General features: G+C 54.6%; 61 protein-coding genes (2 of these 61 cut by a window edge). 33 read left to right on the forward strand and 28 right to left on the reverse strand.

From position 1 onward, the window contains the following. Positions 1-920, reverse strand: partial view of an asparagine synthase (glutamine-hydrolyzing) gene (gene asnB / locus IT971_RS17480; RefSeq protein ID WP_175484465.1) — the 5' portion only. The gene continues 862 nt to the left of window position 1, outside the view; the window shows 920 of its 1,782 coding nt (coding positions 1-920); it begins with the start codon at positions 918-920; its stop codon lies off the left edge, out of view. Positions 921-973: 53 nt separating this feature from the next. Between asnB and IT971_RS17485 the strand changes: the two genes are divergently transcribed. Next, the gene (locus IT971_RS17485; RefSeq protein ID WP_065701697.1) at positions 974-1,933 is read left to right on the forward strand and encodes a glycosyltransferase family 2 protein; all 960 of its coding nucleotides are present in this window, start codon (positions 974-976) and stop codon (positions 1,931-1,933) included. 85 nt (positions 1,934-2,018) lie between these two features. On the opposite strand, the gene IT971_RS17490 is transcribed toward IT971_RS17485, so the two are convergent. Further along, on the reverse strand, positions 2,019-2,555 hold the full coding sequence (locus tag IT971_RS17490; protein WP_065701698.1) for a carboxymuconolactone decarboxylase family protein: 537 nt from the start codon (positions 2,553-2,555) through the stop codon (positions 2,019-2,021). Positions 2,556-2,713: 158 nt separating this feature from the next. Further along, positions 2,714-3,241, reverse strand: a complete 528-nt coding sequence (locus IT971_RS17495; protein WP_065701699.1) for a peroxiredoxin — start codon at positions 3,239-3,241, stop codon at positions 2,714-2,716. Positions 3,242-3,407: 166 nt separating this feature from the next. Between IT971_RS17495 and IT971_RS17500 the strand changes: the two genes are divergently transcribed. The 10 genes from IT971_RS17500 to IT971_RS17545 all read left to right on the forward strand — a co-directional run bounded on the left by IT971_RS17500 (position 3,408) and on the right by IT971_RS17545 (position 11,876). After that, positions 3,408-4,331 carry a LysR substrate-binding domain-containing protein gene (locus IT971_RS17500; RefSeq protein ID WP_007090071.1) on the forward strand — a complete coding sequence of 308 codons (924 nt, stop codon included), beginning with the start codon at positions 3,408-3,410 and terminating at the stop codon, positions 4,329-4,331. A gap of 54 nt (positions 4,332-4,385) precedes the next feature. Next, positions 4,386-5,348, forward strand: a complete 963-nt coding sequence (locus tag IT971_RS17505; protein ID WP_007090072.1) for a rhomboid family intramembrane serine protease — start codon at positions 4,386-4,388, stop codon at positions 5,346-5,348. Between the two features lie 33 nt (positions 5,349-5,381). Further along, positions 5,382-6,422 (forward strand): zinc-dependent alcohol dehydrogenase family protein, encoded by a 1,041-nt coding sequence (locus IT971_RS17510; RefSeq protein WP_065701700.1) that lies wholly within the window; start codon positions 5,382-5,384, stop codon positions 6,420-6,422. A 222-nt stretch (positions 6,423-6,644) separates the two neighbouring features. Next, the gene (napE, locus tag IT971_RS17515; protein ID WP_007090074.1) at positions 6,645-6,818 is read left to right on the forward strand and encodes a periplasmic nitrate reductase, NapE protein; all 174 of its coding nucleotides are present in this window, start codon (positions 6,645-6,647) and stop codon (positions 6,816-6,818) included. Between the two features lie 17 nt (positions 6,819-6,835). Next, the gene (napF, locus tag IT971_RS17520) at positions 6,836-7,363 is read left to right on the forward strand and encodes a ferredoxin-type protein NapF (protein ID WP_065701701.1); all 528 of its coding nucleotides are present in this window, start codon (positions 6,836-6,838) and stop codon (positions 7,361-7,363) included. Further along, positions 7,356-7,607: a chaperone NapD gene (locus IT971_RS17525; protein WP_007090076.1), complete on the forward strand. Its 252-nt coding sequence runs from the start codon at positions 7,356-7,358 to the stop codon at positions 7,605-7,607. The genes napF and IT971_RS17525 overlap by 8 nt, the downstream gene beginning before the upstream one ends. Positions 7,608-7,649: 42 nt before the next feature. Next, positions 7,650-10,154 carry a periplasmic nitrate reductase subunit alpha gene (gene napA / locus IT971_RS17530; RefSeq protein ID WP_065701702.1) on the forward strand — a complete coding sequence of 835 codons (2,505 nt, stop codon included), beginning with the start codon at positions 7,650-7,652 and terminating at the stop codon, positions 10,152-10,154. Positions 10,155-10,165: 11 nt separating this feature from the next. Further along, positions 10,166-10,630, forward strand: coding sequence for a nitrate reductase cytochrome c-type subunit (locus IT971_RS17535; protein WP_007090078.1), 465 nt, complete (start codon positions 10,166-10,168; stop codon positions 10,628-10,630). Positions 10,631-10,641: 11 nt separating this feature from the next. Then, positions 10,642-11,232, forward strand: a complete 591-nt coding sequence (locus IT971_RS17540) for a cytochrome c3 family protein (RefSeq protein ID WP_065701703.1) — start codon at positions 10,642-10,644, stop codon at positions 11,230-11,232. 125 nt (positions 11,233-11,357) lie between these two features. Continuing rightward, complete coding sequence (locus IT971_RS17545) at positions 11,358-11,876, forward strand: DUF2478 domain-containing protein (RefSeq protein ID WP_065701704.1); 519 nt, start codon at positions 11,358-11,360, stop codon at positions 11,874-11,876. 22 nt (positions 11,877-11,898) lie between these two features. Here the strand turns inward: IT971_RS17545 and IT971_RS17550 are convergent, their stop codons facing one another. The 10 genes from IT971_RS17550 to rfaD all read right to left on the reverse strand — a co-directional run bounded on the left by IT971_RS17550 (position 11,899) and on the right by rfaD (position 21,759). After that, a complete protein-coding gene (locus IT971_RS17550) occupies positions 11,899-12,645 on the reverse strand; it encodes a GMP synthase (protein ID WP_065701705.1) in 747 nt (248 codons plus the stop codon). Positions 12,646-12,803: 158 nt separating this feature from the next. Beyond that, positions 12,804-13,907: a redox-regulated ATPase YchF gene (gene ychF, locus IT971_RS17555; protein WP_007090082.1), complete on the reverse strand. Its 1,104-nt coding sequence runs from the start codon at positions 13,905-13,907 to the stop codon at positions 12,804-12,806. A 64-nt stretch (positions 13,908-13,971) separates the two neighbouring features. Beyond that, entirely contained in the window at positions 13,972-14,742 is a 771-nt protein-coding gene (gene pth / locus IT971_RS17560) for an aminoacyl-tRNA hydrolase (protein ID WP_065701706.1), read from the reverse strand. A gap of 14 nt (positions 14,743-14,756) precedes the next feature. Next, positions 14,757-15,377 carry a 50S ribosomal protein L25/general stress protein Ctc gene (locus tag IT971_RS17565; RefSeq protein ID WP_007090084.1) on the reverse strand — a complete coding sequence of 207 codons (621 nt, stop codon included), beginning with the start codon at positions 15,375-15,377 and terminating at the stop codon, positions 14,757-14,759. A 122-nt stretch (positions 15,378-15,499) separates the two neighbouring features. Next, on the reverse strand, positions 15,500-16,432 hold the full coding sequence (locus IT971_RS17570; protein WP_007090085.1) for a ribose-phosphate pyrophosphokinase: 933 nt from the start codon (positions 16,430-16,432) through the stop codon (positions 15,500-15,502). A 317-nt stretch (positions 16,433-16,749) separates the two neighbouring features. Continuing rightward, complete coding sequence (locus IT971_RS17575; protein WP_065701707.1) at positions 16,750-17,763, reverse strand: hypothetical protein; 1,014 nt, start codon at positions 17,761-17,763, stop codon at positions 16,750-16,752. Positions 17,764-17,875: 112 nt separating this feature from the next. Further along, entirely contained in the window at positions 17,876-18,697 is an 822-nt protein-coding gene (pgeF, locus tag IT971_RS17580) for a peptidoglycan editing factor PgeF (protein ID WP_223304860.1), read from the reverse strand. A gap of 11 nt (positions 18,698-18,708) precedes the next feature. Beyond that, the gene (locus tag IT971_RS17585; RefSeq protein ID WP_065701708.1) at positions 18,709-19,836 is read right to left on the reverse strand and encodes a class I SAM-dependent methyltransferase; all 1,128 of its coding nucleotides are present in this window, start codon (positions 19,834-19,836) and stop codon (positions 18,709-18,711) included. Beyond that, complete coding sequence (gene lgt / locus IT971_RS17590; protein ID WP_196871242.1) at positions 19,833-20,684, reverse strand: prolipoprotein diacylglyceryl transferase; 852 nt, start codon at positions 20,682-20,684, stop codon at positions 19,833-19,835. The genes IT971_RS17585 and lgt overlap by 4 nt, the downstream gene beginning before the upstream one ends. 91 nt (positions 20,685-20,775) lie before the next feature. Further along, a complete protein-coding gene (gene rfaD, locus IT971_RS17595) occupies positions 20,776-21,759 on the reverse strand; it encodes an ADP-glyceromanno-heptose 6-epimerase (RefSeq protein WP_065701710.1) in 984 nt (327 codons plus the stop codon). A 256-nt stretch (positions 21,760-22,015) separates the two neighbouring features. Here rfaD and IT971_RS17600 point away from each other — a divergent pair, with 256 nt between their 5' ends. From IT971_RS17600 to IT971_RS17625, 6 genes are all read left to right on the forward strand, one after another. Continuing rightward, complete coding sequence (locus IT971_RS17600; RefSeq protein WP_007090091.1) at positions 22,016-22,321, forward strand: accessory factor UbiK family protein; 306 nt, start codon at positions 22,016-22,018, stop codon at positions 22,319-22,321. 190 nt (positions 22,322-22,511) lie between these two features. Then, positions 22,512-23,018 carry a YbjN domain-containing protein gene (locus IT971_RS17605; protein WP_007090092.1) on the forward strand — a complete coding sequence of 169 codons (507 nt, stop codon included), beginning with the start codon at positions 22,512-22,514 and terminating at the stop codon, positions 23,016-23,018. A gap of 352 nt (positions 23,019-23,370) precedes the next feature. Then, positions 23,371-24,186, forward strand: coding sequence for a pyrroline-5-carboxylate reductase (gene proC / locus IT971_RS17610; RefSeq protein WP_065701711.1), 816 nt, complete (start codon positions 23,371-23,373; stop codon positions 24,184-24,186). A 25-nt stretch (positions 24,187-24,211) separates the two neighbouring features. Then, on the forward strand, positions 24,212-24,916 hold the full coding sequence (locus tag IT971_RS17615) for a TetR/AcrR family transcriptional regulator (protein ID WP_065701712.1): 705 nt from the start codon (positions 24,212-24,214) through the stop codon (positions 24,914-24,916). Positions 24,917-25,115: 199 nt separating this feature from the next. Further along, on the forward strand, positions 25,116-25,568 hold the full coding sequence (locus IT971_RS17620; RefSeq protein WP_007090095.1) for a phasin family protein: 453 nt from the start codon (positions 25,116-25,118) through the stop codon (positions 25,566-25,568). A gap of 165 nt (positions 25,569-25,733) precedes the next feature. Then, positions 25,734-26,078, forward strand: coding sequence for a tRNA-binding protein (locus IT971_RS17625; RefSeq protein ID WP_007090096.1), 345 nt, complete (start codon positions 25,734-25,736; stop codon positions 26,076-26,078). Positions 26,079-26,165: 87 nt separating this feature from the next. Here IT971_RS17625 and IT971_RS17630 read toward each other — a convergent pair whose 3' ends face one another. Continuing rightward, positions 26,166-27,656, reverse strand: a complete 1,491-nt coding sequence (locus IT971_RS17630; RefSeq protein WP_007090097.1) for a PAS domain-containing methyl-accepting chemotaxis protein — start codon at positions 27,654-27,656, stop codon at positions 26,166-26,168. Between the two features lie 235 nt (positions 27,657-27,891). After that, entirely contained in the window at positions 27,892-28,668 is a 777-nt protein-coding gene (locus IT971_RS17635) for a ferredoxin--NADP reductase (RefSeq protein ID WP_007090098.1), read from the reverse strand. A 310-nt stretch (positions 28,669-28,978) separates the two neighbouring features. On the opposite strand from IT971_RS17635, the gene IT971_RS17640 reads away from it, so the two are divergent. Both IT971_RS17640 and IT971_RS17645 read left to right on the forward strand, forming a co-directional pair. Then, positions 28,979-29,662 carry a GntR family transcriptional regulator gene (locus IT971_RS17640; RefSeq protein WP_065701713.1) on the forward strand — a complete coding sequence of 228 codons (684 nt, stop codon included), beginning with the start codon at positions 28,979-28,981 and terminating at the stop codon, positions 29,660-29,662. A 206-nt stretch (positions 29,663-29,868) separates the two neighbouring features. Then, entirely contained in the window at positions 29,869-30,564 is a 696-nt protein-coding gene (locus tag IT971_RS17645; protein ID WP_065701714.1) for a nitroreductase family protein, read from the forward strand. Between the two features lie 76 nt (positions 30,565-30,640). Here the strand turns inward: IT971_RS17645 and IT971_RS17650 are convergent, their stop codons facing one another. From IT971_RS17650 to IT971_RS17660, 3 genes are all read right to left on the reverse strand, one after another. Next, complete coding sequence (locus tag IT971_RS17650; RefSeq protein WP_065702132.1) at positions 30,641-31,939, reverse strand: ATP-binding protein; 1,299 nt, start codon at positions 31,937-31,939, stop codon at positions 30,641-30,643. Positions 31,940-32,027: 88 nt separating this feature from the next. Continuing rightward, positions 32,028-32,756, reverse strand: a complete 729-nt coding sequence (locus tag IT971_RS17655) for a response regulator (RefSeq protein ID WP_196871087.1) — start codon at positions 32,754-32,756, stop codon at positions 32,028-32,030. A gap of 155 nt (positions 32,757-32,911) precedes the next feature. Then, complete coding sequence (locus tag IT971_RS17660; protein WP_065701716.1) at positions 32,912-33,427, reverse strand: MarR family winged helix-turn-helix transcriptional regulator; 516 nt, start codon at positions 33,425-33,427, stop codon at positions 32,912-32,914. Between the two features lie 113 nt (positions 33,428-33,540). Here IT971_RS17660 and IT971_RS17665 point away from each other — a divergent pair, with 113 nt between their 5' ends. Together IT971_RS17665 and IT971_RS17670 are read left to right on the forward strand one after the other, a co-directional pair. Then, entirely contained in the window at positions 33,541-34,437 is an 897-nt protein-coding gene (locus tag IT971_RS17665; protein ID WP_065701717.1) for a branched-chain amino acid aminotransferase, read from the forward strand. Positions 34,438-34,533: 96 nt separating this feature from the next. Then, the gene (locus tag IT971_RS17670) at positions 34,534-35,217 is read left to right on the forward strand and encodes a glutathione S-transferase family protein (RefSeq protein WP_065701718.1); all 684 of its coding nucleotides are present in this window, start codon (positions 34,534-34,536) and stop codon (positions 35,215-35,217) included. A gap of 41 nt (positions 35,218-35,258) precedes the next feature. On the opposite strand, the gene betC is transcribed toward IT971_RS17670, so the two are convergent. Further along, positions 35,259-36,773, reverse strand: coding sequence for a choline-sulfatase (gene betC, locus IT971_RS17675; RefSeq protein WP_065701719.1), 1,515 nt, complete (start codon positions 36,771-36,773; stop codon positions 35,259-35,261). A gap of 223 nt (positions 36,774-36,996) precedes the next feature. On the opposite strand from betC, the gene IT971_RS17680 reads away from it, so the two are divergent. Both IT971_RS17680 and IT971_RS17685 read left to right on the forward strand, forming a co-directional pair. After that, complete coding sequence (locus tag IT971_RS17680) at positions 36,997-37,884, forward strand: LysR family transcriptional regulator (protein WP_065701720.1); 888 nt, start codon at positions 36,997-36,999, stop codon at positions 37,882-37,884. 125 nt (positions 37,885-38,009) lie between these two features. After that, positions 38,010-38,918, forward strand: coding sequence for a hypothetical protein (locus IT971_RS17685; RefSeq protein WP_139192083.1), 909 nt, complete (start codon positions 38,010-38,012; stop codon positions 38,916-38,918). A gap of 18 nt (positions 38,919-38,936) precedes the next feature. Here IT971_RS17685 and hemF read toward each other — a convergent pair whose 3' ends face one another. Then, positions 38,937-39,827: an oxygen-dependent coproporphyrinogen oxidase gene (hemF, locus tag IT971_RS17690; protein ID WP_007090109.1), complete on the reverse strand. Its 891-nt coding sequence runs from the start codon at positions 39,825-39,827 to the stop codon at positions 38,937-38,939. Beyond that, positions 39,827-40,297 (reverse strand): tRNA (cytidine(34)-2'-O)-methyltransferase, encoded by a 471-nt coding sequence (locus tag IT971_RS17695; RefSeq protein WP_065701722.1) that lies wholly within the window; start codon positions 40,295-40,297, stop codon positions 39,827-39,829. Before IT971_RS17695 ends, hemF begins: the two co-directional genes overlap by 1 nt. A 394-nt stretch (positions 40,298-40,691) precedes the next feature. Between IT971_RS17695 and petA the strand changes: the two genes are divergently transcribed. Genes petA through IT971_RS17710 form a run of 3 tightly spaced genes read left to right on the forward strand, consistent with a single transcriptional unit; the run spans position 40,692 to position 43,292 of the window. Further along, positions 40,692-41,243, forward strand: a complete 552-nt coding sequence (petA, locus tag IT971_RS17700) for a ubiquinol-cytochrome c reductase iron-sulfur subunit (RefSeq protein WP_007090111.1) — start codon at positions 40,692-40,694, stop codon at positions 41,241-41,243. Positions 41,244-41,254: 11 nt separating this feature from the next. Further along, positions 41,255-42,523 carry a cytochrome b N-terminal domain-containing protein gene (locus IT971_RS17705; protein WP_007090112.1) on the forward strand — a complete coding sequence of 423 codons (1,269 nt, stop codon included), beginning with the start codon at positions 41,255-41,257 and terminating at the stop codon, positions 42,521-42,523. Beyond that, positions 42,516-43,292 (forward strand): cytochrome c1, encoded by a 777-nt coding sequence (locus tag IT971_RS17710; RefSeq protein WP_007090113.1) that lies wholly within the window; start codon positions 42,516-42,518, stop codon positions 43,290-43,292. The genes IT971_RS17705 and IT971_RS17710 overlap by 8 nt, the downstream gene beginning before the upstream one ends. Before the next feature lie 100 nt (positions 43,293-43,392). Here IT971_RS17710 and IT971_RS17715 read toward each other — a convergent pair whose 3' ends face one another. Continuing rightward, on the reverse strand, positions 43,393-44,226 hold the full coding sequence (locus IT971_RS17715) for a class I SAM-dependent methyltransferase (protein ID WP_065701723.1): 834 nt from the start codon (positions 44,224-44,226) through the stop codon (positions 43,393-43,395). Between the two features lie 126 nt (positions 44,227-44,352). Here IT971_RS17715 and gloB point away from each other — a divergent pair, with 126 nt between their 5' ends. Then, entirely contained in the window at positions 44,353-45,123 is a 771-nt protein-coding gene (gene gloB / locus IT971_RS17720) for a hydroxyacylglutathione hydrolase (RefSeq protein ID WP_007090115.1), read from the forward strand. A 13-nt stretch (positions 45,124-45,136) separates the two neighbouring features. On the opposite strand, the gene IT971_RS17725 is transcribed toward gloB, so the two are convergent. After that, a complete protein-coding gene (locus IT971_RS17725) occupies positions 45,137-46,384 on the reverse strand; it encodes an ROK family transcriptional regulator (protein ID WP_139189971.1) in 1,248 nt (415 codons plus the stop codon). Positions 46,385-46,607: 223 nt separating this feature from the next. Between IT971_RS17725 and IT971_RS17730 the strand changes: the two genes are divergently transcribed. The 4 genes from IT971_RS17730 (at position 46,608) to IT971_RS17745 (ending at position 50,327) form a co-directional block, all read left to right on the forward strand. After that, complete coding sequence (locus tag IT971_RS17730) at positions 46,608-47,636, forward strand: sugar ABC transporter substrate-binding protein (RefSeq protein ID WP_037987330.1); 1,029 nt, start codon at positions 46,608-46,610, stop codon at positions 47,634-47,636. A 189-nt stretch (positions 47,637-47,825) separates the two neighbouring features. Then, the gene (locus tag IT971_RS17735) at positions 47,826-48,908 is read left to right on the forward strand and encodes an ABC transporter permease (protein WP_065701724.1); all 1,083 of its coding nucleotides are present in this window, start codon (positions 47,826-47,828) and stop codon (positions 48,906-48,908) included. Then, on the forward strand, positions 48,905-49,693 hold the full coding sequence (locus IT971_RS17740) for an ATP-binding cassette domain-containing protein (protein ID WP_065701725.1): 789 nt from the start codon (positions 48,905-48,907) through the stop codon (positions 49,691-49,693). Before IT971_RS17735 ends, IT971_RS17740 begins: the two co-directional genes overlap by 4 nt. Positions 49,694-49,697: 4 nt before the next feature. Then, the gene (locus tag IT971_RS17745) at positions 49,698-50,327 is read left to right on the forward strand and encodes a nucleoside triphosphate hydrolase (RefSeq protein ID WP_065701726.1); all 630 of its coding nucleotides are present in this window, start codon (positions 49,698-49,700) and stop codon (positions 50,325-50,327) included. 14 nt (positions 50,328-50,341) lie between these two features. On the opposite strand, the gene IT971_RS17750 is transcribed toward IT971_RS17745, so the two are convergent. After that, a complete protein-coding gene (locus IT971_RS17750; RefSeq protein WP_223305218.1) occupies positions 50,342-51,190 on the reverse strand; it encodes a bifunctional 2-polyprenyl-6-hydroxyphenol methylase/3-demethylubiquinol 3-O-methyltransferase UbiG in 849 nt (282 codons plus the stop codon). Positions 51,191-51,227: 37 nt separating this feature from the next. Continuing rightward, complete coding sequence (locus tag IT971_RS17755; RefSeq protein WP_065701727.1) at positions 51,228-52,097, reverse strand: LysR family transcriptional regulator; 870 nt, start codon at positions 52,095-52,097, stop codon at positions 51,228-51,230. A gap of 123 nt (positions 52,098-52,220) precedes the next feature. On the opposite strand from IT971_RS17755, the gene IT971_RS17760 reads away from it, so the two are divergent. Continuing rightward, on the forward strand, positions 52,221-52,814 hold the full coding sequence (locus tag IT971_RS17760; protein WP_065701728.1) for a cysteine hydrolase family protein: 594 nt from the start codon (positions 52,221-52,223) through the stop codon (positions 52,812-52,814). Positions 52,815-52,883: 69 nt separating this feature from the next. Here IT971_RS17760 and phbB read toward each other — a convergent pair whose 3' ends face one another. The 3 genes from phbB to IT971_RS17775 all read right to left on the reverse strand — a co-directional run bounded on the left by phbB (position 52,884) and on the right by IT971_RS17775 (position 55,695). Next, the gene (gene phbB, locus IT971_RS17765; RefSeq protein ID WP_065701729.1) at positions 52,884-53,606 is read right to left on the reverse strand and encodes an acetoacetyl-CoA reductase; all 723 of its coding nucleotides are present in this window, start codon (positions 53,604-53,606) and stop codon (positions 52,884-52,886) included. 250 nt (positions 53,607-53,856) lie between these two features. Next, positions 53,857-55,029: an acetyl-CoA C-acetyltransferase gene (locus IT971_RS17770; RefSeq protein WP_065701730.1), complete on the reverse strand. Its 1,173-nt coding sequence runs from the start codon at positions 55,027-55,029 to the stop codon at positions 53,857-53,859. 204 nt (positions 55,030-55,233) lie between these two features. Continuing rightward, positions 55,234-55,695, reverse strand: coding sequence for an Lrp/AsnC family transcriptional regulator (locus IT971_RS17775; RefSeq protein ID WP_065701731.1), 462 nt, complete (start codon positions 55,693-55,695; stop codon positions 55,234-55,236). Positions 55,696-55,806: 111 nt separating this feature from the next. Here IT971_RS17775 and IT971_RS17780 point away from each other — a divergent pair, with 111 nt between their 5' ends. Then, positions 55,807-56,382 carry the 5' portion of a nucleoside recognition domain-containing protein gene (locus tag IT971_RS17780; protein WP_223304862.1) on the forward strand. Its footprint extends 456 nt past the window's final position, so 576 of the gene's 1,032 nt are visible here — the first part of the coding sequence; the start codon lies at positions 55,807-55,809; its stop codon lies off the right edge, out of view.

Consider the following 56,382-nt stretch of genomic DNA (forward strand, 5'->3'; position numbering starts at 1 on the left):
TAAGGTGACTCATCATCGCTTTCATCAACATGACCAATTGAGAATGTTTGTATTTCGGGAAGAATCTTGCTCGCCTCGCAACACACAGCGCTTGAATCAACACCTCCACTCAAGAAAAACCCGACAGGAACATCGGAGACAAGTTGCTCATTGACAGCTTCTCCCAAATGTTCACGTATGAAAGATGGCCAATCCGTCACATCTTTACGATAAGAAAAATCCAGACTCCAATATTTCTTCTTTTCTACAATTAAAGAATCCAGACAAAAAGTTACATAGTGACCTGGATCAATTTTAAAAACATCCCGATACATCGTTTTTGGGCATGGAATATATGAATATGTCATAAAATCGTATATTGCAGTTGGATCAATATTTAGATTTTCATCACCTAAAAATTTTTCTATTGCCTTTAACTCTGAAGCCCAAAAAAAATTGCCATTCATTAAACCATAATACAATGGCTTCACACCAACATGGTCACGGGCCAAAATGACCTTTTTATCCTTACTGTCATATATAGAAAAAGCGAACATTCCATCAATTTCCGCCAGAAGAGTATCAACTCCCCAATGCTTATACCCATGAAGAATAACTTCACTATCACTATCACTACGAAACTTTACATTGAAATCTTTGATCAACCGAGAGCGTAGCTCTCGATAATTATAGATTTCACCATTAACAGTAAGATAAATTCCTTCAGACTCCATTGGCTGGTAGCCATTTTCAGACAAATCCAGAATACTTAGCCGTCGATGCCCGACATAGACTGAGTCACAAACTTTATGCCCCCAGCTATCCGGGCCTCGGTGGGTCAATGTGTGAAGGGCCTGATGAGAAGCTTCAATATTCTCGATGCTCAAATTGGTATGACCAAATATTCCACACATCTTGCCAGCGCTACCTTTTATTGCCAAAAATGAGTCTCTTCGTGACTGCGACATTAGAATCACATCGAGTAAATTAAAATATGAAAATTTCCTACGTAATAACCGTTTACAATAAAGCACCGTATATCCTTGACGTCATAAAATGCCTGGCTGCTGAAAACTCAATACAGCCAGAGGCTGTAGAATACATCTTTGTTGATGATGGCTCTTCGGATGAATCCGTAGATTTGATAAATGAGCACGGTCATTTATTGCCGAGCGGGTTCACTGTAATTGAACAAGAAAATCAAGGTGCAGCCGTCGCCACAAATGTTGGAACTTCTGCAGCACAATACGAATGGATTCGCCTGCTGGATGGTGATGACATTCCATGTAGAGAGTCGACCCGGGTCATGTATGAAATCGCGACAGAGAATAAAGTCGATTTTGTGATTGGATCCTTTGGGTATTTTTCTCAATCAGAAGACGCCACCAATCAGATGGGGGAAACAAACAGAAATAATTATGTTGTAATGAATAGAAAACAATCACAAGAACGCTTCATTAAAAGCTTTCCGCATAACTCCAGCTGTATGCTGATAAAAAAATCACTTTTTGAAAAATTTGGCGGAGCCGATACTCGTTTACGCTCCCCTGACTACACTATTGCACTCAGAGCGACAGCAATGACAGAAAAAATTTCTCTAATAACAGAAAATGTTGCAATGATGGTTCAAGAAGCCCCCGGAAGACTTTCATCGCAAATTGCACGTAGCCGCTATGACTCTATTTGCGCCATTTACTATTTTGCGCACGAACTTTTACCGAATGAACGCGATGTCGCTATTGCAGTTTACAAGCGCTCCTGCTCAAGAGCTTATCGGTATGCACGAAAACTTGGAAATAGCCCATTCAAACACTTCATACGATATATCTATTCCAAACTTTTCATTCCCTCAGACTTAAAGAAGGCAACTTATAATTGTTTATCTGCTTTCACCCCGAATGGATTGCCTGAGCGCCCCCCCGAATGGACGCCTCGCATTCAAAACAACCAGTAATCCCGCATCAATCCCGCTGAAAACAAAAAGCTCCACGGCGATTGCTGCGGAGCCTTTCTTTAAATTTGGTCAAATCTACGAGCAGTTATTCCGCCAATGCATCCTCGGCATCCAGAACAACCGAGACCGCATGGATCACCGATGCAATGCGCACAGCATTCTGAACGGTTTCTTTTTTGATACCCGCGTTTTTCAGAACTTTCTCGTGGCTGTCGATGCACATCCCGCAACCATTGATCGCCGAAACCGCAAGCGAGAACAGCTCGAAATCGGCTTTGTCGATGCCTGGCTTGCCGATGATGTTCATGCGCAGGCGCGCGGGCATGGTGGCGTATTCCGGTTCGGACACAAGGTGTGTGAACCGATAATAGATATTGTTCATCCCCATGATCGCCGCCGCACCCTTGGCAGCCTGAAACGCTTCGTCGCTCAGCTTGGTTTTGGCTTCGGCGGCAACAGCTTTCAGAAGCTTTGCGTTGCGCGATGCATAGGCACACGCAAGGGCAGTGCCATAGACCTGCTGATCGGTCATACCCGGATTGTTGGCAAGACTGCTAAGGTTCAGCTTCAGATCCTTGGCATAGTCCGGCATGACGTCTTTGATTTCGGAAATGGAAGACATTGAAGCATCTCCTTTTAACTGAAGAATGAAATTCAAAACTGAAAAAGGCCCTCAGCCATCGCGCACACCGCAAGTTTTGCGGGCACATGGATTAATTTCACCGATGGACTGAAAGCGGATCCGGGCAAAAGCCCGGATCCAAATCGGTCTGGAAAACCTTAAAGGGTTGCTTCACCCTGGTTCCAGTTGCACGGGCAGAGTTCGTCGGTCTGCAGCGCGTCAAGAATACGCAGGGCTTCCTGCGGGTTACGACCAACCGAAAGGTCGTTAACCTGAACGTGACGGATGATGTTGTCCGGATCGATGATGAAGGTCGCGCGCAAAGCAACACCTTCGCCTTTGGCCAGAACACCAAGCGCGTTCGACAGTTCTTTTTTCTCGTCAGCCAGCCATACGAACGGGCTGTCGCCCAGATCTTCATGGTGGGTACGCCATGCAGCGTGGACGAAATCGGTATCGGTCGAGCAACCAAGCAGAACCGCATCGCGGTCTTCGAAGTCACCGTTCAGTTCGCCGTAACCAACGATTTCGGTCGGGCAAACAAAGGTGAAGTCTTTCGGCCAGAAGAACAGAATCTTCCATTTGCCTTCATAGGACTTGTCGGTAACCGGTACGAAGCTGTCAGGACCTTTGCCCGAAACGCCGGTAAGATTGAATTCTGGAAGCGTATCGCCAACTGTAAGCATATTGGTTACTCCTAACCTTGGTTTGAATTTATCCCAAAGACGGCCCCCGACAGGCCGTACAAATTTTGTTCGCAAGTGCAATAATGCACTCCTTGCTGGCGATTTGTAGTTAAATGAACTAACTAAGACCAATAGAATTAATTTCGATGTTCGATAGGAAAAATTTATGGCTGCCCAACCAAGCATAAAGCAGCTCAAATATCTGGTCGCATTGTCGGAAACCGGCCATTTTGGCCGGGCTGCCGAAGCGTGCTTTATCACGCAACCCAGCCTGTCGGCTGCCATCAGCGAGCTTGAAAACCTGCTTGGCGCCCAGTTGGTGGAACGCAACAAGCGTCAGGTCCTGATCACGCCGCTTGGACGTGAAGTTGTCTCGCGGGCGCGAAATATTCTTCAGGAAGTTGATGAACTGACCATGATGGCACAGTCAGCGACCGAACCCCTTTCAGGTCCGATCAATTTTGGCGTGATCCCGACAATCGGCCCCTATCTTTTGCCTGATGTCATCAACCGCCTCAGGGCCGGTTTCCCGAAATTGCAGCCCTTCCTGCGCGAAGACCAGACAGCCAAGCTTATAGAACTTCTGGCCGCCGGAAAACTTGATATCGCATTGATTGCCCTGCCGATCGAGGAAAACTGGCTCGAAGAAATGGACCTGTTCGAAGACAGATTCGTTTTTGCCTGTAGCCCGGACAATCCGCTGACGCGCAAAAAGAAAATCGACATCACCGACATCAAGGATGAAAAGCTGCTGCTGCTTGAGGACGGCCACTGCCTGCGCGATCAGGCATTGGAAGTCTGCCAGAAAGCCGGCTGGAGCAAATCTGCCGATTTCCAGGCCAACAGCCTGTCAACGCTGGTTCAGATGGTATCGGCCGGGATCGGCTCCACCCTGCTTCCGGAAATGTCGCTGGAGGTGGAGGCGCGCCGCCCCGACTCTCTCGCCATCCTTCCTTTCCAGAATCCGGTTCCGGTTCGACGTATAGGACTGGTCTGGCGGCGCAGTTCCGCCCGTAAAAAGGAGTTCCGCCAGTTGGGGACCTATTTGCGCAATACACTTGAAACCTGTGAACGATCACATGTCGCCTGATTGTGCAGTACCACCCAGCCCATTTGGATAAGCCACGGGACCGGACGATAGCCGATGCTGCCAATCAAGGATAACAACCCGACGACAATCACCCCATGGGTGACCTATGGCCTGATCGCCGTTAATGTCGTCGTGTTCCTGTTAACCATGTCCCTTGCACCGCAAAGCCAGTTTCAGGTCAATTTGCAATATGGTGCCATTCCAGCGGTTCTGTTCGGGAATGCCCAATTACCCCCGCAGCTTGCCGTTTTTCCGCCGGGCTTTGAATTCCTGTCGATCTTTAGCGCCATGTTCATGCATGGCGGCTGGATGCATATCGGCGGCAACATGCTGTATCTTTGGGTATTCGGCAACAATGTCGAAGACGCCATGGGGCATTTCAGATTTCTGGTGTTTTACCTTGTTTGCGGTATTGCCGCCGCACTCGGCCATGGCTTGCTTGATACCACATCGCAAATTCCGATGATCGGCGCATCCGGGGCGCTGGCCGGGGTATTGGGGGCCTATTTCCTTCTGTTTCCCAAGGCACGGGTTCTGGTGTGGTTCTTCTGGGTCTTTATCTTTTACGTTCCGGCGGTTGCCGTCCTTGGTCTCTGGATCGGCATGCAGTTCGTCAATCTGTCGAGTGGTGCCGAACAGGGGGTGGCCATTCTGGCCCATATTGCCGGTTTCTTTGCCGGTCTGGCGCTGATCCCGTTCTTTAAATATCGCTATATCCCGCTTTGGCAGGGCGGCCCCAAACAGGTCCCGGTTTTCGGTGTTTACCGGCCAGGTCGCAAAAGCAATGCAACCAATGCCTCACCACCGCCGTGGGCCGCGGCATACGAGGCCGAACGTGCGGCACGCCGTGAACGGATGAAACGTGCGGGCCGTGGACCATGGGGACGCCCGGGTGAAACCAATATGGATAAATCCCCGTGGGGCCGGTATCAGCCGCCAAAGCCACAACCAAAACCAGGTGTGGGCGTACCAAAAGTTACGCGCTTGCATCGCGGGGATGAACCCGACAATACTTGATCAAAGTCTTTCCAACCGAACCGGGGAACGATCATGCGCGCTGCCTTTTTCACCGAATATCAGGGTCCAATTGAAGTCAGGAAATTGGACGATCCGACACCGGAAAATGACGGCGTTGTCATCAAGGTTGGGGCGACCGGGCTGTGCCGAAGCGACTGGCACGGCTGGATGGGCCATGATTCCGATGTGAAACTGCCCCACGTTCCCGGCCATGAATTTGCCGGCACCATCGAAGCGGTTGGCAAGGATATCAAACGCTGGAAAGTCGGCGACCGGGTCACGGTCCCGTTCGTTTCGGGCTGCGGCCATTGCCCGGAATGCCACAGCGGCAATCATCAGGTTTGTGATCATCAGTTCCAGCCGGGCTTTACCCATTGGGGAAGCTTTGCCGAATATGTCGCGATTGACTATGCCGATACCAATCTGGTGCGCCTGCCCGATGAAATGGATTTCGCCACCGCCGCCAGCCTTGGCTGTCGTTTCGCCACCAGTTTCCGTGGCGTGATTGACCAGGGCAAAGTCAGTGCCGGTCAAATCGTAGCCGTTCACGGCTGCGGCGGTGTAGGGCTGTCAGCCATCATGATCGCAGCAGCGGCTGGTGCACGCGTGATCGCGGTTGATATCGACGATGCCAAGCTTGACCTTGCCCGTGAACTGGGCGCGATCGATATCCTTAACGCCAAAACCTGTGATGACATTCCGTCCGCGATCAAGGACCTGTCTGGCGGCGGGGCACATGTATCCGTCGATGCCCTTGGCAGTGCCATCACCAGTTTCAATTCCGTGTCATGTTTGCGCAAACGCGGCAAGCATATCCAGATCGGCCTTATGACCGGCGACCATGCCCATGCTCGCGTTCCGATGGACCGCGTGGTTGCCCACGAACTTGAAATCCTTGGTAGCCACGGCATGCAGGCATTTCGCTATGACGCGATGATCGACATGATCATGACCGGCAAACTCGCGCCACAAAAACTGATCAGGGATCGAGTCACCCTGGCCGAGGGCGCAACGGCCTTGATGAATATGGATAATTTCGTCAGCACCGGCGTTACTGTGATCGACCGCTTCTAACACCAACAATTAATATGCCAAGCATCCCGCACCCTCACCGCCCTCTTTAGAATACTTATAATTTAAGAATTCCAAACTTTAAATCATTCATGGTTGAATGCCCTGTGCATAGCCCCTACGTTGCTTGTGGGTACTCAAAGTAATTCACAAGAGAACACCGGCTTTCGCAGGGGATACAAAGTGCGAAAGAAACGGTTTCCAGCCTGAAAAGAGAGGGAACCGATGACAGATATTCAAACGATGGATTCCGGCACACGGCGCAAAACTGAATTGCGCTGCTTCGTTTTGCTGGCTGTTGTCCTGGCCCCGGTACTGGCGGTTGCGCTGGTCGGCGGGCTTGGATTTTCAATCTGGATTTATCAGATGTTTGCCGGGCCTCCTGGACCACCGATGTAATATCGGGGAACGTCGTCATGTCATCTGCACCGAAACTTACCAGTAGGCGTGCTTTCTTTTCCGGTCTGCGCGGTTTGCCCGCAGACGCGGGGGAAACGCACACGCCAAATATCATCCGGCCTCCTTGGTCATGGGGTTTCGAAGATCACTGCACCGCGTGTGGTGACTGCATTCCCGCATGCCCGGAAAACATCATCAAGGCCGGTCCGGACGGACACCCGGAAATCGACTTCGCAAAAGGCGAATGCACCTTCTGTGACGCCTGTGCGGATGCCTGTAACGAACCGGTTTTTGATCGTTCGGCTCCCGCCCCTTGGCATCTTGACGTTTCTGTCAGCAGCAAATGCTTTGCCGAAAACGGTGTCTATTGCCGTTCCTGCGGTGATGTCTGCCCGGAAAGCGCGATCCGCATCATTCCGCAATTGGGCGGTCGCGCCCGCGTATTGATCGGCGACGATCTTTGTACCGGCTGTGGTGCCTGTTTTAGCGCATGCCCGGTTGATGCCATTTCAATCAAACCCGCCACGGAGATAGCCCATGGATGACAAAGTCGGCGTGATCTCCAGCATGATTATTCAGTCTCGCCCTGAAAATATGACAGCAATCAAGGCAGCCCTTCTGAACATGCCCGACACTGAAATCAGTGCCGATGACCCGTCCGGAAAGATCGTTGTCGTGATGGAAGCCGCAAGCGACCGACAGCTCGCAGACGGCATGAAAGAGATCGGCGACATCCCTGGTGTTCTGGGGGTTAACCTGGTCTTCCATCACAATGAAAACGCCCAATAACAACCAATAATCCGTCTGACCTTTGGCTCGAGGAAATTAACAATGTTCAAGGCAAAGATATCCCGTCGCGATGCCCTGAAAGCAAAAGCCGCCGCCGTTGCCGCTGCGGCTGCTGGCATCAGTTTGCCTGCTGCGGCACAAAATCTGGTGACTGATTCGGAACACACCCAACTCAAATGGTCAAAGGCCCCCTGCCGGTTCTGCGGCACCGGCTGTTCGGTCATGGTCGCGACCAAGGACAACCATGTGGTTGCCACCCATGGCGATGTCCTGTCCCCGGTTAACCGTGGCCTGAACTGCGTCAAAGGCTACTTCCTGTCAAAGATCATGTATGGCCAGGACCGCCTGACACAGCCGTTACTGCGTAAAAAGAACGGTGTCTATGACAAGAATGGCGATTTTACGCCCGTCTCGTGGGACGAGGCCTTTGACGTGATGGCCGAAAAATGGAAAGCCGCACTCAAGGCAAAAGGTCCGACTTCTGTTGGCATGTTCGGGTCCGGCCAATGGACGGTTTGGGAAGGATATGCCGCCTCCAAACTGATGAAGGCCGGTTTCCGATCCAACAACCTAGACCCCAATGCACGTCATTGCATGGCGTCCGCCGTTGTCGGTTTCATGCGCACATTTGGCATGGACGAACCGATGGGGTGCTATGACGACATGGAAGCCGCCGACGCCTTTGTGCTTTGGGGATCGAACATGGCGGAAATGCACCCGATCCTTTGGACGCGTGTCACTGATCGTCGCCTGTCGGCCCCGCATGTCAAGGTCGCGGTTCTTTCAACATATGAACATCGCTGTTTTGACCTTGCCGATATCCCGATGGTGTTCAAGCCGCAGACCGATCTGGCGATCCTGAACTATATCGCCAATCACATCATCCAGACCGACCGGGTCAATACCGATTTTGTCAACAAACACACGATCTTCCGCCGCGGCAACATCGATATCGGTTATGGCCTGCGCCCCGAAGATCCGCGCGAACAATCGGCCCAAAATGCATCGGATGCCGGTGGCTCGACCGACATGACATTTGACGAGTTCGCCGAATTCGTCTCGGAATACACCCTTGATAAGGTCCATGAAATGACCGGCGTTCCCAAGGAGCGCCTCGAAGCTCTGGCCGAACTTTATGCCGATCCGAAAATCAAGGTCACATCCTTCTGGACCATGGGCTTTAACCAGCATACCCGCGGGGTTTGGGCCAACAACCTTTGCTACAACATCCATCTTCTGACCGGCAAAATCGCCGAACCGGGCAATTCACCCTTCTCGCTGACCGGGCAACCGTCTGCCTGTGGTACCGCACGCGAAGTCGGCACGTTTTCCCATCGCCTGCCCGCCGATCTGGTGGTGACCAATCCCGAACACCGCAAACACGCCGAAGAAATCTGGAAACTGCCCGAAGGCACAATTCCCGACAAGGTCGGCTACCATGCCGTGCTTCAGAACCGGATGCTCAAGGACGGTAAGCTCAACGCGTACTGGGTCCAGTGCAATAACAACATGCAGGCTGGCGCCAACATGAACGAGGAAGGCTGGCCCGGTTACCGCAACCCGGAAAACTTCATTGCCGTTTCCGACGTCTATCCGACCGTCACCTGCGAGGCCGCCGACCTGATCCTGCCGACTGCGATGTGGGTCGAAAAAGAAGGCTGTTATGGCAATGCCGAACGCCGCACGCATATGTGGCATCAGCTAGTCGACGCGCCGGGCGAAGCCAAATCCGATCTGTGGCAATTAATGGAATTCTCCAAACGCTTCAAGATCGAGGAAGTCTGGCCCGAAGACCTTCTGGCCAAGGCACCGGAACTGCGTGGCAAAACCATGTTTGACGTGCTGTTCCAGAATGGACAGGTCAATAAATTCCCGCTCGAAGATACCGCACCGGACTATAACAACGTCGAAGCCAAGCATTTCGGTTTCTACGTCCAGAAGGGCCTGTTCGAGGAATACGCGACCTTTGGCCGCGGGCATGGTCACGACCTTGCCCCGTTCGACAGATACCACGAAGTACGCGGCCTGCGCTGGCCCGTTGTGGACGGCAAGGAAACCCTGTGGCGTTACCGTGAAGGTTACGATCCCTATGTCACGCCGGGGGCCGGGGTCGAATTTTACGGCCACAAGGATGGCAAGGCACGCATCTTTGCCCTGCCGTATGAGCCGCCTGCCGAAAGCCCGGATGAAGAATATCCCTATTGGCTGTGTACCGGGCGTGTGCTGGAACACTGGCATTCCGGTTCGATGACCGAACGGGTGCCCGAACTTTACCGGGCGTTCCCGGACGCACTTTGCTTCGTCCATCCCGACGATGCCGCCGAAATGGGCATGCGACGCGGCGACGAGGTCCGGGTGATTTCAAGACGCGGTGAAATGCGTACCCGCGTTGAAACACGCGGCCGTAACAAACCGCCGCGTGGCCTGATCTTTGTGCCGTGGTTCGATGCAAGCCAGCTGATCAACAAAGTCACGCTGGACGCCACCGACCCGATGTCCAAACAGACGGACTTCAAAAAATGCGCCGTCCGTCTGGAAAAGGTGTGAGGGAGGAAACCATGAAAATGACCCCGAAATGGCTCATGGCGCTGGCGATTATTGCAATTGCTGGCGCGGCATATGCCGCCGAACCGATCACCACCCTGCGCAGCACCGCCCCCGATCAGGAGAGCGCGGCACCACGGATCAGCAACTTCGAGGATACGGACCAGAAACGCCCGCGCAATTATCCCGAACAGCCGCCAACCATCCCGCACGATATCGAAGGATATCAGATCGATAAAAACGCCAATAAATGCCTGTCATGTCATGCGCGTTCGCGCACCGGCGAAAGCGGCGCACCGATGGTTTCGATCACCCATTTCATGGATCGGGACGGTCAGTTTTTGGCCGCGGTCAGCCCACGGCGCTATTTCTGCACGCAGTGTCATGTGTCCCAACGTCAGGTCGAGCCGCTGGTCGGCAACAGCTTTGTCGATATTGATGCATTGCTGCCCAACAATAGCACGCGGATCGCGGAATAGGGAGATTGCCAATGTTCGATCTTCTGAAACGCTATTGGAAGGTCCTGAATTCACCAAGTGTGCATTTCAACCTCGCCTTTTTGACGCTGGGCGGCTTCGTTGCTGGTGTTATCTTCTGGGGCGGGTTCAACACCGCACTTGAAGCAACAAATACCGAAAAGTTCTGCATTTCATGTCATGAAATGCGGGACAACGTTTTTGCCGAACTTAAATCAACGATCCACTATTCCAACCGGTCCGGTGTGCGCGCCACCTGTCCGGATTGTCATGTTCCGCATGAATGGACTGACAAGATTGCCCGTAAAATGCAGGCATCCAAGGAAGTCTGGGGCAAGATTTTCGGCACCATCAGCACACGCGACAAGTTTGTTGAAAAGCGTCTTGAACTGGCCCAGCACGAATGGGCCCGGCTGAAAGCCAACAATTCGCTGGAATGCCGTAACTGCCATTCTGCTGAATCGATGGACATCACCCGCCAAAGCCCCCGTGCCGTCGAAGCGCACGAGAAATTTTTGTTCACCGGCGAAAAGACATGTATCGACTGTCACAAAGGGATCGCGCATCATCTGCCTGACATGTCGGGTGTTCCCGAGTGGCAGTAACCGATTATCCGGCGTGATCGCATCTGTGTGGCGATCACGCCGAAATCCGCGTGAAGGACGGGCTATGACTTTGACGATATTTGTCGACACCGGCATTTTGCCACATGGCAACCGGGGCTAGATAAATGCTGGCTGGTATCCCCTTTCTCCCCAAAGACGCTATCGACGATCTGCTGGATCGTCTGGCAAATCACGTCGTTGCCAAGGGGCTGCGTGTCGCGGGCTATGTGCAGAAACGCCGCGCGGACCGTGATTGCGGAACCCTGGTTTATGTCCGCAATCTTGGCACCGGACATGAAATGCCGATCACCAAAAACCGCGGGTCGCTGGCGCGCGGCTGCAAGCTGGATGGCGATGCATTGGCAACCCTGTCCGAACAGCTTGAAGGCGATCTGGATCATACCCCCGATATCCTGATCATCGGGCGGTTTGGACGCAGCGAAGCCGACGGGCGCGGATTGCGCGACGTGATATCAAAGGCAATGGATTTGGGAATTCCGGTACTGGTCGGGGTTCGCGATGAATATGACGCCGCCTGGCAGGACTTCCACGGTGGCTATGCCCAAACCCTGCCCTTTGACGAGGACTCAATCATCATCTGGTGGCAGGAACAAGTCAGGGAACGCGCAACACAGGAAGCCTGATGACCTGTCATCAGGCCACACGCTAAACGCTGCAAACGCCAAGGTTGGCATCAACAATAACCCGCTCGTCGATCAGAACGCGGGTCGCAAAACTTTCAAACCACGCCCCGAATGCCGCATCATATCTGGCGCGTCCGGCACGCTGTTGATCAGGGTTCTGACCATTCGGGCGTTCAGTCTTTTCCGCGGATTTCGCAAGCCAGCGTTCATGGGTTTCGTCATCGACTTCGGGATGGAACTGAATCCCCCAGATCCGGTTATCAACGTGATAGGCCTGATTGGGGAAAACCGAGCCGCGCGCCATCAATTCAGCCCCGTCGGGAAGCTCGAACCCCTCGCTGTGCCAGTGATAAACCATCATTTCATCGGGGAACAATTCACGCCCGGCCTCGGTCGCCTCGATCGGGTAATAACCGATTTCAGTCATGCCATCGGCACGCGAGGTGACTTTGGCCCCCAAATGGCGCGCCATCAATTGCGCACCAAGGCAAATGCCCAGATACATCGCGTTGCTGTTCACGACATGGGGCAGCCATTCCATGATCTTTGCAACATTAGCCTCATGGTCGTCATTGGCACTCATCGGACCGCCAAACACAATCGCCAGATGGTAGCCTGACATATCACTTGGCAACGCGTCGCCTTCACCCGGACGGCGAATATCGAACTCGTACCCATACCGGCACAAAACAGCCCCAACCCGACCGGGTTGACCGGTGGCAGAATTGAAAACCATTAAAACGCGTTTCGCGGGACTTAATTCGTTCATGCCGACCTCGTTGCTGCGATAGCGAAAGGGTGGCGGTTTAGAACCGTTTTGACAAGCCCCGAGACCATAAAAGGCAAAACGACATGACAAAAGGCCACCGCATTTCTGCGATGGCCTTCGGGGCTTTTCCCAATCGTCATATAATGCCGAAAAGCGGCTTATACGTTGAATTTAAAGTGGAAGATGTCTCCGTCCTTGACGATGTAGGTCTTGCCTTCCTGACGCAGTTTGCCGTTATCGCGTGCACCGGCTTCACCGCCAAAGGTGATGAAATCGTCATAGGCGATGGTTTCGGCCTTGATGAAACCGCGTTCAAAATCGGTATGGATCACACCGGCGGCATTCGGTGCGGTTGCGCCGGAATATACTGTCCATGCACGCGCTTCTTTCGGGCCAACCGTGAAGAAGGTCAAAAGGTTAAGCAGCTTGTAGCCTTCGCGGATAACACGTGCCAGACCGGTTTCTTCAAGGCCAAGCCCCTCAAGGAATTCTTTCTTGTCTTCGGCACTCTCGAGCAGGGCAACCTCGGACTCAATCGCGGCTGAAATCACAACCGAACGCGCACCCTGTGAGGCAGCCATTTCGGCAACCTTGGCCGAAAGCGCATTGCCATCAGCCGCACTGTCTTCATCCACGTTGCACGCATAAAGGACCGGCTTGCTGGTCAGAAGCTGCAACATGCGAAACGCCTTGGCTTCGTCATCGTTGTTGATTTCAACAACACGTGCCGGTTTGCCTTCGCGCAGGGCTTCAAGCGTACGTTCAATCAGCTCCAGCGTCAGTTTGGCATCTTTATCGCCACCCTTGGCACGTTTCTGAAGGCCGGTAACGCGCTTTTCAAGGCTGTCCATATCGGCCAGCATCAATTCGGTTTCGATGGTTTCCGCATCACGCACCGGATCAACCGATCCTTCGACATGGGTGATGTCCCCATCTTCGAAACAACGCAGAACATGCACGATGGCATCGGTTTCGCGGATATTGGCCAGGAACTGGTTACCAAGCCCCTCGCCCTTGGATGCACCGCGCACAAGACCGGCGATATCAACGAATTCAAGCTGGGTCGGAATGATGGTCGCCGACTTGCCGATGGCGGCAATCTTATCAAGGCGTTCATCAGGAACGCTGACCCGACCGGTGTTCGGTTCGATGGTACAGAACGGGAAGTTCGCGGCTTCGGCCGCGGCAGTCTGTGTCAGGGCGTTAAACAGGGTCGATTTACCAACGTTGGGCAGACCGACAATACCGCATTTGAATCCCATCTTTTCCGGGCTCCGTCACTTCGAATGTGTCTGAAACAGGATGGGGCAGGCCCCGATCCCGATGCTATTTCTTTTTGTTAAAGGCGCGGGCCAGTGCATGCGCCATGGCGGTTGCGGCGTTGCTGACCGGGGTGTCGGGCTTGCCTTCAACCTCCGGCGCATCAGACGCACCTTTATCTTCTATCTTGCCGTCGCCTTTCACAGCGTTGGCCGATTTCTCAACCGCCGCAGCCGGTTTTGGCTTTTTCTCGGCCTTGGGTTTTGGCGGCGAGACAATGTGCGAAACCTTGCTCATGAAACCGCCGTCGTCTCCCTTGACGAGACGCGGGAATTCAAGTGCGACGCCATCCAGCAGCGCCATAAGCCAACCGTTCTGTTCGGCCTTGGAAAAATCGCCCAGAACATGCCCGTGAACACGTTCCTTTTCCCCAGGATGGCCAATACCAAGCCGCACACGACGATATTCCTTGCCGCAATGGGCGTCGATGGACCGCAATCCGTTATGCCCGCCATGGCCGCCGCCGCGTTTGACGCGCAGCTTGCCCGGTGGAAGATCCAGCTCGTCATGCAGGACAATAACGTCTTCGATCGGAATTTTGTAAAAACGCAGGACTTCGCCAACGCTTTGGCCCGAAAGGTTCATGAAAGTTTCCGGCTTTAATACCAGAATCTTTTGGCCGTTCACTTCGCCTTCGGCAATTTGCCCCTGAAATTTCTTGCGCCAGGGTCCAAAAGAATGACGGCGGACGAGTTCGTCCGCCGCCATAAAGCCGATATTGTGGCGATTGGCGGCATATCCCGAACCCGGGTTCCCCAATCCAATCACCAATAACATCGTAGACCTCGATCTTATTCTTCGGTCGCTTCTTCGTCGTCAGCGCTTTCGGCATTTTCTTCCGATTTAAGCGCAGACGGAGCAGCAACAGTCGCAACCGTGAAGTCACGGTCGGTAATGGTGAGTTCGACACCTTTCGGCAATTTGATCGCCGAAATGTGAATCGAGTCGCCAACTTCGACACCAGTCAGATCGAAGACGAGTTCTTCCGGAATGGCATTCGGTGCACATTCAACTTCGACATCGTGACGAACGATGTTCAGAACGCCGCCTTTTTTCAGACCCGGGGATTTCTCTTCGTTAACGAAGCGAACCGGGACTTCAACGGTCATGGTCTGACCTTTTGCAAAACGCAGGAAGTCGACATGGATCGGAGCATCCGTCACTTTGTCGAACTGTACGTCGCGTGGCAGGACTTCGTAGGTTTCTTTGCCAATCTTGACATCAAGAATGTGCGAGAAGAAACCCTGCTTGTGCAGAAGCTTGTTGAGCGGACGCGGGTCAATCTGGAACAGAACAGGTTCCTGTTTTGCTCCGTAAATGACACCAGGGACCATACCGGCACGACGCACGGCACGGGCGGCCCCCTTTCCGGCCCGTTCACGGATTTCCGCAGTGATAACAGTGTTTGCCATCGGAAAATCTCCTTGAACTAAAAACATATTGCGACCGTGGGCTGGTGCAAATCACCGGTGAAAACCCACGAAAGCAAACGCGCTGGCCTCCAGGGGTGCCAGCGCAGCAGCGCCTTATACCCTCAATCGAAAAGAACGGAAACAGATTTTTCTTCCGAAATTCGACGAATGGCTTCGGCCATCAAAGGTGCAATCGGAAGCTGACGAATTTTCGAACAGCCACGCACCGCTTCGGATGCCTTGATCGAGTCCGTGGTCACGACTTCGGTCATCGGCGAATTGGCAATACGCTCAACAGCCGGGCCCGACAGAACACCATGCGAAACATAGGCCGCAACCGATGCCGCACCGCGCTCTTTAAGAGCCGTCGCCGCATTGCAAAGGGTGCCAGCCGAATCAACGATGTCGTCAACCAGAATGCAGGCCGCATCCTTGACGTCACCGATAACATGCATGACTTCGGACACACCGGCCTGCGGGCGGCGTTTGTCGATGATGGCCAGTTCGGCATCCAGACGTTTTGCAACGGAACGCGCGCGTGCCACACCACCGACGTCCGGGCTGACGATAACCAGTTTCTGGCCTTCGAACTTGTTGCGGATGTCGCTGGTCAGAACCGGGGACGCAAACAGGTTATCAAGCGGAATATCGAAGAAGCCCTGAATCTGACCGGCATGAAGGTCCATGGTCAGAACGCGGTCTGCACCGGCAACCGTGATCAGGTTGGCAACCAGCTTTGCCGAAATCGGGGTACGGGGACCCGATTTACGATCCTGACGCGCATATCCGAAATACGGAAGCACAGCGGTAATGCGGCGGGCCGAACCACGGCGAAGCGCATCAAGAACCACCAGAAGTTCCATAAGATGGTCGTTTGCAGGGAAAGAAGTGCTCTGAATGACAAAAACGTCCTCACCGCGGACGTTTTCCTGTATTTCACACCAGATTTCCTGATCGGAGAATCGCTTGAGATCTGCACGGGTAAGCGGCAGGCTCAAGTGATCAGCAATTGCCTCAGACAGCGGGCGGTTGCTGTTACAAGCGAGGATCTTCATGGCGGGGCCTCGATTAATGGGTGCCGGGAAAGTGAATAAATCTAATGTCCTGTGCGGTACAGGCCGGATGCAAACTTGCCGGTAACAGATCCCGTCACGTCTTTCCTGTCGTTCACTTGACCGTATAATTCGGCGCTTTCGCCTTCCGGTCCAACGACATATCCACGACACTCAAAGACCAATAATGAGCAAGTCCACATATCAGTGAACCGCGGCGGTGTTATAACCAGCCGTTAACAGTCTGTAAATGGTCGCGGTGCCGAATATCGACAAGGCAGTCATGCAGATTGGCGCAATATCGGACGATCAGCACGCTATCAACGTGACGATACCGTCTTTTTATCGGCCTTAAGCATCATGCCCTTTTTGCGCGCCACCTGAGTAAGCGCCCCTTCAAGGGCATCGACAGCGGCTTGGGCGGCAATCGATGCCACCGACCCCCAACGTTCATCAAGCCGTCCGTGCGGCACGACATTGTTTTGCGCCATCTGGCCCAATTCGGTGCCATCCGGGTCCATGATCACCCAGTCGATCTGAACCTGATCAAGCGGCGTCGTGGTTTTGCGGTCCACTGGTTTAACGGAAATTGTCGCCGATAAAATGATCGATCTATCGTCTATTTCATCGTCAACCTCGATCCCCTTAGCACGCAGCAACGCCCCCGCGGAACGTACCAGTGCTTCATTCCCATCGCCCGGTGCCCCTGCAAAATCAACAAGTGCGATCTTCACCACCGGTGCCTCGGCAAATTGGGAACGATCACCCGAAATCAGAAACGCAATCCGCTTGGCCGGCTCGTCCACCAGCTGATCATATGCCTGCTGTGCCGGATCGACCTTTTCGCCCTTAAGGTCGCGAACCTTGTCGGCAAGCTCCTTGGGCACGGCAAGGTTGGTTTCTTCGGGGCCGTTCGGGGTTTGGGCAAACCAGTAACCTGATTGCAATTCCCCCGCCCCGCGGGCGGTATCAATCGCCAGGCCATCCGGGTTCATCAAAACCCAGGTCACATCAATATAGGCCGCATCACCGCTCGCCAGGCGGGACTCGACATTGGGCCGCAATATAAAGTCACCGCCGATCTGGCTGTCGCTATAAGCCGGGATATCAAGATTGCGAAGCGCGCGTGCCATCGCGCGCGACAAATGCACCGATGCCCCCTCGGGCAGATCTTCGCCGATCTCGACCCGGACCGTGTTGGTATCGCGCAGTTCCAGCAATGTCGGATCACCTTCGCGACCGGCCCCTTCAAACGGGCGCGGTAAATCACCGCATGCCGCAAGCGGCAAAACACAGGACGCAAAAAGAACCAGAAACCGTAATCGAGAAATCATCTATTCAAATTCACCGCGTCACATCAAAACGCAGCCAACCATGGCTGCAATGATCATAAAGAAGAACAGCATGATCAAATGGGGCATAGCATGTTTCCTCGCAATCCCGGGATCAGGAACCGGTCAGCATGATCGCCGATAACTGCCGTCCGTAATCAGGTTCACCGCGAAGGGTCGTCCGGCGATAGCTGTAAAACAATTCTTCTTCGGCCAAGGTATCGCGCGCCACCAGCTCGACCGCGGCAATACCTGTCGCCATGGTCCGGCGGCGGACATATTCCGGCAGATCGAACATGAAGTGACCATCGCGGACGGATCGATCAAAAAGGTCCTCATCCCCGGATGGACCCGACAGGATCGTATCACGGAACCCGGCATCGACTTCGTAGGACGGACGCGCAATGCACGGCCCGACAGAGGCCGATATATTGTCACGCGACGCGCCAAGCTTTTCCATCGCACTTACGGTTGCCTCGGATATCCCGGCGAATGATCCGCGCCATCCTGAATGACACGCACCAATCACGCGCGCCTTTGCATCATGGAACAATACCGGCGTGCAATCCGCCGTCAGAATGCCCAGCATCACATCGGGGCGGTCGGTTACCATCGCATCAGCCTTCGGGGCTTCTTCGCGCTCCAGCGGGCGTTTCAGCACCGCAACATCAATCCCATGCACCTGATAAACCGTGGTCAGACGGTCCGCCTTCGTACCAAACGCCTTTGCCGCACGTGCGCGATTTTCCGTAACACGGTCCCGGCTGTCATCCGACCCGAACCCGACATTCAGTCCGCTATGGATGCCATCACTCACCCCGCCCTTGCGGGTCAGAAAGCCATGACGCAGACCATCTTGATGTTGCAGGCTTTCGGCCTCGAACCACATCAGGCCATTGGCATTGCGTTCAATTCCGCGGGTTATCTGGCTGGTCATCGAAAGCTCCGTCATCCTTCGGCACCGCTGACACAAGGTGGCGGCGCCGTTTCGCGACCATATCCGATCAGCACTTTAAAAAGGGTTCCCATCTGATCGGCATCGATCAGGCGTGCCAAGGCCGCATCAATCGATTTTGCCTGCACATCATCGGCACCTTCTTTCAAAAGTTCGGCACGCTGTTCAATACCCAGCATCCGAAGGAACGTGCCCTGCGTCAGGACCGCACCGATCCGCGCATCCGCTTCCAGCATTGCCCGCCCGATGGCGGCAAAATCAACATGCGCGGTCAGGTCCGCATCACCGGGCTGCTCCAGAACCGGATGATATTTATGGTCCTTAAGCGCCTGCAAGGTATCACCAAACGCACTGTGGGGATGGCCGTAATCAATGAATAAAGCCGCGCCGCCAACCGCGTTCAGGCGGCGCGCGACCTGATCTGCAATCGCAATCGCCGCCGGGCAGCTTTCAAAAATATCGCCGGGCTTTGCCGTGCCACGCAATGTGGCTGGCACCAGCGCATCCGTCACCGGCGTTTCCGCCCCGCGCACGAACCCAAGTTCACCCGTATTGGCATCCACCCCAACCAGCCGTTCGCACCAGCCATGGCTTGCGCGTTCAAACTGACGGATCGGCAGGGCATCGAAAAACTCGTTGCCGATCACAATCATCGGCGCATTGCCACTGACCGGAATATCGTCAAATGCCTCGTGCCACGTTGCTGGAATGCCATAGGGCATGATCGCGGTTTGCTGATGGGTTCTAAGGACCGGACTGGTTTCAACAAACCGCACGGTTAACGCATCGGAAAGCCCCGGCACATTGCGCACCGCACGCAGGGCATCGGCCATCAGCGTCCCGCGCCCTGGTCCCAGCTCCACCAGATTGATCTTGCGCGGGCTTCCCATCTGCTGCCATGTCACCGCCGCCCAAAGCCCGATCAATTCGCCAAACATCTGGCTGATTTCAGGCGCGGTGATGAAATCACCCTTGCGCCCGAACGGGTCCTGTTTGCGGTAATAGCCATACTCGGGATGGGCGAGCGCGTCACTCATGAAATCGGCAATCGTGATCGGCCCGCCAAGGGCGATGCGCCGTTTCAGATGATCAAGCAGCGGGTTTTCGGAAGTCTCGGTCACGCCTTCTGTCCGTCTTTTGGCTGGTCTTCTTTTGGAAGCTTGCGCGTTTCAATCGGATCGGATTTCATCGCAAACACTATGCAGCCAATACCGGCCAGAACCATCGGGATCGAAAGCAACTGCCCCATGGTTGCCCCGAATGTCAGGAAGCCAAGCTGCGCATCGGGCTGGCGGAAAAATTCCACGATGATGCGCGAAATGCCATAACCGGCAACGAATGTTCCGCCAAGAATACCCGGCCGATGGCGGACATAGGCACTGCGCGACAGGGCAAACAGCACGATAAACAGGATCAGACCTTCAAGCGCAGCTTCGTAAAGCTGGCTTGGGTGGCGCGGTTCCGGCCCGCCATTTGGAAACACCATGCCAATCGGGGAATCGGTCACACGGCCAAACAGCTCGCCATTGATGAAATTGGCGATCCGCCCGAAAAACAGCCCGATCGGCGTTGCCACCGCCGCCGCATCCAGTACCGCCAGAATCGAAATGCCGCGTTTGCGCGCAAACAGGATGATCGCCACGATCACGCCCATGAACCCGCCATGGAACGCCATGCCACCCTGCCATACTTTCAGGATATTGGCCGGGTTCGCCATGTAATATTCCAGATTGTAAAACAGGATATATCCCGTACGCCCGCCAAGAATGACGCCAAGCGTCGCCCAGAACAGCAAATCATCAATGTCGCGTTTGCTCATGATGTTGGGCGTCTTGGCACAGTAATAAACCACATACCGCCAGCCAAGCAGCAACCCGGCAATATAGGCAAGGGCATACCAGCGGATTGCAATCGGACCGATAGAGATCGCGATCGGATCAATCGCCGGAAAGGCAAGGCTTAGCATCAGGGGAAACTCCGTGACGTATGTTTGTTAATTTACCGACTGGTCGCAAACGATCAGGGCAGGAACATGGCAAGACGCCCTGCCCGGCATCGGATCAACGGAACGGGTCCTCGGTCGCGAGGTAATCCTGAATATATTGCCGCACCCCTTCTTCAAGCGGGGTCATGTTCGCACCGTATCCGCACGCACGCAGTTTGGCCATATTGGCCTCGGTGAAATACTGGTATTTGTCGCGAATGCTTTCAGGTGTTGGCACATACTGAATATCGGGTTCCTTGCCAATCGCACTGAATACCGAAAGCGCCAGATCCTTGAAACTGCGTGCCTTGCCGGTGCCGACGTTAAACAGGTCGCTAACCTGCGGGTTGTCGTAAAGCCACATGATGATATCGACAACATCCCCGACCCAGACAAAATCGCGAAGCTGCCCGCCATCCTCGTAGTCGGGATGATGCGATTTGAAAAGGGTTGCGGTTTCACCCGCCGAAAGCTTGTCAAACATCTGCGACACGACCGATCGCATGCCGCCCTTGTGATATTCGTTCGGGCCATAGACGTTAAAGAATTTAAGCCCGGCCCACTGTTTCGGACGGAAACCGTTCTGATCAAGGATGGTTCTGAACCGGCGGTCGGTTGCATGTTTTGACCAGCCATAAGCATTCAGCGGTGCCAGTTTTGCCAGATCACCCTGATCAAAACTGTCGTTAAAGCCCTGCTTGCCATCGCCATAGGTCGCCGCCGAGGATGCATAGATCAACCGCGATGAATGGCGCGCACACCATTCCCAAAGCCAGGTGGTCAGTTTGAAATTGTTCTGCACGATCTTGTCGGCATCGCGTTCGGTGGTGGCCGAAATCGCGCCCATGTGAAAAATCGCCTTGATATCGTTATGCGCGTCCAGAAACGCAGGCAGATCATCGGGATGAACGATATCGCGCAGGTTACGTTTTGCGATGTTTTTCCATTTGATCCCGTCGCGCAGACGGTCAACGACCACAATGTCGTTTTCACCGCGTTCTTCAAGGGCGGCCACGATATTGGACCCGATAAATCCGGCACCACCGGTTACGATCAGCATTGCATTCTCCTCGCGGCACATTGGCCTTGTGCGCCAGCCCTTGCTGCGACCCTGTCGGGCCTTTGGGGCAATCAATTATGAAAACTGACAACTTTATAGGCCCCGCCCCGATCCGGGGCAAGGAAAGCCGTTTGTTTTTCCTTTACAGGTGCCTGATTGACGATCAACTTGCCTTGCGCTGTGCAAAGCCCATATTATGCGCATGTTTTGCGGATATGCCGTAACACACAGATACCGCCAAAAGCCGGAGACAAAGATGCAGATCAATAACCGTATTCTTGACGACCTGACCCGTGTCACCAATTCCGCCCTCGGAACCATGACCGGTGTCAAAGGCGAGATCGATGCACTTGTCCGCCAGCAGTTTGAAAAAATCCTGGCGGGGATGGACATGGTCACCCGTGAAGAATTCGATGTCATTCACGATGTCGCCATCCGCGCGGCTGAACGCATCGACGGCCTCGAAGCCAGGATTGCAGAACTCGAAGATCGTCTGGCAAAAGCTGAAAAACCGGCCACCAAACGCACCAGCAGCAAACCGGCAGCAAAAAAAGACGCATAACCGGGAAATCATCCCCACATACAGGCAAGGAACGCCGTTCATCGCAGGGCCGCGGAAAGGTCGGCCAGGGACAGCGGATTGCCGATCATTTGAAATTCATTTCCGTCACGCGTCGCGGGGCGGTTGAAACGCGGCGGGCACCGGCATATAGTGCGCGCCCTTTCGCATATGCAGAGACTGGCAAATTTATATGAACGACCACCTGGAAGATATCGGCGACCTCGGTGACGAAAATCCGTTGCTGCTTGTTGAAGATATCGCCCGCACCAATGACTGGCACGTGGAACGTCGCAGCGACGATGAAGTCGTTGTCGAAATCCCGGCGCACTGGTGCACGTATCTGGTCTATTTCACCTGGCGCGAAGATGCCGAAGCGCTTCACATTGCCTGCTGCTATGACCTGTTCGTTCCCGAGCCGCTGCGCCCGCGCATCTACGAATTGCTGGCAAAATGCAATGAACAGCTTTGGCTCGGCCATTTCGGATTGTGGCTGGATGAAAACATGCCGCTGTTCCGCCATACGCTTCTGTTTGGCGGCGATGTCCCGCCGATGGTCGAACAGTTCGAAGAACTGATTGATATCGCCATCTCCGAATGCGAACGCTTTTTCCCGGCTTTCAACTTTGTGCTGGGTCAGGGCAAAACCCCGGACGAGGCATTGACCCATTCTATGCTGGAACCTGTCGGCCAGGCATAGGCGGCGCGTTACCACCAGACGCATTTTCAATGGGGTCGGACCGTGTGCCGACCCTTTCTGTTTGCGGGCGCTGAAAAATTTTCTCCACCACACGCGAATGGTCATCACGATATAAATCCCGGTCGAGAGGCTTGAACAATACCCCGGACGATACAAAATCCCGCGCGGATTGGTGTTGTCAGAAAAACACCCCGCAGCGTGATATCTGAGGGCAAACTGTTGTGAATTTCCTCACGCCCCTTGCCCCTGTCACCGACTTGACCCACCTTCAGAACATCGCTACGGCATTGCATTGCGATTGCTGATCCACACATATTCGGCAGTCAGGGATGGAAAAATCGGAGCAGATTTCATGAATACGCGTCTATTGCTGGTCGGCTGTGGCAAAATGGGCAGTGCCATGCTGGAAGGCTGGCTGGCCAAAGGGCTTAAATCGGATAATGTCTATATTATCGAACAGGCCGAAGCCGCCGAGAAACTCTCAACCCGCTATGGCGTGCACGGCATTACCGATATCACCGAAGTCCCGCAGGATTTCATCCCGCAAGTCGTGCTGTTTGCCGTCAAGCCACAGGTCCTGCCCGATGTGATCGAAGATTACAAACCGCTGGTCCGGGCTGAAACGGTTTTCCTGTCGGTTGCCGCAGGAAAAACCATCGGCTTTTTTGCAGGACACCTTGGCGAAACCGCACGCATTGTGCGCGCCATGCCCAATACCCCGGCTGCCGTATCGCGTGGCATGACCGTGATGTGCCCGACCGATAATGTCAGTCAGGCGCAGCGCGATATGTGCGAAACGCTTTTGGCCACGGTTGGCATGGTATCGTGGGTAAGCGATGAAAGCCTGATGGATGCTGTCACCGCCCTTTCGGGCAGTGGGCCGGCCTATATCTTCCATCTGGTCGAAGCCATGGCACAGGCGGGCGAATCCGCGGGACTACCAGCCGATCAGGCAATGATGCTCGCCCGCCAGACGGTTGTCGGCGCCGGTTTCCTGCTTGACGCCAGCGAAGAAACCGCGGCGACCCTGCGCGAAAATGTTACCAGCCCCGGTGGCACGACGGCGGCAGCACTTTCGGTACTGATGGATACCCAGAACGGCCTGCCCGACCTGATGACCCGCGCGGTTGAAGCCGCCCGGAAACGTTCCGTCGAACTGGCGGGCTAAGCACAAACCGATCAAGGAGACGATCATGCCGGCAAAGAAAGATCCGCAAACCACACTGATCGATGCAGCCATGGAACTGGCCGCATCAGGGCGCTGGCATGACGTCACCATGATCGATATTGCGCAGGCTGCCAATGTCGACATTGGCGTGGCTTTTGATCACTTCAGAAGCAAGGCCGATATCCTGCGCCAATTCGTGCGCCGGATTGACCGGATTGTTCTTGCCGATCTTGATCCCGCCGATTTCGATGAACCGGGGCATGATCGCCTGATCGCCGTGATGATGGCGCGGTTCGATGCACTGATGCCCTATCGCCCCGCCCTTCGGTCGATCATCGCCAGTGGCGGCGACCTTGGCCCGGCTGATACAATGCGCGCGATCAAAACCCATTTCGGTTCGATGCGCTGGATGCTTGATGCCAGCGGCTTCACCACCGGCGGCCTGCATGGCAGCCTGCGTGTGGCCGGGATGGGCACGATTTATGCCCGGTGCTTCAGACAATGGCTTGAGGATGAAACCGCCGACTTCGGTCCGACAATGGCCGCCCTTGATCGCGCACTATCGCGCGGCAGCGAATGGGATAAACGGATCGGTACCGGTATTTCCCGCCTAAGCCGGACTTGCGGAAAAATTCAAAAAAAATGTGACCGGTTTGCCCAAAAATGTCGCCGAACCGATCACACAGAACAGACGTCGCCGACGACTGAAAATAACAGCACGGCATCCTAAGTATCTGATCTGAAACAGGGCAATCACAACATAACCCAAGGTTATTTCATCAAACAAAAACCAAACCATGAAGTTTTTGTGCGCTGCAAAATAAACCTTGACGAAAACGGTTCATTCCTTCATATTGCAGTTGAATTTGTGCGGCGCACAATAGCGCCTCATTCCACATCTGTTGCAAATTGCTGATGGAGCGCACACCATGACTGCCGCTAAAAAGGCTACCAACCCGTTCTTCGATCTCGACTTCACCAAATACACTGCAGATTTCAAAATGCCGGGTGTCGACGTGAACGAGATGATGGCGTTTCAGCGTAAAAACGTTGAAGCCCTGACCAAAGCCAACAAGGTTGCCTTCGATGGTTTCCAGGCTGTTGCTCAGCGTCAGAGCGAAATTTTCAAAACGCTGCTGGATAAAGTTCAGACCCAGGGCAAAGATTTCGCTGCTACTCCTGCTGACAACCCGATGGCCGCTGCTGCAAAGCAGACCGAAGCTGCGAAAGCCGCTTACGAAGAAGCCCTCGCCAATGCCAAGGAACTGTCCGGTCTGGTAAGCAAGTCTCAGGAAGAAGCTCTTGCTCTTCTGCAGAGCCGCTTTACCGAATCCCTGGACGAATTCAAGTCCGCGATCGAAAAGACCGCCACTGCGAAATAATCTAGCTGATAACTTCCCGTTATCAACTTCCGGCAGAGCCTTCTGGCTCTGCCGTTTTTATTTGTGCTTTTGCCCAAACTCCTGATCTGGTCAAACGCATCGATAAACCCTTAACGGCAAACCGTGCCCCCGCTAATCTGGCTCAAATTCAACGGAGAAAGATTTATGAGCGAGATCAGTTTTGAAGATTTCCTGAAGGTGGATATCCGCATTGGCACGGTTATCGATGCACAGGAATTCCCCGAAGCCCGCCGCCCGGCTTTAAAGCTCTGGGTGGATTTCGGCCCTGAAATCGGCACCCGCAAAACATCAGCCCAGATCACCAAATATTACACGCCCGAAAGCCTGATCGGCCGCCAGGTCGCCGGTGTGGTCAATTTCCCCAAAAAACAGGTTGGTCCTTTCATGTCCGAATTCCTCTGCCTCGGCTTCCCCGATGGCGAGGACGACAAAGGCATCGTCCTGATCGCACCGGAACGCAACATCCCCAATGGCGGACGCCTGTTCTAGGATGCTTTCCCCACCGCCAATCCGGCACAAAAAAGGGCGTGGCCTTAATCCGGCCACGCCCTCTTCCCCACCTATATTTCTGTTTTCTTAACGCGCCAGAACCATTGCTGCTTCCCGCGTCCGTCCAACCGTCCCGGCTACACTGATTGCCGACGACTTGATCTGATCGATTGTGGATGCGAAACTTTCGACTGAGCTCGCCATGCTTTGCATGTTGCCAGAAACCTCTTGGGTCACAGCACTCTGTTCTTCGACTGCCGAAGAAATTGTCGTGACATTGTTCAGAACGGTTTCAACATCGCTGCGGATGGAGCCAAGCACCCCGACAACTTCACTCGCAATGGTTTGAATTCCCCCGATCTCGCCGGAAATCTGCTCGGTTGCCCGCGCGGCCTGATTGGCAAGATTTTTGACCTCGGTCGCAACAACCGCAAAACCTTTTCCAGCTTCACCGGCGCGTGCAGATTCGATTGTTGCATTCAGCGCAAGCAGGTTGATCTGGCTGGCAATATTCTGGATCACCTCGACGATATTGCCCATTGCCGCAACAACCTCGTTCATTTTGTCGGTTGATTGACCAGCCAGAACCGTTTTTTCAAATACCTGATCGGTGGACATTCTGGCTTCAGACATGCTGCGTGAAATTTCTGCGATTGACGCGGCCAGCTGCTCGGAACCGGCGGCGACGGCCTGTACATTTGCCGACGTTTCGCTGGAAACCGTCGCAGCAAAGATTGACTTTTCATCCAACTGGTGAAGGCTGAGATCAATATCGGAAAAGTTGTTATCGATCATAGACTTCAGATCGATCAGCAAATTGACCTGCTCGGTCACATCGGTTGCAAACTTGACGACCTTGTAGGGCACCCCATTTGGATCAAAGATCGGGTTATAGGATGCCTCAATCCACACCACGCGACCACCCTTGGCAATACGTTTGAACTGTTGCGATGTGAAATTGCCCGCACGCAGGCTTTTCCAGAAATCCGCATAGTCTGCGCTATTTGCATATTCCGGCTCGACAAACATCTTGTGATGTTTGCCCTGAATTTCAGACAACTCATACCCCATTACAGACAGGAAATTGTCGTTCGCGTCCCGGATTGTACCTTCCAGATCAAACTCAATCACCGCCTGACTGCGACCAATTGCGTTTACCTTGCCATCAAGTTCTGCAAGTTTCTCCTGACGTGCGGTAATATCGGACGCAAACTTGACGATTTTTGCAACTTTGCCGCGGGCATCAAAGACCGGGTTGTAGGTAGCCTCGATCCAGACCTGTTTTCCGCTTTTGGTGATACGCGGAAATGCCTCGCTTTTGAATTCACCCGCCGCCAGATCCTTCCAGAACAAATCATATTCCGGTGTCATGCGCATTTCAGCAGGCACGAAAATACGATGATGTTTACCAACGATTTCGGAAAGATCGTAACCAACGACGTTCAGAAAATTCTCATTGGCACGAGTGATCGTACCATCGGTCTTGAATTCGATCACGGCCAGTGATTTCTCCAGCGCAACCAGAGTTTCGGAAGCCAGACCGTTCTTTTTCGACGAAAGGAAGCTCAACACAGACATCATACACCTCTTGAAAATCAGAGTGCCAGAGCGTCAAAGCTGTTTCCGCGATCTGGCTGGGAACTGCCAAGAAGATAATACAGGTGTATAGGCCGCCATATCCCCATATGGGGAGTGTTAAACGATAAATAGTATTCCCAGAAAACTAAAATTTATCAGCACCTTAACGGATACAAACAAAAAAGCGCACCCGAAAGTGCGCCTTTGATTAAGCAATTTCTTTCGCTGAAACGTATTACTTCTCGACGAATGCCTTCTCGATCACGAAATGACCCGGCTCGTTCATATTGCCTTCCTTGCCGCCCCAATCGATCAGCATCTGGCGGGTTTCAGCAATCATTTCCGGGTTGCCGCACAGCATGAAGCGATCATCTTCAAGGGTCGGCTTGGGCAGGCCAAGATCATCGTAAAGTTTGCCAGACGTCATCAGGTCGGTGATGCGGCCCTGATGTTTGAATTCCTCGCGGGTGACGGTCGGATAGTACAGAAGCTTTTTGGTCACTTCCTCGCCAAAGAATTCATTGTTGGGCAGTTCGCTATGGATGAATTCCTGATAGGCCAGTTCGCGAACCTCGCGGCAACCATGAACAAGAATGACCTTGTCGTAGCGCTCGTAGGTTTCATAGTCGCGAATAACGCTCATGAACGGGGCCAGACCGGTGCCGGTCGACAGCAGCCAGAGGTTTTTGCCCGGCAGCAGGTTGTCATGGATCAGGGTGCCGGTCGGCTTGCGCCCGACCAGGATCTTGTCACCTACCTTGATATGCTGCAAACGTGATGTCAGCGGACCGTTTGGCACTTTGATCGAAAAGAATTCAAGCTCTTCGTCATAATTGGCACTCACCATCGAATAAGCGCGCAAAAGCGGCTTGCCTTCGACTTCGAGTCCAATCATGGCAAACTGACCGTTGATGAACCGGAACCCCGGATCACGGGTGGTTTTGAATGTGAAGAGGGTGTCGGTCCAGTGATGGACGTAAGTGACTGTTTCTTCGTTTAAATTGCTGGCCATAACGCTGCATCAATCCGTTTCGTCTAAAGCTTTCTACTGGACCGTGGCGGGAACGACGGACACACTTTCCCAGCACCATATCCATGCCAAGTTGACGCGATTTAACATCAACCAAACGTATATCGCAAGAAAACATTCATCATTTGTGTATTTTTATGTAAGACAACATATAAATATACAAATTAAGTGTAGAATATTGTCTGACAATAGTGCACGATAATCGCATCAGGTCTATATCGCAAACGCGAACTGCCCCATAGATAGGCTACGATGCGCCGCACGGCAATGATCCATCGCAATCCGGTGAAAAATGACAGAAACCGCCGCATTACCCAACGATAGTCTGACCGTTCAGCAGGTTTCAGGTGCCATCACCAATGCAGTGCGCGACGGGCGCTTGGTACCGGGTCAACGTCTGACGGAAATCGATTTTGCCAAACGCCTTGGCGTCAGCCGTCCATCCGTTCGCGAAGCCTTTCGTCAATTGACCGCAGACGGGCTACTGCACAGCCAACCCTATCGCGGGGTCAGCGTGCGCCACATGACACGACGCGAAGTCGATGATCTGTTTGTCGTGCGGGGTGCGCTTGAAGGCCTTGCCGTGCGGCTGGCAACCCCGACACTTCAAAACGATGCGTCGAAATTGCTTGCCATCCAGGCCGAGCTGGACACTGCCGAAACCCGTAACGACCTTGCCGCCATGTCGCGCCACAACCTTGCCTTCCATATGCTGTTTGCCGATGTCACCGGCAACGCGCTTTTATGTGAACAGTTGCGACGGATTTCCAACAGTGTTTATTGGCTGCAATTCCGCGTTCTGGTCGCTGATGACAAGGTCCTGCAAACCAATACCCGGCATCGTGACATTGTTGACGCAGTTCGCAGCGGGGATGCCGCCAAAGCCGAGGCTATCATGATTGATCATGTCGATCATTCGCGCCAATTGGTTCAATCGCTGCCTGACAATCATTTCGCCGAAAGCCCGGCAGACTGACGGCTATTCCCCCTGCCAACCCGGTCCCTTGCCGGATGTGCGACCGCATAGAACCCCACCTCACGGCACATCTCCGAACCAGATTGCCAGTCTATCCCGGGTCCTTCATCAACTCCTTTATCGGCGCTGGACATGAAACTTGCATCCCCGAATTCCCTCGATTACGATTGTCTGACAATTTAAACAAACAAATATTAGAGAGCACCATGACAAACCGCCCCACCCCGACCACCGAATTTTTACCGATCCCGTTGCCCGATTATCAGGAACGACCGATTGACGAGATGCGCCTTGGTGCGCAGGCATTTTATGATGAAATCCGTACGCGCCACACGGTACGCGAATTTTCGGATCGGCCGGTGCCACGCGACATCATCGAAACATGCATTCGTGCGGCGGGTACGGCCCCCAATGGGGCCAATCATCAGCCATGGCATTTTTCGGTTATCGGCGATCCGGCGATGAAAAAGAAAATCCGCACCGCCGCCGAGGAAGAAGAACGCGCATTTTATGCCGGCCGCGCTGGCGAAGAATGGATCGAAGCTCTTCGCCCCTTGGGCACGGATGACAGCAAACCGTTTCTGGAAATCGCACCATGGCTGATTTGCATTTTCGGCGAACGTAAAAGTGCGTCGGCTGACGGGAAGTTGCGCAAAAACTATTACGTGCCGGAATCCGTTTCCATCGCAACCGGCTTTCTGATCGCGGCCCTGCATCGTGCGGGGCTTGCGACACTGACACATACGCCAAACCCGATGAGCTTCCTGACCGAAATCTGCCAACGCCCGGACCACAACAAGCCCTATATCCTGCTGGTCACCGGATATCCGGCAGCGGATGCGACGATCCCGAAACATGCGACGGAGAAAAAAGACCTTTCGGAAATCGCGACTTTCTTCTGAAACACATCAACCCCAAAACAAGAAGCCCCGCGGCACGGCGGGGCTTGGGGTTTTCTATTTAACATTCCAAAGACGCTTAATGCCCGATCGGCAGAACAAGACGGACGCGAAGCCCGCCGCCCGGCGCATCTTCAAGGTAGACATCACCGCCATGGCCACGCGCTGAATCACGCGCAATTGTCATGCCAAGACCGACACCACCCGTCGCCTGATTACGCGATTCCTCAAGACGATAGAACGGCTTGAAAACGTCTTCGCGCTTGTCAGCCGGAATACCCGGACCATCATCGTCAAAGACAATTTCATAATCCTGCCCGCGACGTCCCGCGCGAACCGACAGATTATTGGCATACCGCCCGGCATTGGACATGATATTGGCAAGACAACGCCGCACGGATTGCGGACGCAGTTCCATTTCCAGACTATCGGCGATGTGCAGATCAATCTGCTGGCCATCGCGCAGTGCTTCCCCAACCTGATCGGTAATCAGCTTGCCAATATCGGTTGGCTCGGCCTTTTCGCCTTCTTCGCCGCGCGCAAACGCCAGATAGGCATCGACCATACGTTCCATGTCGACAACATCCTGCTTAAGCGCATCAACACCGGGCAACGAACCCTGCATCGCCAGTTCCAGCTTCATGCGCGTCAGCGGCGTGCGAAGATCATGCGACACCCCGGCCAGCAAGGCGGTCCGTTGTGATAGATGACGTGCGATACGGTCGCGCATCGAAATGAAGGAAGATGCAGCCAATCGCACCTCGGCCGCACCTTCGGGTTTGAAGGTGTCGACCTCCACACCGCGACCAAACTGATCGGCGGCCTTGGCAAGACGACGGATCGGACGGACCTGATTGCGCATGAACATCACGGCAACGCCATACAGGATCAGGGCGGAACCCGCGATCCACATAAAGAAGATATAAGTGGTAGACGAATAAAGACGCTTTCGCGGGGCAATGATGGAAAGGACTCCGTCCTTCAACTGTACCCGAATTTCAAGCTGGCGGTCATCGACATCAAGATCAAAGAAGAATGGGCGCTCCAGACGCTCATCCAACGCGGTGAACAGTTCCTGCGACACCAGCCCGAAAGGCGGTTGGGTAATCTGCTGCTCAAGGATTTCATCGGGTTCAAACAGGATATCAAGCTGCAAACGCGTGCGTGCGGAATGCTGCAGCCACTCAAAATGCTCCGCATCCGGATATTCGCCAAGATAATCAATGACGAAAACAACATCACCGGCAAGACCACGGCTTAGCTGGCGCGCGACCGTATCCCAATGCCGTTCGAAAAAGATCAGCACGGTGACGATCTGCAACAGCAGCATCGGCGTCATCAGGATCAGAAGCGACCGGCCTAAAAGACCTTTCGGCATAAGTGACTTGATCCATCCTGCGTTTTCGCTGCCCAAAACCCTTAATCCCTATCCGTCACTGGCCAGTCGGCGGTTCGGCCAATCTGTGTTAATCAACATACAGGACATAGCCCCGTCCGCGTACCGTCTGCAAGTATCTTGGTTGTTTCGGGTCTTCCTCGAACTTGCGCCGAAGGCGCGTCACCTGCACATCAATGCTGCGCGATGCGCCGGGATCAACGGCATTTCCGCCCATCATCTGGTGAAGGTCTTCACGCGTTGTTGTTTCACCGCGCCTGCGGACAAGAGCGGCCAGAAGCGCCTGCTCGGCACTTGTCAGATAGATATGCTCCGATCCGCGCTGCAACGTCATCCGACTGAGGTCAAAGGTGAAGTTGCCAAACTGCGACATGGTGGATTTGTCATCGCGCGCGTTCTCATCTGACGGCGCTGGTACTTGGGCATAGCGACGCAAAATGGCTTCGATCCGAAGGACAAGCTCACGGGGCTCGAACGGTTTGGCAAGGTAATCATCCGCCCCCGCCTCAAGCCCGGAAATGCGGTCTTCGGTTTCCGAAAGTGCTGTCAGCAGAAGGATCGGCACCTTCGTCCCCTCGCCGCGTAAGCTACGCGCAAGGTCAACCCCCTTCTCTCCGGGCATCAGAACATCCAGCACCAGAAGATCAAACTGCATGCCGGCAAGGCTGGATCGCGCTTCAGCAGCATTTCGCGCGGCCGAAACCACAAAGCCGTTTTCGCCCAGATAACGGGTCAGCAAATCCCGCAGACGGTCATCGTCATCGACCACAAGAATGTGCGGCTGATCGTGACGGCTCATACACGGCTCTCCTGAAACCTGAACATCTGAAACGCTTTATCCTATGCGAGTTAGGCAAAAAAAAGTTTCAAAATTGTATCTGTCCAAAAGACACCGGATCAGGTCAGCATCCTGATCCGGTGATTATCGCGATAAAAAATTTTAACGAAACATCGCTAACTCGCCCGCCGGCGCATACCGGGCGGGTTGTCATCGGTGAAACGGGCCCGGTCGGGTTCTTCGAGCATGCCCAGCATCACCTTGCGAAAACCCTCAACCGCTTCGGCCCCGGCTTCGCGATAGGCGGCCGCGATCAGGCTGCGCTGATTTTCGGTCAGTTCACGTTCCAGCGCTTCGCCCTTTTCCGTCAGGGTCAAAAGCCGCTGGCGACGATCCTGCACACCGGTTTTCTGATCGATGAAGCCTTCGCGCACCAGTTGGCCCAAAACACGCGACAGGGACTGCTTGGTAATTTTAAGAATCGACAGAAGCTCGCTTACCGTAATGCCGGGGTTGCGGCTGACGAAATAAATGACCCGGTGGTGGGCGCGACCAAAATTATATTGCTCAAGTATCTGATCTGCCACTGCCGTGAAATCGCGATAGGCATAGAACAGCAGTTCAATACCTTGCCTAAGCTCTTCTTCCCGCAGAAAAAGCGGGTTTACCTTGCGTGTTGAGATATCAGCCATGCTTTTCCGTTATGTCAGTTATATTGACATATTAATCGATGAATGTTACTCCGGCCAGACAATTAAGGACATAAAGTTACGTCCAAGTGCCCTTTTGAATTGGAATCTGGCAAATGATCACTCCGACCTTCGACAACCGTGATGGTTTTATCTGGTATAATGGCGAACTTAAACCCTGGCGTGAAAGCACCCTCCATGTGCTGAGCCATGCGGTCCATTATGGCAGTGCTGTCTTCGAAGGGGAACGGGCTTATAACGGCAAAGTGTTCAAACTTGCCGAACATGGCCAGCGTCTGATCAAATCGGGTGAGATTCTCGATATGAAAGTGCCTTACAGCGCGGCCGAACTTGATGATGCGGTCATTGAAACGCTTGCGGCCAACAATATCACCGATGGCTATATCCGTCGTATAGCATGGCGCGGCAGTGAAATGATGGGCGTTTCAGCCCAGACCACGCGCATCAATGTCGCGATTGCCACATGGGAATGGCCCAGCTATTTCAAACCGGAAGAACGCCTGAAAGGCATCCGTCTGGCGCTTTCGAAATGGGCCCGTCCGGCCCCGAATACCGCGCCGACTTCGGCCAAGGCAGCCGGTCTTTACATGATCTGCACCCTGTCGAAACATGAAGCGGAACGCAACGGTTTTGCCGATGCGCTGATGCTTGACTACCGCGGTCAGATTGCCGAGGCGACCGGGGCGAACGTGTTCTTTGTCAAGGACGGCAAAATCCATACCCCGACCCCGGATTGCTTCCTGGATGGTATTACGCGCCGCACCGTGATCGGGCTTGCCAAAGCGCGCGGTTTCGAGGTGATTGAACGGGCGATCATGCCCGAAGAAATGGCGGGATTCGAGGAATGCTTCCTGACCGGGACGGCAGCCGAAGTGACCCCGGTGGCCTCCATCGCCGATTACACCTTCACCCCGGCCCATGTCTGCAAGACGCTGATGGAAGACTATATGGCGCTGGTGCGCGGTGAAAAAGAAGCTGTTGCCGCCGAGTAGTAAAATTCAATAATCAGCCCGATTATTCACTTTTAATGAAAAATAGCCCGGCATCCGTTTGCCGGGCTATTTTTTGATCCAGGGACAAAACGCATCATGACGACGCCATTTTCACAAAAGTCTGATGATATACAAAACGGCAATCATACCCTGCTGTATCAGACCCATTCCCCATTTGCGCGCAAGGCACTGGTCTTTGCCCTTGAATGCGGATTGGGCAACCGGATCGAGGTCATCCATCAGGAAACCAGCCCGACCAATCGCAATGACCGGGTTTTTAGAGCCAATCCGCTGGGCAAGGTCCCGGTTCTGATCCTGCCAGATGGCATGGCCCTGTTTGATTCGGACGTGATCTGCGAATATCTTGATAGCCTGCATACCAGTCGGAAGCTGATCCCGGTGGCGGGCACGGAACGCTGGCAGGTGCTGCGTTTGCAGGCATTGGCGCAGGGTATCTGTGATGCCGGTGTGGCTTATCGCTGGGAAACCAATCGTCGCCCGGAAAACCTGCGGTATCCGCCGCTGGCCGAGGGACAGAAAACCAAGCTGATCGAAGCATTTGACTATCTGGAAAACGAACTTGATCCCCAAGCGCCGCTCAATGGAGGTCAAATCGCGCTTGCGACCGGGCTTGACTGGATCGCGTTTCGCGAACTGGCCGATTTCAGAACCGGTCGCCCGAGGCTGAACCAATGGTATGAGGATTTCTGCGCCCGTCCATCAATGGTGCAAACCGGCTATAGCGGTCAAACCCATGACCAAGGTCAGCCGTCTCCTTAAGCCGGATCATCCCCAAGGCGGTTCTGGTATATCGCAGATATCTATTCCCCACGCGGGAAACGTTGACTCTCTTCCAGCTGATTGAGGTCCATGTGATTGCGCATATAGCGTTCAGATGCCTTTTGCAGGGGCTGGTAATCCCAGGGGAAATAGGCGCCGTTGCGAAGCGATTGATAAACGATCCAGCGCCGGGCCTGACTTTCGCGAACCGCACTGTCAAATGCCGCCATGTCCCAACGCGCATCGCGCTGCTTGCGAAACGCATCAATCTGCCGGGCATATGCCGGATCGGGGGCCAGATTGCGCAATTCGTCCGGATCGGTTTCAAGATCGAAAAGCTGTTCGGGATCGAGTTCGCAATGAACATATTTCCAGCGCCCGTCGCGAATGCAGACCAGCGGGGCGTTTGATCCCTCGGCGGCGTATTCCATCAGGACGGGTTCGCTGCGCCGGGTGCCGGAAAAGCCGGGCACGAGGCTGATTCCATCGGTCCAGGGCATAACATCGTCAAGCGAGATACCGGCCAGTTCGGCAAGGGTCGGCGTGACATCAAGGGTCGATACCGGATCGGTGTAGCTGCCCGGTTTGATGTTCGGCCCCGCCATCATCAAGGGCACACGTGCCGAACCTTCGAAGAAGCTCATTTTAAACCACAGGCCGCGATCACCCAGCATATCACCATGATCGGACAGGAACAGAATGATGGTGTTATCCACCTGCAGGGTGCGTTCGAGCACATCGATGATGTCGCCGATCTTGTCATCAATATAGGAAATATTGGCGAAATAGGCGCGGCGCGACCGGCGGATATTGTCATCGGTAATGTCAAAGGCGGTATGGTCGCACGCCGCCATCAGGCGTTTTGAATGGGCATCCTGTTCATCAAACGGGATCGCCGCCACGGAGGGTTCCAGCGCCGGGCAGTCTTCGTAAAGGTCCCAGAATTTTCTGCGCGCGACGTAAGGATCATGGGGATGGGTGAAGCTGACGGTCAGGCACCATGGGCGGTCATCCTTGCCCCGGGCCAGGTCATACAGCTTGTGGGTGGCGTGATAGGCGACCTCGTCATCATATTCCATCTGGTTGGAAATCTCGCCCACGCCGGCCCCGGTGACAGAACCCAGATTGTGATACCACCAGTCGATGCGTTCGCCCGGCTTGCGATAATCGGGCGTCCAGCCGAAATCGGCGGGATAAATATCGGTGGTCAGACGTTCTTCGAAGCCATGCAACTGATCGGGGCCGACAAAATGCATCTTGCCCGACAGGCAGGTGTGATATCCCGCGCGGCGCAGATGATGGGCGTAGGTCGGAATGTCGGAACAGAATTCGGCGGCGTTGTCATAGACCCGGGTGCGACTGGGCAATTGTCCGGCCATGAAGGATGCCCGCCCCGGCGCACACAGCGGAGATGCGGTATAGCAATTGCGAAACCGCGCAGACCGGGCCGCAAGGGCGGAAAGATGCGGGGTATGGAGGAATTCAGCCGGGCCATCGGGGAAAAGCGTTCCGTTTAGCTGGTCGGCCATCACGATAAGGATATTCGGGCGTTTCATTTAATGTACTGCTTTTTAACGGGTATCACGCGGAAAAAGACGGACAGCACCAGCCAGAACGATCCGACACCGCAAGGAACTGCGTGATGGCAGGGAAGTGGTGCGTCATTCTGGCGAAGCTCCGCTTATTCTTTTTGATGCTGATCTGATATGCTCCATTAAATTCACAAATCGATCCATGGCGAAAGCCGGTGTTTTTTAATTGCTATTATAAAGATTCTTTATGGCCCAGCGACATCTTGACCTTGGATGGCTTCGGACTTTTGACGCGGTTGGCCGACTGGGCAGCCTGACACGGGCCGCACAGGAACTTGGCCTGACACAGCCCGCCGTGACCTATCAGATCCGGCGGGTGGAGGAGCAGCTTGGCCTGTCGCTTTTCCACCGATCACAGGGCGGCAGCCGGTTAACCGAAGCGGGCGAGGTTCTGTTTCGGGCGGTGCGGGCAAGTGTGGAACGCATCGATGACGCGGCACAGGAAACGTTGCGCAAGGCGCGCGATCCGGCGATCCGGATTTTTACCGATTATGGTTTTGCTGCCTTCTGGCTGATGCCGCGCGTGGCGGATTTCCGTCGCCTGCATCCCAAGGCCGAAGTCCATATCGTGGCGTCGCAAAGTCTTGAGGACGAACTGGAACGTGATACCGATGCGGCGATGGTGTTCGGCGCCAGGGGCGATTTTCCGCCAAGCGCAAAGCTTCTGATTCCCGAACGCGTCGTGCCGGTCTCCGCACCCGGTTTCCTTGAACGATATGGCCCGTTCGACGATCCGGCACAATTTGCCAATGTGCCGTTGCTGCATCTTGAAACTACGGAAAAGGCCCGCTGGCTGACATGGGCGACGTGGCTGGTGGCACACGGGGTTGCCCGCGAACCCGAACAGGGCGATCTGGGCCTGAACACATACGGTTTTGTCATTCAGGCAGCCCTTGCCGAACAGGGACTGGCACTGGGCTGGATCGGGCTTGTCGATCATCATCTGGCGCAGGGCAGCCTGATACAGGTAGGCCCCGAAATCAGCCGCCATGATCGGGGATACTGGCTGGTGCCAAGCCCGTCGGCCCACGGCACAACCGCCGCCCTTCTGGATTGGCTGATCAACGAGACCTGAGGCGCTGACATGCCGATTGAAAAGCGCCCCTTAAAACTAATACTTTTGGATAGTTTTTTACTTTTTCCTGCGGTAAAACAGAAAACACATAAGAATAAATGTGAATGAGGAACGTCATGCGGATCATGCAATCTGTGATGACAATCGCCGCGTCGTTCATGCTTCTCGCCACCAGCGCCAGTACGGCGCCCTTGAAGCAGGACCAGATTATCCGGCTTCCGGTAAGGCAGGCGGATATTGAGGGCGTTGAAGCATGCATTCGCAGCCCATCAGATGATTGCCGAAAATGCCGGGAAAGCAATCAATCGAACCTTTCGCTGATGAATTATACCCTGCTGCACGAAGCCCTGCATGCGGGCGGCATCAAGGCCGAGGTCGAACCCGTCATATCCCCCAATTCCGAGCGCAGCCGGAAAATGATTGCATCGGGGATGGCCGATATCAAAACAGACTGGGCCTTCAACATTTCCGGAAATGACGATTTCCTTAAAACTGATCCGCTTTTAAGAGCAGGCGAGATCGAGAAAGGCCTTTATGCACCGCGCGGATTTATGGAGGGCAAAGCCGATAACGCCCTGCCAGATATTCACACACTCCGGGCGGTGGGCATCCGCAACTGGCGGCTGGACTGGCAGGTTCTTGAAAGTCTGCCACTGGCAAGCCTGACCAATGCGGCGACAGTCAAACAAATGTTTTCGATCATCAATGCTGGTCGTGCCGATTTCACGTTGCTTGAATTTTCATCCCGGCCGGATATGGGACGGGAAGTCGACGGCATATGGCTTTACCCAATTCCCGGCATAAAGGTATCCCTGCCCGAAACGCAGCATTTCATGGTTTCGCGAAAACTGAAAGATGCCGACAAGGTGATCGAAGCCCTGAACCGCGGCATCAAGACATTGCGCGACAATGGTTTTATAAGGCTTTGCCTGATGAATAATGGCGTCATCCATCCCGAAGTCGAGGACTGGCACACATTGAACGCAACGGCAGAAACAGCCGATAGGGATCATTCGACCGTTTCATCGCAGTGACAGCCCCCGCCCTCTGGCTTATGGCCAGTTGGCCTCGGGCGGCAAGGACATCAGGATCGCCTCGGTATTGCCGCCGGTCATCAGACCAAAGCGCGTGCCGCGATCATGGAGCAGGTTGAATTCGACGTAGCGTCCGCGCTTGATCAATTGGGCGCGGCGTTCATCGTCGGTCCAGGATTTGTTGTAATGGCGTTTGACCAGTTCGGGATAGATGTCGCGAAAGGCGCGGCCGACATCCTGTGTGAAGGCAAAATCCGCATCCCAGTCAGCATCGAGATAATCATAGAAAATCCCACCCACCCCGCGCGGTTCGTTCCGGTGCGGCAGGAAGAAATATTCATCGCACCATTTTTTGAACCGGTCGTAATAATCATCGCCATGCGCGTCACAGGCCGCCTTCAGCGCGCCGTGAAAATCCGCCGTGTCGGCATCCTGCGGGAATACCGGGGTCAGGTCAGCCCCACCGCCGAACCATGCCTTGGTGGTCACGATATGGCGGGTATTCATATGAACCGCCGGGACATGCGGTGAACAGGGATGGGCCACCAGTGAAATGCCCGCCGCCCAGAAATTCGGATTTTCGGCAGCACCGGGGATTTCAGCGCGGAATTTTTCGGAAAATTCGCCATAAACGGTCGAGATATTGACCCCGACCTTTTCAAACACGCGGCCCTTCATGACCGACATTTCGCCGCCGCCCTGATCTTCGCCATTCTGATCTTTGCCACGTTCCCAGCTTTTGCGTTCAAACCGCCCGGCCGGTTGATCGGCGAGCGGTCCGATATAGCTGTCTTCGAGCGCCTCGAAACTGGCACAGATTTCGTCGCGCAACTGGCGGAACCAGTTCCGCGCCGTTTCCTTGTGCTCTTCGATCTTTTGGGCGATCAGATCGTTATCAGTACTGGTCATCAGGCCTTCTCCGGGAAGCTGCTGGTTTGGCGCAGGGCTTCGCCCACTGTCATTGCCGTAGCCATCGCGACGTTAAGCGACCGCATTCCGGGTTTAAGCGGAATAACGACGCGGGCATCGACATAATCATGCACCTGATCGGGCACCCCACTGCTTTCGGAGCCCAGCATCAGAATATCATCGGGTCGATAGTCAAAATCGCAATAAGGCACCGCCCCCTTGGTCGTCAGCAATACCAGACGCCCGGGAACGGTTCCATCATTACGCGCCTGCACAAAGCCGCGCCAATCGGCATGGCGTGTATAATCCGCCGCCCCCAGATAATCCATCCCCGCACGCTTTAGCGCCGCCGAGGTCAGAAGAAAACCGCAGGGTTCGATAATGTCGACGGGAACCCCGAGACATGCCGCCATGCGCAGGATGGTACCGGTGTTTTGTGGAATGTCGGGTTCGAACAGACAGATTCTCATAAGGCTTTATAGACTCGCAACATTTTCGATCTGAAATCCGGGCGCAAAACCTTACAAAATTACGCCGATATATCGCCATTAGACTTATTTGGAATAAGACGAGACAAGGATATAACCACTTGGTTGTGAATACGCCAGTCTGTTAGAAAACGCTACGTTCGCTTCGATTGTGCACCGCAAAACCAAATAGGCAAATCGAATGCGAACAATTTGCAACTCCAAGTTCCCCTTAACAAACCCCCTTTTTGTTAGTATACGAACCCGGTTTCAGGCCTGAAGGCTTTGGGGCAAAAGCATTGTTTGATTTCCATCAATGGAAATTAAAGGTCTTTGCCCTAAGTGTGCAGTTGGGCATTCCGCATGCCTGTTTTGGGGGCAGAAAGAGGAATACATTATGTCGCAAACGGTGCAATCATCCGGGGACCACACTCCGGACGAGAACCGCAGGGATTTTCTGACCCTGGCGACCACGGCAGTCGGTGTTGTTGGCACCGGCATGGCGCTGTGGCCGTTCGTGGACAGCATGAACCCGTCCAAGGACGTTCTTGCGCTGGCCTCGGTCGAAGTTAACCTGTCAAATATTCCGGTCGGTCAGGCCGTCAAGGTCATGTGGCGCGGTAAACCCGTATTCATCCGCCACCGTACCGAACGTGAAATCAATGAAGCCGAAGAGGTTTCCTTGAACGAGCTGGTCGATCCGCAATCCGATGAAGCCCGTGTCCAGAAAAAGGAATGGCTGATCGTGGTCGGTGTCTGCACCCATCTGGGCTGCATTCCGATGGGCACGGCAACCGGTGAGACACGCGGTGATTATGACGGATGGTATTGTCCGTGCCACGGGTCGCACTACGACACGTCCGGTCGTATCCGCAAAGGTCCGGCACCGCTGAACCTTGTCGTGCCGACCTACACCTTCCTCACCGACACGTCGGTTCAGATCGGCTAAGGAGCAGGTAGATGAGTGCACCCGTTTGGAATAACAAGGTAGTGAAATGGGTCGATGACCGTCTTCCGGTCTTCTCCATGTTGCATCACTCCGCTTATGAATATCCGACCCCGAAGAACCTGTCCTATATGTGGAACTTCGGTTCTTTGGCCGGTTTTGTTCTGGTGACGATGATTCTCTCCGGGATTTTCCTGGTGATGAATTACACCCCGCATGCCGATATGGCGTTCTGGTCGGTCGAGCGCATCATGCGTGATGTGAACTATGGCTGGCTGATCCGCTATATCCACATGAACGGCGCATCGATGTTCTTCATCTGCGTCTATATCCATATTTTCCGTGGCCTGTATTACGGGTCTTACAAAGCACCGCGTGAAATGCTGTGGTGGATCGGTATCCTGATCCTTCTGGCGATGATGGCAACCGCGTTCATGGGCTATGTCCTGCCGTGGGGCCAGATGTCATTCTGGGGGGCGACGGTTATTACCAACCTGTTCTCGGCCTTCCCAATCATTGGCGATCCGCTGGTGACATGGCTTTGGGGCGGTTTCTCGGTTGATAACCCGACGCTCAACCGGTTCTTCTCGCTGCATTACCTGATGCCGTTCGTGATCCTTGGTCTTGTGGTCCTGCATGTCTGGGCCCTGCACACCGTACGGTCGAACAACCCGACCGGCGTTGAAATCAAGACACCGCAGGATGCAATCGCGTTCCACCCGTACTATACGATCAAGGATCTGTTCGGTATGGGCGTGTTCCTGATCTTCTTCCTGTTCTTCGTGTTCTTTGCGCCCGACTTCTTTGGCGAGCCGGATAACTATATCCCGGCGAACCCGCTGGTGACCCCGCCGCATATCGTGCCGGAATGGTACTTCCTGCCGTTCTATGCGATCCTGCGGTCCATCGACTTCACCATCTTCGGTATTCCGGCAAAGCTGCTTGGCGTGCTTGCGATGTTTGCATCCATCATCGTTCTGTTCGTCATTCCGTGGCTTGATACCTCGAAGGTGCGCAGCTCGAAGTTCCGCCCGGTTTACAAGTGGTTCTTCCTGATCCTGTTCATTGACTGCTTTATCCTTGGATATTGCGGCAAGAAGGCCCCGGATGACTACTTCTTGGGGATCGAAGGGCTTAAAGTGATCACCGTTGGCCAGCTGGCAACGCTTTACTACTTCGCGCATTTCCTTCTGGTCATGCCGATTGTCGGTAAACTGGAACGGCCCAAACCGCTTCCGGCCAGCATCAGCGAATCCGTACTCAAGGGAGGCGCAAATGCGTAAGTTTGCATTGACCGCCATTGCTGCGGCATTCGCACTGAGCGCCTTTGCCGGCACATCGGCAAAGGCCGCGGGCAACGCTCCGGTTCCGGAAGCACAGGAATGGAGCTGGCAGGGGCTTTTTGGCACCTATGACCGGGCGCAGATGCAGCGCGGTTTCCAGGTTTACAAAAACGTGTGTGCCGGTTGCCACAGTCTTCGTTTCATTGCCTTCCGTAACCTGGAAGGCATCGGGTTTAACGAAGACCAGATCAAGGCCATCGCGGCGGAATACGATATTGAAGACGGCCCGAACGATGATGGTGACATGTTCACCCGTCCGGGTATTGCGTCGGACTATTTCCCGTCACCTTTCCCGAACGACAAAGCTGCCGCTGCGTCGAACGGGGGTGCGATTCCGCCCGATCTGTCATTGATGACGAAGGCACGCCTGCATGGTCCGGATTATGTTTATGCCCTGCTGACCGGTTACGAGGAAGAAGCACCTGAAGGCTTCGACCTTGCGGAAGGCAAGTATTACAACCACTACTTCCCGGGTCATCAGATTTCGATGGCACCGCCGCTTTATGATGAAGCGGTCGAGTACACCGATGGCACCCCGATGACCATGGAACAGCACGCGCATGACGTGGTTGCGTTCCTGAACTGGACGGCACAGCCGGAACTTGAAGCCCGCAAATCAATGGGCATGAAAGTTCTGCTGTTCCTGATCGTTCTGACCGCGATGCTCTATGCGGTGAAACGCAAAATCTGGCGCGATATCGAACATTAAGCGTTCGCGATATCGTCAAAAATCAAAGGCCGTCGGGAAACCGGCGGCCTTATTTGTTGGCGCATCGCAAAGCGTCGTCGCACGGAACTGCCGCCTGTGATCAGGATTTGGGGTTGGCGGGCAGAGGTTCGGTACAAGGCAATGCGGTTTCGCACGCAATGTCAGCGTGATTTCCGCTGGAATGGTTGCCAGTCGAATGATTGCCGTCCGCCGGGCGCAGGGGCGGAACAGTCACAGGGATATGTACCAGCCTGCGTTTACGCGCCGGGGTGCCGGTGCTGGCGTAAAGCTGTTTTCCCGCTTCGACAATCGAAACCCCTGCAAACGCCTTGAACAGACGCGATCCGACATTTTCGAATGCCTGCGACCAGCGTAGCAGAAACCGGCTTTGGGTCGGGGGCAGGAAAAGGGCGCGGCTGTGCTGCACGGGCAGGAACATGTTTTCGCGCATCAGGTTCTGAAGCTGTGACACGCTATAGGGATGGCCAAAGCCAAAGGGCGTATTTTCCGACCAGGACCAGAGCGAGCTTCGGTTGGGTGTTACCACCACGATCCGGCCGTTGGGGGTCAATACCCGCCAGCATTCGCGCATCAGGCGGCGCATGGAATCGGAATGTTCGACCAGATGCACCAGCAGGATGCGGTCGACCGAGCTATCGGGCAGCGGCAGCATGGTTTCTTCGGTAAGGGCGACATGGTTGGGATCGCCCGCGGGCCACGGCACGCAGCCCTGCTGGCCGGGCATGAAAGCCAGCACGCGTTCCGCCTCGCCCATGAAGGGGCGCAGATAGGGCGTGGCATAACCAAAACCCAGCACGCGCATGCCGCGGACATCCGACCACATCACGCGCAAGCGGCGACGGATCAGGCGGCGAGCGGCCTGCCCGAGGCTTCCGGCATAAAAACGGTGAAGATCAACAACATCCTGACGCATGAAAACAGCCTAGAGCCTTTTCTGATTGGATTGAAGCGCAAAAACTTTGCTCGATGCGTGATTGTTTTAAGAAGCCGCAAGCTGATAGGCTTGGCGCATATTCCATTCACACACGCGAGGTCGGCCATGTCCGCAGGCGATGTCTTTGTCATTCCGTGCCTTTCCGATAATTACACCTATCTTGTGCGCTGCCACGAAACAGGTACGACCGCGATTGTCGATCCGGGCGAGGCAGGCCCGGTGATAAGCGCGCTTGAAGATCGCGGCTGGTCGCTTGATATCGTGATCAATACCCATCATCACAATGACCATATCGGCGGCAATGCGGAACTGATCACCAGATATGGCGCGAAACTGATTGGCCCCAAGGCCGAAACCATGCGCATTCCCGGCATGGATCAGACGGTCGCCGAGGGGGATGAGGTGATGATTGGTGCGCTTTCCGGGCAGGTCTTTGACGTGCCGGGCCATACCAGCGGCCATATTGCGTTTTATTTTCCGGCGGTATCGGCCCTGTTTTCCGGTGACAGTCTGTTTGCATTGGGTTGCGGGCGGTTGTTTGAAGGAACGCCAGCCCAGATGTGGCAGTCCCTGCAAAAATTTCGCAACCTTCCGGGCGAGACGCTGGTGTATTGCGGGCATGAATATACCCAGTCCAATGCCCGGTTTGCCGCAACGATTGAAACCGGCAATGTGGCGCTTAAGGCGCGCTGCGCGGAAATTGATGATCTGCGCGCACGCGGCATCCCGACCATTCCATCACGCATGGACAAGGAACTGGCAACCAACCCGTTCCTGCGCGCCGATCATGCATCGGTTGCCAGCGACCTTGGCATGGAAGGCGCAACCGCCACCGAGATTTTTGCCGAAATCCGCGGGCGGAAGGATCGGTTCTGACGATCCGTCCTGATCAGGCCATCTGCTTGAACAGGACGTTCTGATCAAGCAGATAGCGCGAAAACAGTGGCAGGCTGGCGGCACCGATGGCACGTGCGGCACTGCCGACCGCACCCTGTTCGATATGCGGGGGGGCGATGCCTTGCAGGTCGAGTTTGAGGGTGGCCTTGCGCGTGGCATCGACGATTCTGGCACAGACATCTTTGGGGAAGCCGCCATCGACAATGACGGCTTCGAAATCAATCACCGAGCAGACCGAGGTAATGGCAATCGCAAGGCCGCGCGCGGTGTGATCGATCCAGAGATCAAGGGTCGCGCCAAGCTGATGCCAGTAATCGGGATCCTTCCAAAGCAGGGCGGGATCGCGCCCCTCGCGGGTCAGCATTTCTTCGAGCACGAAGATGGATGCCTGATCAATCAACTGGCTGGGATGGCCGGAACGTGAGGGGACCGGCATGGAGCCAAAGGCCCCGGCATTGCCGGTTTTACCAGCATAAAGCGCCTGATTGAGCACCACCCCGCCGCCGATGAACGATCCGATAAAGAAATAGGCGAAGTCGGAATAATTCGGCCCTGCCCCAAACACCAGTTCCGCCCCGCAGGCCGCCGTGGCGTCATTCTGCTGAAAGACCGGGAACGGCACGATTTCGCCGATGATGTCGATCAGATCGACTTCACGCCAGGCGCTCATATCTTCGGGCGGGGCGCCGACTTCTTCGACCCAGTTCCATAATTCGAATGGGGCGGCAATGCCGATCCCGGCGATGCGTTGGCGATGCATGGTTGACAGGCCGCGCGACAATTGTTCGACCGAGGCGCGCACGAATTTGCGGATGCCATCCGGGGTCGGGTATTTATAGGCTTCGTTCAGGCTGGCGCGGACAGTCCCGACAAAATCCATCAGGATCAGTTCGGCGCTGCGTCGCCCGATTTTAAGGCCGAATGAAAAAACGCCATCGGGATCAAGTGCCATCGGGATTGATGGTTTGCCAACCTTGCCGCGCACCGGATCGCCGCGTTTAAGCAGGCCATCCTTTTCCAGCGCACGCATGATCACGGAAACGGTTTGCGCCGAAAGTCCGGAAAGACGGGCAATATCGGCCTTCGACAATCCGACATTGCGACGTACCAGTGACAATACCAGCCGTTCATTATAGGCGCGCACGCGTAACTGGTTCGCACCCCCGCCCGGATGAAGCGGACGCGCTCCCTGTCCCTCATCCCCGGCAATGTCCGGGTTGATATACAGTGAAGGTGTCATTTTTATCCTCCCACTCGGGTTCTTTATTGCCCGAATGGGTTTGAGAGTGACAGGATTAATTAATAAATCAATCGGATTTATTAATTGACAGCCCCGAGCATTTGGTGTGTCGTAGGCAACAGACAGGCACAAAAGACGTGCGTAACGATACGTTCCACCTGTCGCAAAATGAACAAATCCGGCCCAAAGGGCTGATTATCAGGTTATTCCTGGGAGGAAACAGATGAAGAAGACTCTTGTTGGCGCCACCCTTGGGGCGCTTGCGCTTGGCCTTGCCGCTGCACCGCATGCTGCCAAAGCCGATGAAATCGGTGCCTGTCTTATCACCAAAACCGACATCAACCCATTCTTTGTGAAAATGAAGGAAGGCGCGCAGGCCGCGTCTGTTGCCAATGGTGTCAACCTTTCGACTTTTGCCGGTAAAATCGATGGGGACCATGAAACCCAGGTGCAGGCGATTGAATCCTGCATCGCATCGGGTGCGAAGGGTATCCTTCTGACCGCATCGGACACCAAGGCGATTGTGCCGGTTGTCAAAAAGGCGCGTGATGCCGGATTGCTCGTCATTGCACTTGATACCCCGCTTGAGCCAATTGACTCCGCCGATGCAACCTTTGCCACCGATAACTTCAAGGCGGGCGAATTGATCGGCCAATGGGCCGCTGCCAAGCTCGGCGACAAGGCCTCAGATGCGAAAATCGCGTTTCTTGACCTGACGCCAAGTGCCCCATCGGTTGACGTTCTGCGTGATCAGGGCTTCATGAAAGGGTTCGGGATCGACATCAAGGACCCGAACAAAATCGGTGACGAAGATGATCCCCGCATCGTTGGCCATGACATCACTAACGGCAACGAGGAAGGCGGCCGCAAGGCGATGGAAAACCTGTTACAGCAGGATTCCGAAATCAATGTCGTCTATACCATCAACGAACCGGCAGCCGCCGGTGCCTATGAGGCGCTGAAATCGTTTGGCATGGAAGACGGCGTTCTGATCGTGTCGGTCGATGGCGGTTGCCCGGGCGTTCTGAACGTTCAGGATGGCGTGATTGGCGCAACATCGCAGCAATATCCGCTTGATATGGCCTATAAGGGTATCGAGGCGATCAAGGCCTGGGCCGAAAGCGGTGAAAAACCAGCCAATACCGAAGGTCTTAACTTCTATGATACCGGGGTCAACCTTGTGACCGGTGATCCAGCCGAAGGTGTTCCGTCGATTGATATCGATGAAGGCATGAAACGCTGCTGGGGCTAAGCCCCTTAGCGTGACGATCTGATATTCGAGGAGGGCGGTCATAAACGCCGCCCTCTTGTCCCACAAAAAGGTTACACTTGGTCTGCCCCTACCCGATCCAAGCCGGTCATAAGAACCGGCGGGGCATTTGATGAACTGTTGCGCATGATTTTTCGCAACACATGTTCACGGCCAAGCCGGGAGGAAGCGATGAGCGAACCTGCTCGCACATCTCGCACGAAACAGGAATACGAACAGACGCTTGACGCCAGCGACAAGGCGGTTGCGCAGTTCGACCATAAAAACCGGAACTTTCTGGATGCCACGCAACATTTCCTGCATGGCAATCCGACGATGGTGCCGGTGATCGTCCTTGTCATTTCGATTATCATCTTTGGTGCACTGGCGGGACCGAAGTTCTTTTCGCCGTTCAACCTGTCGCTGATTGTGCAGCAGGTTTCGATCATCGGCATTCTGGCCGCCGCACAAAGCCTTGTGATCCTGACCGCCGGAATTGATCTTTCGGTCGGTGCGATCATGGTTTTGATGTCGGTCATCATGGGGCAACTTGCGATCACGCTTGGCGTCCCCGCACCGCTTGCCATCCTGATCGGGTTTGTCGGCGGCATTCTGGCCGGGATGCTGAACGGGTTTCTCGTCACCCGCATCAAGTTGCCGCCCTTTATCGTGACATTGGGCACGTGGAATATTTTCTTTGCGCTGAACCTGTGGCTTTCGGGCGCACAATCGATCCGCAGCCAGACACTGGATGAAATCGCACCGCTTTTGAAATTCTTTGGCGAAAGCATTGCGATTGGCGGGGCACGGATCACCTATGGCTCGGTCCTGATGCTCGTCATCTTTGCCGTCCTTTGGTACATCCTGAACCATACCAGTTGGGGCCGGCATGTTTATGCCATCGGCGATGACAAGGAAGCCGCCGAGCTTTCTGGCATTCGCACCAACCGCACGCTTATCATGGTTTATGGCCTTGCCGGGCTAGTATGTGGCATTGGTGCGTGGGCATCGATCGGGCGTGTTGGCTCGGTCTCGCCGCAAAGTTTTCAGGAAGCAAACCTGCAATCGATTACCGCAGTTGTGATTGGTGGCATTTCGCTGTTTGGCGGACGCGGTTCGATCATCGGGCCGCTGATCGGGGCGCTGATCGTTGGCGTGTTCAATTCGGGGCTTCGGCTTGTCGGGGTTGATGTTCTTTGGCAGGTGTTTGCAATCGGCTGGCTGACGATTATTGCCGTTGCAATCGACCAGTGGATCAGAAAGGTATCGTCATGAGCACGGATAAAAAACCTGTCCTGACCGCACGCGGTATCGTCAAACGCTATGGCCGTGTGACCGCACTTGATCAGGCGGATTTTGACCTTTATCCCGGTGAAGTCCTTGCGGTGATCGGCGATAACGGTGCGGGAAAATCATCCCTGATCAAAGCACTTTCGGGTGCGATCACTGTTGATGAAGGCACCATCGAGCTTGATGGCAAACCGGTGCGTTTTTCATCACCGATGGAAGCCCGCGAAGCCGGAATCGAGACAGTTTATCAGAACCTTGCGCTTTCGCCGGCCCTGTCGATTGCGGATAACATGTTCATGGGGCGCGAGCTGCGCAAACCGGGTTTTATGGGCAAATATTTCGGGGCCCTTGACCATAAAGGAATGCAACGCATCGCGCGGGAAAAGCTTTCCGAGCTTGGCCTGATGACCATCCAAAACATCAATCAGGCGGTCGAAACGCTTTCGGGCGGGCAGCGGCAGGGGGTTGCGGTTGCCCGTGCGGCGGCCTTCGGATCACGCGTCGTGATCATGGATGAACCGACCGCGGCCCTTGGGGTCAAGGAAAGCCGCCGGGTGCTGGAACTGATTGCCGATGTCAAATCGCGCGGCATGCCGATTGTGCTGATTTCGCACAATATGCCCCATGTGTTCGAGGTGGCGGATCGCATCCATGTTCATCGTTTGGGCAAGCGGCTTTGCACGATCAATCCTGATGATTACAGCATGTCGGACGCGGTTGCCTTCATGACCGGTGCCAAGGAACCACCCGAAATGTCGGCGGCGGCATGATTGAATGACACCGGATATCGATATCCTGACGGCGATGATCAGGGACAGACAGATTGGGGATCGACGCCTCCTTGTCGCGATCGCCGGAGCACCAGCCTCGGGCAAGTCAACTTTGTCCGAACGGCTTCATCACCATCTGGGGGGTGATGAAGCCGGGGCTGTTGTCGTGCCGATGGATGGCTATCATTTCGATGATGCCATCCTTTACGCGCGGGGATTGCTGCCGCGTAAAGGTGCGCCGGAAACGTTCGACACCGGCGGCTTCAAACGCACTCTTGAAGCGATCCGTACCGATGATGACGATGTTTATGTCCCGGTATTCGACCGCCATCTGGAACTGTCACGCGGATCGGCCCGATGCGTTTCACGAAGCCATCGCATTGTGCTGGTCGAAGGCAATTATCTGTTGCTCAATCAGTCGCCGTGGAACCAGTTGGCAAGCCTGTTCGACCTGACCCTATTCATCGACACACCGCTTGCGGTTTTGGAAAAGCGTCTTTTTCAGCGGTGGCTTGACCACGGACATGACCAGCCTTCAGCGCGGCAGAAAGCATTGGATAATGATATCCCCAATGCCAGAACTGTTGCCGAGTACAGCAAGTCCGGCACAGCCATTATTATAAATAACGCCTGATAGGATGGTTTGAATTACCGTTCTTTTCGCAACACCAGCGTATAGCACATCGGGATCTGGGCTTTTCTGTCTTCATAGATATCAAATTCAGTTTCCCGATTTGAATGCGGATATTCGTTAAAACGTTCCAGTTTTAATCCGGCAGCGACAGCCGCAGACACGATTTCGCCCATCGTGTGGGTAAACCACCATGAAACCGGCCCCTGCCCACCATCAGATCCGTCATACGTTATGGTATCTTCGTTTACGTGCGGTCCACGGTCAAAATATGATTGAGACGGTGAAAACGGATCGGCAGAAGTCGGATCAAACATTTCAAGAAACGGCTGGGTTTCATAGATAACGAGCACCCCATCCCGAGCCAGCAGCCCTGAGACGGCATCGAAGAAACGTTTCAAATCCGGCATCCAGTTCAGAACACCAATGGTAATCAAACCAAGGTCAAAATCGCCCGGCGTGTCTTGCGGCAATTCGTAAATGTCAGCACAGAGAAAATCACATTTCCGTCCCGATAGATGCGCCAGCTTCCGGGCTTGCGCGAGAAATGCATCGGATTGATCAATCCCAAGCACAGTTTTTGCTCCCATGGCCGACAAGGACAGCACTTCGCGACCGTTATTGCAGCACACCTGCACGACGCGTTTTCCCACGACACCGACATCCTCCAACGTTTCCCGCAAGGTTTCGTCGAACGTCGAGAAATCGGCTTTCGCAACCTCGGCCAAAAGTCGTTGCCAGGTTTCACCGGCTTCATGCAATGGTGCGGAGGCATCCCATGCAGCACGGTTGGCCGATGTGTATTTTTTGTGTGCGTCCATGGCCTGCCCCGCCCATACCATAAGTTGTAATATTTCAATAATCACAACCAAGACAGCAGACTGTCAAACGAACAATGCAGGATCACACGGATTTAATTGCCGCACTGCCAATCAGTACATCAGACACCCATTCGGCAACAACCCGCACGCGCGGCACATGGCGCATATCCTGATGGATCAGGAGCCAGATTTCGCGTCCCTCCGGCTCGATATCGGGTTTGCGCGTAAGCCCCGGGGCGCGATCCCCCAGGCATCGTGGCAGCAGGGCAAAGGCATTGGCCGAACAAGCCATCGTCGCCATGATGGCCCCGCGATTGGAACGGCTGATGGTTTGGCGGTTAGGGAAATGGCGGTTGAGCCATATCTGTTCTGGCTTGTCGGCAAACGCGTCGTCAAGATCGACCCACGGTGCATCGGTCGGGTCATTGATCCCATCGGGACCATAAATACCGTATTCCATCACACCGATTTTCCGGATGTGAAATGCCCCGGTTTGAGGCCGGGCAAGGCGTAGCGCAATATCGGTTTCGCGTTGCGGCAGACTTAGATTGCGGTTGCCGCCAATCAGTTCGACGCAAAGGGATGGATGGTTTGATGTCAGTTCCCCCAGACGCGGGGCGATACAGTTTTCAAAAATCACATCCACCCCGGCAACGCGAACAACACCCGATATTTCCGGACGGGCTACCTTTTCCGACAAAGTGCCATTTGCTTCGAGCAAGGTACTGACTTCGGCCTCCATCGCCCTTGCGGTTTTCAGAAGGCTTTGTGCGCGCAATGTCGGGCGCATCTGACCATCCCGACGCAGCAGAACGGGAAAGCCGGTGGCTTCTTCAAGGCGGGCAATACGGCGCGCAATCGTCGTCTGGTTGACGCCGAGTTCACGCGCGGCCGCACTCATGGTATTTGCGCGGCAAACGACGGCGAATGTCCGCAAGGCTTCCCAATCCATGGATCATCACCCGGTTATAATTTCTGCATATACGCAGATCATATCTGCAAATTGACGGATTTAAACTGCAAACATGCAGATGCATGATCAGGCCATCCAAATGACTTTGAAAGGACAGCCACCATGAGCGCACAATCCATTTTTGAAATTCTTGGCGTTGAATTGCCGACCGGATCGGCGCGGGATGCTGCATTGATCGTGATCGATGCCCAGGAAGAATATCGCAGCGGGCGGTTGAAGCTATCAGGGCTTGAACAGGCACTGGACAATATTGCTCGCCTGATCGCCCATTGGCGCGCGCAGAACGGCACCTTGATCCATATCCAGCATCACGGACAGGGTCTGTTTGATCCCGAAGGTCCGTATGCCAAGATCATGGACGAAGTCGCCCCGCGCGACGGCGAGCCGGTTCTGACAAAGAATGTACCCAATGCCTTTGGCGGGACTAATCTGCGCGACCTGATTGATCAGGCCGGATTGAAACATGTGGTGCTGGCCGGTTTCATGACACATGTCTGCGTGTCGACCACCGCACGTTCCGCCAACGAACAGGGATTGCAGGTCACCATCGCGGGGGATGCGGCCACCACACGCGACCTGCCCGCAACATCCGACCACGCTACTATCCCGGCCAAGGAATTGCACCGCGCCGAACTGGCCATTCTGGCCGATGCGTTTGCCAAGGTCGTTAATACCGAGGATGCTCTGAAAGCGTGATTGTAAATGCAAAACACCCCGCAGGATTGCTGCGGGGTGTTTTGATGAGTGTGAGCGCAAACAGTGCGATCAGAACATATGCTGCCCGCCATTGAGCGACAGACAGGAACCGGTGATGAAGCCGGAATTCGGGCCACACAGGAACAGAACGGCCTGTGCGATTTCCTCGGCCTCGCCAAGACGACCAACCGGGATTTTGGCGATGATGCCTTCCAGAACCTTTTCCGGAACGGCGGCGACCATGTCAGTATTGATATAGCCTGGCGCGATGGTATTGACCGTCACACCCTTGCGCGCGACTTCCTGCGCCAGTGCCTTGGTAAAACCATGCACCCCAGCCTTGGCGGCGGAATAGTTGGTCTGGCCGAACTGACCGGCCTGACCGTTGATCGACGAAATATTGACGACCCGCCCGAACCCGCGTTCGCGCATGCCTTCAAGCACCGGCTTGGTCATATAAAACAGCGAACTTAAATTCGTTTCGATCACCGAATGCCAGCTTTCAACAGACATCTTGTGCATGAAGCCGTCTCGCGTAATCCCCGCGTTATTGACCAGAATATCAACCGGCCCGACTTCGGATTCCACCTGTCGAATGCCATCCGCACAGGCATCGGCATCGGCAACACTCCATTTGAAGGTCGCAATGCCGGTTTCTTCGGTGAAAGCGCGGGCAGCGTCATCATTGCCTGCATAGTTTGCAACAACCGTATGGCCCGCTTCCTTGAGCGCCAGGCTGATCGCCTTGCCAATTCCGCGTGTGCCACCGGTTACCAGTGCCGTTTTTGTCATGGTCGCCTCCCTAAACTTCAGTCATCCAATTCATGTATCGGTATCCCGTAGTTTGCCCTTCTACGATATGCGAAATTTTAATCCACAAAACCAATTATAAACGTAACTTTATTTCCCACCCATCATCCATGTCACGTAAAATGCGTAAACTCTGGTCGAATTTCATCTGCGCCCGAGGGGATAAACAAACAGGGCAGCCCCCAAAGGAGGCCGCCCTGCACGTTTCATCCAATCAGATGGTTCGAAGCAATCAGCGTTCGACGCACAGTGCGACCCCCATGCCGCCGCCAATGCACAATGTCGCAAGGCCCTTTTTGGCATCGCGTTTCTGCATTTCGTACAGCAGGGTGGTAAAGACACGTGCGCCCGATGCGCCAATCGGATGGCCAAGGGCAATGGCCCCGCCATTGACGTTAACCTTGTCGGTATCCCAGCCCATGTCACGGTTCACCGCAATTGCCTGTGCGGCAAAGGCTTCGTTGGCTTCGATCAGGTCAAGATCACCAACCGACCAACCGGCTTTTTCAAGTGCCTTGCGCGATGCCGGGATCGGGCCGGAGCCCATAACAGCCGGATCAACCCCGGCGGTCGCCCAGCTTTTGATCGTAGCAAGCGGAGTCAGGCCGCGTTTAGCGGCCTCGTCAGCCGACATGACAATCAGGGCAGCGGCCCCGTCATTGATGCCCGATGCGTTACCGGCGGTTACCGTGCCTTCCTTATCAAAGGCCGGGCGGAGTTTCGCCATACCTTCGAGGCTGGCACCATGACGCGGATATTCATCGGCATCAAAGACCACATCGCCCTTGCGCGAAGAAAGGGTGACGGGGGCGATTTCATCATTGAAGCGGCCGGATTTCTGGGCGGCTTCGGCCTTGTTTTGTGACGCGGTCGCGAAGGCATCCTGTTCTTCGCGGGTGATCTGCCATTTAGTGGCGATGTTTTCCGCGGTGTTGCCCATGTGATAGCCATTGAAGGCACACCACAGGCCATCCTTGATCATGCTGTCGATGAATTTGACATCGCCCATCTTGTGACCGGCACGCAGATTGGCGACGTGCGGCGACATGGACATGTTTTCCTGACCACCGGCAACGACGATTTTGGCGTCACCCGCCATGATCTGCTGGGCAGCAAGGGCAACGGTGCGAAGGCCCGATCCACAGACCTGGTTGATGACAAAGGCGGTGGCAGTATCGGGGATGCCAGCGGCGATTGCCGCCTGCCGTGCCGGATTCTGTCCGGCCCCGCCGGTCAGGACCTGACCGAAAATAACCTCGTTTACGGCATCCGCCTCGACACCGGAACGTTCCAGAGCCGCCTTGATGGCAACAGCGCCAAGCTCGTGTGCTGGGGTATTGGCCAGCGAACCGCTAAAAGCGCCGATCGGTGTGCGTGCGGCACCCACAATTACGACGTCTGTCATGAAACCCTCCGATTATATCTTGAATACGTTTTTCCCCGGACCTTTACGATCCTGATGATCGGACCTGCAATCCACCTACGATCTTATCGCGACGCAACAAAAAGCCAAGCATTGATACGCACCACTTTCGGACAGTTTTGTTTCCGGGTGTATGGGCCGGGCAAATCCGCGCAGATCGTTATCCTCATAGTTTGCCTGAAACGGCTATAACGCAACCCCGACTTCATCCTTTAATATCTCTGTCGCGATATAGGTGCGGTACCAGACGATGTTGTCGTCCGCGTCAAACAGGGTTTCGCATAGGGCGGTATATTCCGCCATGTCGCGCATATGCAGGACCAGAACACCGGTGACCTCGCCAGTGACAAGGTAGCATTGCCGAACGGCTTCAAGGGTGCGGACTTTTTTGATGAAGTCCTGCCGGTAGCGGTTGCCATGGCGATGAAATTCCAGATTGATCACCGCAGTTAATGGCCGCCCGACCAGCGCGGGATCAATCACCGCCACGGTTTTGCGAATGACGCCAGCCTCGCGCAGCTTGGCAACACGGCGCAAGCAGGCCGATGGTGACAGGCCAACATGATCGGCAAGCGTTGCATTCGCGATATCCGCGTTGTTCTGCAATATCCCAAGTATTTTGGTATCGATACGGTCAAGATCGGCCAATATCTGCAACTCCGAAGCGCGGCATGATAAAAGTACGCTTTATTATTGCACGGAAACACGTGATTTCGCCGCACAATAATATATCGACTGTGCGAGGATGCGCATCGTTAAATGACTGCCCCACATATGCCCTTCGTACCACCCAAGAAGCCCGGAACCTCGCGCCCCATGCATCGCTATTTCCTGAATTTGCTAAACCGCAGCCAGCGTTTGTTCATCACCCTGATCAAGGTCATGTTACCCGTCATGATCATTGTGCGAATTGCCGATGAATTCGGCGCGGTTGCCTTTGCATCCGACCTGCTGTCCCCCATCATGAGCCTGATCGGATTACCGCCCGAAGCCGGTCTGATCTGGGCAACATGTGCGCTGGTCAGCATGTATGGCGCGGTCGGGGCGTTTATCGGGTTATCCGCCCATCTTGATATGACAGCCGCCCAGCTAAGCGCGCTTTGCGCGATGATGCTGTTTGCCCATGGGCTTCCAGTCGAACAGGCGATTGTCAAACGCGCCGGGGCCAGCCTGATTGCAACCACGGCCCTTCGGCTTGGCGCGGCGGTGTTCTACGCCGCACTGGTGACATGGATCAGCAACACCACCGGATGGCTTTCCGAGCCGGTTGATTTTTCTTGGATGGCGGGCGGCGAGACGACTGTGGTCGCCACCGGTATGGATGGCTGGGTCGAA

The sequence above is a fragment of the Thalassospira sp. B30-1 genome, from assembly GCF_015767575.1.
Lineage (GTDB): Bacteria > Pseudomonadota > Alphaproteobacteria > Rhodospirillales > Thalassospiraceae > Thalassospira > Thalassospira xiamenensis.

Coding starts and splice junctions, on each gene's coding strand:
- IT971_RS17485 (WP_065701697.1), top strand. CDS start 974: ATGAAAATTTCCTACGTAATAACCGTTTACAATAAAGCACCGTATATC.
- IT971_RS17490 (WP_065701698.1), bottom strand. CDS start 2,555: ATGTCTTCCATTTCCGAAATCAAAGACGTCATGCCGGACTATGCCAAG.
- IT971_RS17495 (WP_065701699.1), bottom strand. CDS start 3,241: ATGCTTACAGTTGGCGATACGCTTCCAGAATTCAATCTTACCGGCGTT.
- IT971_RS17500 (WP_007090071.1), top strand. CDS start 3,408: ATGGCTGCCCAACCAAGCATAAAGCAGCTCAAATATCTGGTCGCATTG.
- IT971_RS17505 (WP_007090072.1), top strand. CDS start 4,386: ATGCTGCCAATCAAGGATAACAACCCGACGACAATCACCCCATGGGTG.
- IT971_RS17510 (WP_065701700.1), top strand. CDS start 5,382: ATGCGCGCTGCCTTTTTCACCGAATATCAGGGTCCAATTGAAGTCAGG.
- napE (WP_007090074.1), top strand. CDS start 6,645: ATGACAGATATTCAAACGATGGATTCCGGCACACGGCGCAAAACTGAA.
- napF (WP_065701701.1), top strand. CDS start 6,836: ATGTCATCTGCACCGAAACTTACCAGTAGGCGTGCTTTCTTTTCCGGT.
- IT971_RS17525 (WP_007090076.1), top strand. CDS start 7,356: ATGGATGACAAAGTCGGCGTGATCTCCAGCATGATTATTCAGTCTCGC.
- napA (WP_065701702.1), top strand. CDS start 7,650: ATGTTCAAGGCAAAGATATCCCGTCGCGATGCCCTGAAAGCAAAAGCC.
- IT971_RS17535 (WP_007090078.1), top strand. CDS start 10,166: ATGAAAATGACCCCGAAATGGCTCATGGCGCTGGCGATTATTGCAATT.
- IT971_RS17540 (WP_065701703.1), top strand. CDS start 10,642: ATGTTCGATCTTCTGAAACGCTATTGGAAGGTCCTGAATTCACCAAGT.
- IT971_RS17545 (WP_065701704.1), top strand. CDS start 11,358: ATGCTGGCTGGTATCCCCTTTCTCCCCAAAGACGCTATCGACGATCTG.
- IT971_RS17550 (WP_065701705.1), bottom strand. CDS start 12,645: ATGAACGAATTAAGTCCCGCGAAACGCGTTTTAATGGTTTTCAATTCT.
- ychF (WP_007090082.1), bottom strand. CDS start 13,907: ATGGGATTCAAATGCGGTATTGTCGGTCTGCCCAACGTTGGTAAATCG.
- pth (WP_065701706.1), bottom strand. CDS start 14,742: ATGTTATTGGTGATTGGATTGGGGAACCCGGGTTCGGGATATGCCGCC.
- IT971_RS17565 (WP_007090084.1), bottom strand. CDS start 15,377: ATGGCAAACACTGTTATCACTGCGGAAATCCGTGAACGGGCCGGAAAG.
- IT971_RS17570 (WP_007090085.1), bottom strand. CDS start 16,432: ATGAAGATCCTCGCTTGTAACAGCAACCGCCCGCTGTCTGAGGCAATT.
- IT971_RS17575 (WP_065701707.1), bottom strand. CDS start 17,763: ATGATTTCTCGATTACGGTTTCTGGTTCTTTTTGCGTCCTGTGTTTTG.
- pgeF (WP_223304860.1), bottom strand. CDS start 18,697: ATGACCAGCCAGATAACCCGCGGAATTGAACGCAATGCCAATGGCCTG.
- rfaD (WP_065701710.1), bottom strand. CDS start 21,759: ATGCTGATCGTAACCGGTGGTGCCGGATTTATCGGGTCCAATATCGTG.
- IT971_RS17600 (WP_007090091.1), top strand. CDS start 22,016: ATGCAGATCAATAACCGTATTCTTGACGACCTGACCCGTGTCACCAAT.
- IT971_RS17605 (WP_007090092.1), top strand. CDS start 22,512: ATGAACGACCACCTGGAAGATATCGGCGACCTCGGTGACGAAAATCCG.
- proC (WP_065701711.1), top strand. CDS start 23,371: ATGAATACGCGTCTATTGCTGGTCGGCTGTGGCAAAATGGGCAGTGCC.
- IT971_RS17615 (WP_065701712.1), top strand. CDS start 24,212: ATGCCGGCAAAGAAAGATCCGCAAACCACACTGATCGATGCAGCCATG.
- IT971_RS17620 (WP_007090095.1), top strand. CDS start 25,116: ATGACTGCCGCTAAAAAGGCTACCAACCCGTTCTTCGATCTCGACTTC.
- IT971_RS17625 (WP_007090096.1), top strand. CDS start 25,734: ATGAGCGAGATCAGTTTTGAAGATTTCCTGAAGGTGGATATCCGCATT.
- IT971_RS17630 (WP_007090097.1), bottom strand. CDS start 27,656: ATGTCTGTGTTGAGCTTCCTTTCGTCGAAAAAGAACGGTCTGGCTTCC.
- IT971_RS17635 (WP_007090098.1), bottom strand. CDS start 28,668: ATGGCCAGCAATTTAAACGAAGAAACAGTCACTTACGTCCATCACTGG.
- IT971_RS17640 (WP_065701713.1), top strand. CDS start 28,979: ATGACAGAAACCGCCGCATTACCCAACGATAGTCTGACCGTTCAGCAG.
- IT971_RS17645 (WP_065701714.1), top strand. CDS start 29,869: ATGACAAACCGCCCCACCCCGACCACCGAATTTTTACCGATCCCGTTG.
- IT971_RS17650 (WP_065702132.1), bottom strand. CDS start 31,939: ATGCCGAAAGGTCTTTTAGGCCGGTCGCTTCTGATCCTGATGACGCCG.
- IT971_RS17655 (WP_196871087.1), bottom strand. CDS start 32,756: ATGAGCCGTCACGATCAGCCGCACATTCTTGTGGTCGATGACGATGAC.
- IT971_RS17660 (WP_065701716.1), bottom strand. CDS start 33,427: ATGGCTGATATCTCAACACGCAAGGTAAACCCGCTTTTTCTGCGGGAA.
- IT971_RS17665 (WP_065701717.1), top strand. CDS start 33,541: ATGATCACTCCGACCTTCGACAACCGTGATGGTTTTATCTGGTATAAT.
- IT971_RS17670 (WP_065701718.1), top strand. CDS start 34,534: ATGACGACGCCATTTTCACAAAAGTCTGATGATATACAAAACGGCAAT.
- betC (WP_065701719.1), bottom strand. CDS start 36,773: ATGAAACGCCCGAATATCCTTATCGTGATGGCCGACCAGCTAAACGGA.
- IT971_RS17680 (WP_065701720.1), top strand. CDS start 36,997: ATGGCCCAGCGACATCTTGACCTTGGATGGCTTCGGACTTTTGACGCG.
- IT971_RS17685 (WP_139192083.1), top strand. CDS start 38,010: ATGCAATCTGTGATGACAATCGCCGCGTCGTTCATGCTTCTCGCCACC.
- hemF (WP_007090109.1), bottom strand. CDS start 39,827: ATGACCAGTACTGATAACGATCTGATCGCCCAAAAGATCGAAGAGCAC.
- IT971_RS17695 (WP_065701722.1), bottom strand. CDS start 40,297: ATGAGAATCTGTCTGTTCGAACCCGACATTCCACAAAACACCGGTACC.
- petA (WP_007090111.1), top strand. CDS start 40,692: ATGTCGCAAACGGTGCAATCATCCGGGGACCACACTCCGGACGAGAAC.
- IT971_RS17705 (WP_007090112.1), top strand. CDS start 41,255: ATGAGTGCACCCGTTTGGAATAACAAGGTAGTGAAATGGGTCGATGAC.
- IT971_RS17710 (WP_007090113.1), top strand. CDS start 42,516: ATGCGTAAGTTTGCATTGACCGCCATTGCTGCGGCATTCGCACTGAGC.
- IT971_RS17715 (WP_065701723.1), bottom strand. CDS start 44,226: ATGCGTCAGGATGTTGTTGATCTTCACCGTTTTTATGCCGGAAGCCTC.
- gloB (WP_007090115.1), top strand. CDS start 44,353: ATGTCCGCAGGCGATGTCTTTGTCATTCCGTGCCTTTCCGATAATTAC.
- IT971_RS17725 (WP_139189971.1), bottom strand. CDS start 46,384: ATGACACCTTCACTGTATATCAACCCGGACATTGCCGGGGATGAGGGA.
- IT971_RS17730 (WP_037987330.1), top strand. CDS start 46,608: ATGAAGAAGACTCTTGTTGGCGCCACCCTTGGGGCGCTTGCGCTTGGC.
- IT971_RS17735 (WP_065701724.1), top strand. CDS start 47,826: ATGAGCGAACCTGCTCGCACATCTCGCACGAAACAGGAATACGAACAG.
- IT971_RS17740 (WP_065701725.1), top strand. CDS start 48,905: ATGAGCACGGATAAAAAACCTGTCCTGACCGCACGCGGTATCGTCAAA.
- IT971_RS17745 (WP_065701726.1), top strand. CDS start 49,698: ATGACACCGGATATCGATATCCTGACGGCGATGATCAGGGACAGACAG.
- IT971_RS17755 (WP_065701727.1), bottom strand. CDS start 52,097: ATGGATTGGGAAGCCTTGCGGACATTCGCCGTCGTTTGCCGCGCAAAT.
- IT971_RS17760 (WP_065701728.1), top strand. CDS start 52,221: ATGAGCGCACAATCCATTTTTGAAATTCTTGGCGTTGAATTGCCGACC.
- phbB (WP_065701729.1), bottom strand. CDS start 53,606: ATGACAAAAACGGCACTGGTAACCGGTGGCACACGCGGAATTGGCAAG.
- IT971_RS17770 (WP_065701730.1), bottom strand. CDS start 55,029: ATGACAGACGTCGTAATTGTGGGTGCCGCACGCACACCGATCGGCGCT.